Raw genomic sequence first — 55,796 nt, 5'->3', positions numbered from 1 at the left:
AAGAGATGGACATGAAGCGCTGCATCCGGTTGTGCCTCGACTGCGCCGACGTATGCACGATGGCGTACCGGGTCGCCAGCCGCCGCACCGACGAGAACCGGCAGCTGATCCGCAGCGCGCTCGCAGTATGCATCGAGGCGTGCCAGACCTGCGAGGAAGAATGCCGCAGCCATGACCACGCGCACTGCCAGCGCTGTGCGCAAATGTGCCGCGAAACCGCCGACGATTGCCGCAATGCGCTCGCGGCACTCAACGACGAAGTACACGCCGATGGCGAGCGCAGCACGTTCGAGCACGGGGCCGCGTGAGCGCATTCGGGCAGGACGAGCGCGATAATCTGGCGAACCGCGAGTTTGCCTTTCCGCGGCAGCGCAAGGAGCCGATCGAGGACGCGGATCATGTCCGCGCCGCGATCGCTCGCTTCAATCAGGTGAAGGGCGTGACCGACGACGAGCGTGATGCCGCCTGGAAGCGGATCAAGGCGGCGGCGGAAAAGTTCGGCGTGGAGGTGAGCGAAACCAGCTGGCGCGAGATCGGAAGAAACTAGACCTCGCTGACTGCAATCAGGCAGCTTTCCTGATCTTGTCCAGCTTCTTCAAAACCATCTGGCGCTTCAGCCGGCTCAGATAGTCGATGAAAAGGACGCCTTCGAGGTGGTCCATCTCGTGCTGGATGCAGGTGGCCATCAGCCCCTCCATCTCTTCTTCATGGACCGCGCCATCGAGATCCTGCCAGCGCACCCGGCAGCGCGCGGGGCGATCGATGTCGGCATAGATCTCCGGGACGGAGAGACAGCCTTCCTGATAGGTCACCAGTTCTTCCGCCGGATCGAGAATCTCGGGGTTCACGAACACCCGCGGCTCGCGCTTGGTCGGCTGGTGGTGATGGTGATGACCGTCATGGTTGCACGGCTCCGGCTCCGCGTCGGGATCCTCGGGCTGCAGATCGATCACCAGCAGGCGCTTGGGCACGCCCACCTGGATCGCGGCCAACCCGATGCCGGGGGCATAATACATCGTTTCGAACATGTCCGCGACGAGCGTGCGCAGGTCGTCATCGAACTCGGTGACGGGTTCGGACACGACTTTCAGCCGGGGGTCCGGCACTTCCAGGATTTGACGAATGGCCATGCGAGGGAAATAAGCACACAACGGCTGAACGGCAAGTGATCAGCGGCGCACTCAGCCCATTGGCCGGCGCGCCCGTAGCGCTTGCGCCAGCGTCCCTTCGTCAAGGTAGTCGAGCTCGCCGCCGACCGGCAGGCCGTGGGCCAACTGGGTGATCCGCACTGGATACCCGTCGATCCGCTCGGCGATGTAGTGTGCGGTGGTCTGCCCCTCCAGCGTCGCGTTCATCGCCAGGACGACCTCGTCGATCCCCCCTTTGGCGACGCGGTCGATCAAGCGCCCGATGGTGAGATCCTCCGGCCCCACCCCGTCCAGGGCCGACAGCCGTCCGCCCAGCACATGATAGCGCCCAGTGAATAGCCGCGACCGATCCAGCGCCCACAGGTCCGCGACATCCTCCACCACGCACAGGCTGCGCGGATCACGCCGCGAATCCGAGCACACGCCGCACGGGTCCTGCGTATCGACGTTGCCGCACGTTTCGCACTCGACCAGCCGTTCCTGCACCTCGGCAAGCGCGGCGACGAGTTGGCGCAGCGCGGTTTCTCGTCGCTTGACCAGCCACAGCACTGCGCGCCGGGCGGAACGCGGGCCGAGCCCCGGCAGCCGGGCCAACGCCTGCGCGAGCGTGTCGATCTCTTGCGATGCCATGGGGCGGAAGATAGGGCCTGCCCGCCCCTTACGAAAGGTATCCGGCCCCGCTTATGCGCATCGTCTTCATGGGAACGCCGGCCTTCGCGGTGCCGACGCTGGTCGCGCTATGCGAAGCGGGGCACGAGGTGGTCGCCGCCTATACCCAGCCACCCCGCCCGGCTGGCCGGGGCAAAAAGCTGAACCCGAGCGCCGTGCAACGCGAGGCGGAAGCGCGTGGCATCGAGGTGCGAGCCCCCACCTCGCTGCGCAATGCAGAAGCGCAAGCCGAATTCGCCGCGCTGCGCGCCGACATAGCGGTCGTTGCCGCGTATGGCCTGATCCTGCCGCAACCCATTCTCGATGCGCCGCGGCAAGGCTGCCTCAACGTACACGCGAGCCTGCTGCCCAAGTGGCGCGGCGCCGCGCCGATCCAGCGGGCGATCATGGCCGGCGACGCGGCGACCGGCATCACCATCATGCAGATGGAAGCCGGGCTCGACACCGGACCGATGCTCGCGGTCGCGCGTACCGCGATCGAGGACAAGACCGCCGGCGAACTGACCGAGGAACTGGCCGAAATCGGTGCGCAGCTGATGGTCAACACGCTCGCCGATCTCGTGCAGCTTGCTCCGGTCCCGCAGAACGATGCCGAAGCGACTCATGCGCCCAAGATCGACAAGGCGGAGGCGCGGATCGACTGGTCGGGCAACGCCGAGGGCATCGAGCGCCAGGTCCGCGGCCTCGCCCCCTTCCCCGGGGCCTGGTTCGAACTGGACGGCGAACGGATCAAGGTATTGAAAGCGCAGGTGCTCGCGCGCGAAGGCAAGCCGGGACTCACCCTCGATGACCAGTTGACGGTCGCGTGCGGCTATGCCGCGCTGCGCCCGCTGCGGATCCAGCGCGCCGGCAAGCCCGCGATGGAGGTCGAGGCGTTTTTGCGCGGCAAGCCGATCCCGGCAGGAACCCTGGTGAGGTGACCCGTTTCGCGCTGACGCTTGAATTCGACGGCGAACCTTTCGCCGGCTTGCAGCGGCAAGCGAACGCGCCGAGCGTGCAGGCCGCGGTCGAGGATGCCGTGCTGGCGGTCACGGGGGAGCAGGTGACGCTTCACGCCGCCGGTCGCACCGATACCGGGGTCCATGCGCTGGCGATGCGAGCGCACGTGGATGTCGCCAAGGACATCGGCCCGTTCCGGTTGATGGAGGCATTGAACGCGCACCTTCGTCCCGATCCCGTGGCGGTGGTGGCGTGTGAAGTGGTGCCAGACGACTGGCACGCGCGCTTTTCGTGCGTGGGGCGAAAGTACCGGTACCGCATCGTCAATCGCCGCGCGCCGCTGACTGTGGACCGGGGCCGTGCGTGGCAGATCGCGCCCGAGCTTGATGCACAGGCGATGCATGCCGCAGCACAGGCGCTGGTGGGACGGCACGACTTCACCACCTTCCGCTCGGTCCAGTGCCAGGCCGCAAGCCCGGTGAAGACGCTGGACCACCTCGCCGTGCACCGGGAGGGGGATGCAGTGCTGATCGAAGCGGCCGCGCGCAGTTTCCTTCACCATCAGGTTCGCTCGATGGTCGGCTGCCTGGCGCTGGTCGGCATGGGCCGCTGGCCCGCGGAGCGGGTCGCCGCGGCGCTTGCCGCCCGCGATCGCCAGCAGCTTGGCCTCAACGCCCCGCCGCACGGGCTGTATTTCGTCCGCGCGCTCTATCCCGGCGAGGGCTAGCCAGCGCACGCTGCCGCGGGTAGCGAAGGTTGCAAATGACAACGGGAGACTACGATATGACCACCACCGGCAAGCAGTTGTTCACCACCCTCTCCGCCGACGGCAAGCTGACCGTCGAGGTCGCGGAAACCCAGTTCGCTGATCCCACCGGCAACCAAGTGCTGGTCAAAATGGAGGCCGCCCCCATCAACCCCAGCGACCTTGCGCTGCTGCTGGGCCAGGCGGATCTCGAGACCGGTGAATACAGCGCGGGCAAGCTGGTCGCGACGATGCCCCAGCCGTTTCATTCCGCGATGAAAGGGCGCCACGATCAACGCCTTCCCGTCGGCAACGAAGGCGCGGGAACGGTGGTCGCGACCGGCGACAGCGAGATGGCGAAAGCGCTGATGGGCCAGCGGGTCGCTTGCGTGCCGGGCAGCGCCTATTCGCAATATGCGCTTGCCGATGCCGCCATGTGCCTGCCACTGGGCGACCTCACCGCCGAACAGGGTGCAAGCGCCTTCGTCAATCCGATGACCGCCCTGGGCTTTGTCGAGAACGCGAAGATGGATGGACAGAAGGCGATCGTCCACGCCGCGGCCGCCTCCAATCTCGGGCAGATGCTGGTCAAGATTTGCCAGGAAGACGGCATGGAACTGGTCAACATCGTCCGCAAGCCGGAACAGGAACAGATCCTGCGCGACCTGGGCGCGAAGTGGGTGGTGAACTCTTCCGACGGGGACTTCATGGCCAAGCTGATGGAAGCAATCGACGCGACCGATGCGTTCTATGGCTTCGATCCCATCGGCGGCGGAACCACGGTGGATGCGTGCTTCAAGGCGATGGAACGGGTCGCGGTAAACAAGATGACCACCTACAATCGCTACGGCTCGAACCAGCAGAAGCGGATGTTCATCTATGGCCGGCTGGACACCGGGCCGACGATCCTGACCCCCAGCTACGGTTTCGGATGGACGCTGTCGGGCTGGCTGCTGACGCCCTTCCTGGCACAGGCCGGGGTCGAGACTATGACCCGGATGCGCCAGCGCGTGCTCGCCGGCCTCACCTCCACCTTCGCCAGCAGCTACAAGACGAAGGTGACCCTCGAACAGATGGTCGAGAAGGAAGCGGCGATCGATTACCGCCAGATGAAGACCGGCGAGAAGTACCTGGTCACCCCCTGGGGCTGACCGAGGGCGACTGTCTAGCGGCGGTCGAATGCGGACTGCATGGCGGCGGGGTCGGTGACCCCGTTCGCCAGCAGCATCTGCAACAGGATGCGCGCCTTCGCCGGACCGAGACCCCGGGCAGCGACGAAGCCGAACGCATCGTCATCCACCTCCAGGTTGCGGTCGACCGAACCCTGATCCACCCGCGTTGAACGCACTACCGGCACGCCCGCCCGCGCCAGCGCTTCGAGCACCGTCGCCGGCGCATTGCCCTGGCCCATTCCCGCCAGAACGACGCCCCTTGCACCCGCCAGCATGCAGGCGACGTCGGCGTCGTCCATCCCCGCGTAGGCATAAAGGATCGGCACCCTAGGCAGCGCTGCGGGCCATTCGAACTGAGCGCCTCGCCTAGCGCGGTCGGCCGGCCCGAACCAATCGAGCGAGGTCGGCGTCACATTGGCGATAGGCCCTCGCGGAAAGCCCCGAAACGCCTCCGCCCCAGAGGTCGCCGCCTTGCGCACGTCAATTGCGGCGAAGACCTGGTCGCTCATCACGACTAACACTCCGCGTCCAGCGGCGCCCGGATCGCTCGCCACCCGAACGGCGTTGGCCAGGTTTCGCATCCCGTCGCTGCCGACCGCGTCGGCAGGTCGCATCGCACCGACCAGCACTACCGGCTTCTTGGGAGCGAGTGCGAGGTCGAGAAGGAACGCCGTTTCCTCAGCCGTATCGGTGCCGTGCGTGATCACGAAGCCATCCAGCCGTCGGTTGTCCATCTCGGACGCGATGCTTTGATACAGAACATTCCACTGCTGCCAGCCGATATCCTGCGAACCGATTGCCGAGACTTGACTGCCGTCCAACACGCGCGCCAGGCCCAACTCATTGGCCGCTTTTATGAGTTCAACGACTTCGACTTCACCCGCCCGATAACCCCGCTCGATGGCGGAGCCCGCGCTTCCAGCGATGGTGCCCCCGGTGGCGAGTATGCGGATACGTGGCTGGTTCATCGCGCCGGCGCCCTAGCGCCGATTGACCCGCCCCGCCAACCCGCTAGAAGCGCCCGCGGTCGCGTGGGGCGATTAGCTCAGTTGGTAGAGCGCCTCCTTTACACGGAGGATGTCGGCGGTTCGAGCCCGTCATCGCCCACCACGCTAGCCTGCGGGCGAGATCGCCTCGTCGACGAGCGCCTTGGCCTCAGGGCTCTGCCAGTCGAACCCGCCGACCACCCGCGCCACTTCCTGCCCGCTGGCGTCATACAGCACTGTGGTCGGAAGCTGGCCCTCTCCGCCAAGTTCGAAGCTGAGTCGGGTCTCGCGGTCCAGCCAGGGTTCGAGGTGCTCGTAATTGTGCTCTGCGAAGAACGGGGACACTTTCGCGGCACCCTCCAGATCCTGGCTCGCCGTCAGCACCCGAAGCTTGCCGGCGTACTCGCCCGCCAGCGCATCGAGGGTCGGCATCTCTTCCACGCAGGGCGCACACCACGTCGCCCACAGGTTGAGCAACACCGGCTGGCCCGCCAGCGCGCCGGTGTTCAGCGTCTCGCCGTCGGGATGCGTGAGCGCCACCGCCGGCATGAGATTGCCGGAGTGACTGCGGTCGATCTTTCCGGCGAGGCTACCCTGCGCCGCCGCTGCTTGCGGCTCGGCGGGCTCTTGCCTACTGCAACCGGCCACCAGCGCAGCGGCGAGAACGAGTGTGAGCGACAGTCGGAACGACACGACGAACTCCATGTGGGGCGGGCGCTTCGCCGAGGGGCCTAGCGCGATCATGCGCGAAATCAACGCCTCGATCCCCTTCGACAAGGCCTTGTGGCGGCAGGATATCGCCGCGTCGAAAGCGCATGTCGCGATGCTGGGGGCGCAGGGGATTGTCTCGAATGCTGACGCGACCACGATTGCCGACGGACTCGACCGCATCGCTGCCGAGTATGCAGCGAACGGCGTCCCCGAGGATCTCGACCTTGAAGATATTCACATGGCGACCGAAAGCCGGCTGGCTGAACTGATCGGCCCCGCCGCCGGGCGCTTGCACACCGCGCGCAGCCGCAACGATCAGGTGGCGACCGATTTCCGGCTGTGGGTGCGTGATGCCGCGCGGCAGGTGGACGCCGGGCTGGCCGACCTGCAGCGCGCGCTGGTCACCCGCGCCGGCGAGCACGCGGACAGCGTCATGCCGGGCTTCACTCACCTGCAGGCTGCCCAGCCGGTGACCCTGGGCCACCACTTGCTCGCCTATTACGAAATGATCCGCCGCGATCGCAGCCGGTTCGCCGATGCCATCGCGCGGGCAGACGAATGCCCGCTGGGCAGCGCCGCGCTGGCGGGGACCGGCTTCGCCATCGACCGCGATGCCACCGCAAGTGCGCTGGGGTTCGCGCGGCCCACCGCCAACAGCCTGGACGCGGTGTCCGACCGGGACTTCGCGCTCGATTACCTGACTGCGGCAGCGCAGTGCGCGTTGCACCTGTCGCGCCTGGCCGAAGAGCTTATCTTGTGGGCGAGCCAGCCGTTCGGCTTCGTGCGCCTGCCCGATGCGCTGTCCACCGGCAGCAGCATCATGCCGCAGAAAAAGAACCCCGACGCCGCCGAGCTGGTGCGCGGCCATGCGGGTCGGATCGTCGGCAGCCTGACCAGCCTGATGGTGACCATGAAAGGGCTCCCGCTCGCCTATTCAAAGGACATGCAGGACGATAAGCCGCCGGTGTTCGAAGCGCACGGGCTGCTGGCGCTGTCGATCGCCGCGATGAGCGGGATGATCGCCGATAGCGAATTCCGCACCGATCGCATGCGCGCAGCGGCCGAGCTCGGCTATGCCACCGCGACCGATCTGGCCGACTGGCTGGTGCGCGAAGCAGACATCCCGTTCCGCGAGGCGCACCACATCACCGGCGCGGCGGTGAAGCTGGCCGAAAGCAAGCAGATCGCACTCGACGCGCTGTCGCTCGATGAACTGCGCGCGGTCGATGACCGGATCGACGAACGGGTTTTTGCCGCACTGTCGGTCGATGCGTCGGTGGCCGCGCGCGCCAGCTATGGCGGGACGGCGCCTGTGCGGGTATGGGAGCAAGTCGCAGCGGCGCGCGAAGCGCTGGGCATGGAGCCATCATGAAGCGTTTGTTCGCCCTGTCCGTCACGGTCCTGCTCGCCGCTTGCGGCCAGAAGGCGGAACTCAAGCCGGTGGCAGGTCATGCCTTGCCGCCCGCGGCATACGGTGCCGACGTGCGCCCCGACACCGACAAGCTGCTCGAACTCGATCCGCTGGCAGCGCCCGTTCGCTCGGTCGAGCTGCGCAAGCGATCCGAAGTGCGCGAGGACGATCCCTTCGACCTTCCGCCGGAATAACATCCGGCAATAACAGGGCACCAAGCATCGCTTGCTCGACGCGCCGCCCTGCCCGCCGCTAGACGCAGCGCCGCATGGATCATTTTCAACTCCGCAACGGCGTCCTTCACGCCGAAGACGTGCCGCTTTCCCGGATCGCCGAGGCGGTGGGCACTCCGGTCTACGTCTATTCGCGCGCGACCCTGACGCGGCACGCCCGGGTGTTTCGCGAAGCGCTGGCCGGGCTCGACGATCCGCACATCGCCTTCGCGGTGAAGGCCAACCCCAACCTGGCGGTGCTCAAGGTTCTGGCCGGCGAAGGTTTCGGCGCCGATGTCGTTTCGGGCGGAGAACTGACCCGCGCGCTGGCGGCGGGCATCCCGGCGGCTGAAATCGTGTTTTCAGGGGTCGGCAAGACGCGCAGCGAACTGAGCCAGGGGCTGGATGCAGGCATCGGCCAGTTCAACCTCGAGTCCGAGGAAGAAGGGCGCGAGCTTGCGCAGATCGCGCAGCAGCGCGGGCAGACTGTGCCGTGCGCACTGCGCGTCAACCCGGATGTCGACGCGCGCACGCACGAGAAAATCTCCACCGGCAAGCGCGAGAACAAGTTCGGCGTTCCGCTCGACCGCGCGAGCGAGATCTACGCGGCACTGGCGGGGTTGCCGGGGCTGGAGATGCGCGGGGTGGCGGTGCACATCGGCAGCCAGCTCCTAAGCCTCGACCCGCTGGAAACCGCGTACGAAAAGCTCGGCACCCTTATTGCCGAACTCCGGGCGCGCGGCTGCACGGTCACGCACGCCGATCTCGGCGGCGGGCTGGGCGTGCCGTACCGCAAGGGAGAGGTCGCCCCCTCGCCCGCCGAATACGGCGCGATGGTCGCGCGCGTTACCAGCGGCTGGAACGTGCGCCTCTCTTTCGAGCCTGGCCGGGTGATTGCGGGTAACGCGGGCGTGCTGCTGACCCGCGTGATTCGCGCCAAGCGCAGCGGCAACGGCCCGCCGTTTGTGGTGGTCGACGCCGCGATGAACGACCTCGCACGTCCGGCGATGTACGGGGCGTGGCACGACTTCGATGCGGTGGAGCCCACCGGCGAACGCTTCACCGCGCACATCGTGGGCCCGATCTGCGAGACCGGCGACACCTTCGCGATGGACCGCGACACCGACGCACTTGGCCCCGGCGATCTGGCAGTGTTTCGCACCGCCGGGGCTTACGGCGCGACCATGGCGTCCAGCTACAACAGCCGCGGCTTCGTGCCCGAGGTGCTGGTGGACGGTGACCGGTTCGCGGTCGTGGCCGACCGGATTGACCCGGCCGCCATCATGGCGGCCGAGCGGGTGCCCGAATGGCTCTGAGCGCGCTGCCGCTGTTTCACCGGATCGCCGGCCAGCGGGTGGTGGTACTCGGCGACGGACCCGCAGCCGAGGCAAAGCGCCAGTTGGTCTCGCGCGCCGGAGGGATCTGCTGCGGCGAAAACGAGGCGCATCACGCCCGCCTGGCGTTCATTGCGATCGACGACGCGGCTGCGGCCCGCGCCGCGGCGCTTCGCCTGCGGGCGAAAGGTTTGCTGGTCAACGCCGCCGACCGCCCGGAACTGTGCGATTTCACCACGCCCAGTCTGCTGGAGCGCGGACCGGTGGTCATCGCGGTCGGAACGGCCGGCGCATCCGCCGGGCTCGCCAAACAGTTGCGGCTGCGGCTGGAAGGACTTTTGCCGCCCACGCTGGGGCAGTTGGCCGAGGCGTTACAGGCCGCGCGTGAACGCCTGCGCCACCGCTGGCCGGATGCTGGAGAGCGCCGCCGCGCATTGGACCGGGCGCTGACGCGCGGCGGTCCGCTTGACCCGCTTGACCACCGAGCGGCGGAACGGGTGCCTCAGTGGCTAGAAACGCCTGGCGATGCCCCGCCAGCGGCGATGGTGGAGATCGATCTGACGAGCGAGGATGCCGACGACCTGACCTTGCGCCAGGCCCGTCTGCTCGGTGAAGCTGATGCGATCGTATATGACAGCGACGTGCCCGAAGCGATCGTCGTTCGCGCCCGGGCGGACGCGATCCGCAACCCGGCGGGTACCGTCCCGGGGCTGACCGTCGTCCTGCGGCTGCGGCCGCCTTCCTAGGCCGCTCCGACCGATTGGAGGCGGGTGAGCAACGCTGCTTCGTCGAACGGCTTGATCACGTATTCGTCGGCCCCGGCTGCGATGCCCTTGTGGATGTCCCGGGCACCGGAATTGGTGGTGCAGAAGACGACCTTGGGCGGGTTCGCAGACGGAATTGCGCGCAGGGCGGTCACGAATTCGATCCCGCTCATCACCGGCATGTTCCAGTCGGTGATGACCAGGTCCGGCATCGCCGCGCGGCAACGCGCGAGCCCTTCCTCCCCGTTCTCTGCCTCGACCACGGCATAGCCGATGGATTCGACAATGCGGCGGGCGATCTTGCGGATCATCCGCGAATCATCGACCAGCAGGCAGATGCGCTGACTGCGCGGGGGAGCGGCGGGCGCCGGTTCGACGGCGACTGGCGCCGGCGGCTGGGGCGGCCGTGGGATGTCGGCCCGCGGCGGGACGGCGCCCGGGGCGCCGTTCAAGCGCTTGATCAGACCGTGAATGACACGAACTCCTCTTCACCGAACACCGGGCGCTCCTGCTCGTGCATCGTGTCGCCGAGCGGTGCTTGCGCCGGGGCGACATTCGCCTTTTCGATCGGGGTCATGCAGACGTGGAGGTACGGCACCCAGACGTCGCCGTATTCCGCTTTCTGATACCACAGATCGAGGATGTCATAGCTGGCCCAGCAGCCATCCGGTTCGCGCAGGCGGATGCCTTCGCCGATCCGCGGGACCGCGGCAAATCGGATGCGGTGGTGCGACTGGTGCGTTTCGTTCTGGATTTCGACTTCGATCAAAGTGCCAGGCCCCTTGCGACTGGCATGACCCTAAAGCGAATTGGTTGCCGAAGTTTCAACGACGCCCGGAATCGTGCGTCAGACCAGCAGTTTGCCGTCCTTGCCCAGCTCAGCGAAATAGCGCGCCATCGCCTCGGCCGCCTTGTCGGACAACAGGATGAAGGCGCGGCGGCGATCGCTTTCGTTCTCGATCCGCTCCAGCAGCCCCGCCTCGATCATCTGGCTGATCCAGCGCAGCGCGGTGGTGGGTGGCACCCCGCTGGCGATGCACAGGCTGGTGACGGACACCCGGGTGTGTTCCGCCCGCGCGGCGGTGAGATCGAGCAGAATATCCCATGCCGGGTCCGCGAACAGGTCCGAACCGAAGAACTTGTCGCGTGCCCGGCGCTGGGCGATGATCCGCCGTATCAGCCGCGGATCAGGCAGCGGCGGGCGGGGGCTGCGGATCAGCCGCCGCTCCGCCTCGTCCGCCCCGCGGAAACCGTCGGTCGGCGATTCAAGCCGGAACACTGGCCGCTCACCGCCCGTCAGCCGATCAAGTTGCGCGGCAAGCTGGCCCACCTGCTCGGTAAGCTGGCGCAGCACGTCCTCGCTCGCCGCACCTTCCCGCACCCGATTGCTCGTCCGGCTCGCCATCACTCGGCCGAGCGCCACCAGCCGATCGCCCCGGGAGGGAGCCACCAGAATTTCCGGATGCGGCTGATCGATACAGGCAAACACGTCGTCGAGAGCTGCCGGAACAACCGAAGCGATGACGGCGGTGCCGGTTTCGTGCATCCGCCGATCGAGGTCGAGCAGCGCCGCGCAATCGAGCGGACCCAGTTCTTCGCAGTGCAGCAGCACGCAGTTCGCAAGGGCTTGATGCGGTTCGTACAGCGCATCGACGAGGCTCGCCCCGGATACCGGATAGAAACCGGCGATTTCCGCGTCGCTGCACAATTGCCGGCGCGTTGCCGGATCATCGGCAAGGATGGATATGGGAACGGAGTGAACGCTTCCACCATCTTGTGATGGATACGAGAAGTCCTGCGCTGGCATATACGTACTGTTACTCAATTGCGCCGCTTTGCACAGCACTCCGAACAGGAAAACGGCTCAGAATCGGAGCCATATCCTGACGATTGCCAAGGTCGATTGAGAAATCGGCGCTCAGTCGTCGAACGGATCGCGCACCAGGATGGTATCGTCGCGTTCCGGGCTGGTGGAAATCAACGCCACGGGTGTTTCGATCAGTTCCTGCACCCGCTGCACGTACTTAATTGCCTGGGCAGGCAAGTCGCCAAAGCTGCGCGCGCCGGCGGTGGTCTGCTGCCAGCCGTCCATTTCCTCATAGATCGGCTCGACCGCGGCCTGATCCGCCGCATGGCTGGGCAGGTAATCGAGGATCTTGCCGCGCAGACGGTATCCGGTGCAGATTTTCACCGTCTCAAACCCGTCGAGCACATCCAGCTTGGTCAACGCGATGCCGGTGACCCCGCTGATGGCGCAAGACTGACGCACCAGCACCGCGTCGAACCAGCCGCAGCGCCGCTTGCGACCGGTGACGGTGCCGAATTCGTGCCCGCGCTCGCCCAGCTGCTGGCCGGTGGCGTCGTCCAACTCGGTCGGGAACGGGCCGCTGCCCACGCGGGTGGTGTAGGCCTTGACGATCCCCAGCACAAAGCCGGTGGCATTCGGCCCCAGGCCCGAGCCGGCGGCTGCGGTGCCGCTGACGGTGTTGGAGCTGGTCACGAACGGGTACGTGCCATGATCGACGTCGAGCAGCACGCCCTGCGCACCCTCGAACAGGATCTTGGCGCCTGCCTTGCGCACCTTCTTCAGTCGCTTCCACACTGGCTGCGCATATTGCAGCACCGACGGCGCGATTTCGCGCAGCTGGCCGAGCAGTTCCTCGCGGTCGACCGGCGGCTGGTCGAACCCGGCGCGCAGAGCATCATGGTGCGCGCACAGGCGGTCAAGCTGCGGTTCAAGCGCATCGAGGTGGGCCAGATCGCAGACGCGGATCGCCCGGCGGCCCACCTTGTCCTCGTAGGCAGGACCGATGCCGCGCCCGGTGGTGCCGATCTTGCCGGTGCCCGCCGCCGTTTCGCGAAGGCCATCGAGGTCACGGTGCAGCGGCAGGATCAGCGGGCAATTGTCGGCGATGGCGAAGTTGTCGGGAGTGATCGACACCCCCTGCCCTTCCAGCTTGGCGATCTCATCTCGCAGGTGCCATGGATCGAGCACCACGCCGTTGCCGATGATCGATAGCGTGCCGGTGACGATGCCGCTCGGCAGCAGGCTCAGCTTGTAGGTCGTGTCGCCGACCACCAGCGTATGGCCCGCGTTGTGCCCGCCCTGAAAGCGCACAACCGCGTCGGCCCGGCTGGCGAGCCAGTCGACTATCTTGCCCTTGCCCTCGTCGCCCCACTGGGCGCCGATCACGGTGACGTTGGCCAATGTACAGGTATCCTTTCGAGCGGCGCGGGGGCGCTAGAGAGTTTGGGGGTCGCTGCCAACCAGCTTGTGCGAGCAGCCGAGTGCTGCGGGGTCGTCGCCGTCACTCAGCGCCGCCAGGGTCCGCCAGCCGATCGCGCGCAATCGGCTGGCGATCTCGGGGTCATGGCCGGGCGGCAAATAGAGCATGTCGTGCGCGGGAGCCTCGCCCAGCGCGTCGACCAGCGGATCGATGTAGAGCGTGAACCCGGTCGCCGGCTCGTTGGTGCCGCCGATGCTGTAGGTTCCGCCCCGCCCCAGAGTGCCGCGGACGCCTTCGGCATAAAGCGTGAAACCGAACCAGCTCTGGTATTCAAAGCCATGACGCTCGGTCGGGTCGAGCGTCAGCCGGGCGCGATCCCCGACCCGCGCCGCGATCTGGCGCAGACCCGCGATGCGGCTCGTCAACGCTCCGCCGGCGTCGATCGCCGCCAAGCGCTCCAGCGCCTGCTCGAACGGGCCGGCTGCGTAAAGCAACGGAAGATACGCCTCTCCGCCAACATCTCTCAGCGCGCCTGCATCCTTGCCGTCCAGTTCGCGCCGGACCGCGTCGATACGATCGGCGGCCAGCGGCAGCGCCGTGGCGGCCAGCGTGTCGACCAGGTCGGGTAACGTGAAATCGACCGACACCCGCGCCGCGCCCGCCGCGGTGAGAGCCTCCACCGCCAACGCCACCACTTCACCCGCCGCCGCGGCGCTGTCGCTGCCGATCAACTCGGCGCCAAGCTGGAGCCGCTGGCGGGCGGGATCGAGCTGGTCGCTGGTGATCGTCGCGACCTCTCCGGCGTAGCACAACCGCAATGGGCGCGGCGCACCCGCCAGGCTGGTGGCGGCGATCCGGCCCACCTGGACCGTCAGGTCGCTGCGCAGCGCCAGCGTGCGCAGCGAAGCGGGATCGACGAAGCGGAACATCCGCCGGGTGGCGACACCGTTCATCCGGGTGGCGAGCGAGGTTTCGAATTCGACCAGCGGCGGGATCACCCGGTCATAGCCATGGATGTCCATCGCATCGAGCACCGCCCGCCGCGCCCGCGTCAGCGCGCGTGCGGCAGCGGGCAGCCGGTCCTCGAGTCCGATCGGCAGCAAGTCGGCGGTGGGGTCGGTCATGCCTGGTCCGTCATGCTGGGCGCCCTAGCCGCGTCAGAACTCCAGCGCCATGACGGTCTTCACGCCTTCCAGCTGGCTGGCGCGGGCGATGATCTCGCGCGTGATCGGCTGGTCGACGCTCAGCAACAGCACCGCCTCCCCGCCCGCGTCGCGGCGTCCGAGATTGAAGGTGCCGATGTTGATCCCGCTTTCGCCAAGCAGCGTGCCGATCCGGCCGATGAAGCCGGGCGCGTCCTCGTTGACGATATACAGCATGTGGCCCGCCAGTTCGGCCTCCACGCCGATGCCGAATATCTCCACCAGTCGCGGCGTGTCCGTGCCGAACAAGGTGCCTGCGACCGAGCGGTCGCCCTGGCTGGTCGCCACCGTGACGCGGACCAACGTGTTGTAAGGGCCTTCGCGCTCGTGCCGCACGCTGCGGACGTCCAGCCCGCGCTCACGCGCGAGGAACGGCGCGTTGACCATGTTCACCGTGTCCGAATACTGCCGCATCAACCCGGCAAGCACCGCGCCCTCGATCGGCTTGCCCGACAGGCTGGCGGCTGCCCCTTCGCGCTCGATCGAGATCTGCGTCAGATTGCCGTGCGCCAGCTGGCCCACCAGGCTGCCAAGGTTCTCCGCCAGCTTCATGTACGGGCGCAGCTTGGGCGCCTCCTGGGCCGACAGGCTCGGCATGTTCAGCGCGTTGGTGACGCCGCCGTTGACCAGGAAATCGGCCATCTGCTCAGCCACCTGCAACGCGACGTTGACTTGCGCTTCGTTGGTCGATGCGCCGAGGTGCGGCGTGCAGATGAAGTTGGGCGCGCCGAACAACGGCGACTCCTTGGCCGGCTCCACCGCGAATACGTCCAGCGCGGCGCCGGCGATGTGCCCGCTTTCCAGGCCGTCCTTGAGCGCAGCCTCGTCGATCAACCCGCCGCGCGCGCAGTTGATGATGCGCACGCCCGGCTTGGTCTTCTCGAGCCGTTCGCGCGAGAGGATGTTGCGGGTCTGATCGGTCATCGGCGTGTGCAACGTGATGAAGTCCGCCCGGGTGAGCAGCGTTTCCAGATCGACCTTTTCGATGCCGAGTTCCACCGCGCGGTCTTCGGTCAGGAACGGATCGTACGCGACCACCTTCATGCGCAGTCCGATCGCACGGCTCGCGACGATCGAGCCGATGTTGCCGGCGCCGATCAGGCCCAGCGTCTTGCCGGTGACCTCGACACCCATGAACCCGTTCTTGGGCCACTCGCCCGCCTGGGTGCGCGCGTTGGCTTCGGGAATCTGTCGCGCCAGCGCGAACATCAGCGCGATGGCGTGTTCGGCGGTGGTGATCGAATTGCCGAACGGCGTGTTCATCACCACGATGCCCTTGGACGAGGCGTGGGGCACATCGACGTTGTCGACCCCGATGCCGGCGCGGCCAATCACCTTCAGGTTGGTCGCGGCGTCGAGGATTTCCTTGGTCACCTTGGTCGAACTGCGGATCGCAAGACCATGGTATTCGCCGATACGCGCCTCGAGTTCTTCGGGCGTCTCGCCGGTGATCACGTCCACGTCGCACCCGCGTTCCTGGAAAATACGCGCGGCGTTGGGGTCCATCTTGTCGGAGATGAGGACTTTGGGCTTGGTGGTCATCTTGTTACCTCGTCATCCCGGCGAAAGCGGGGATCTTGTGCAAAGGTGCCGGGTGTTGCGGCACGCGGTCCCAGCTTGCGCTGGGACGACGGATCAGCGGCGAGCGCTGGCGTAGGCCCAGTCGAGCCAGGGACCGAGCGCCTCGATATCGGCGGTCTCGACCGTGGCTCCGCACCAGATGCGCAGGCCCGGCGGGGCATCGCGGTATCCGGCGATGTCATACGCGGCGTCCTGCTCTTCGAGCAGCTTGGCCATCGTCTTGATCATCACCTCGTCCGCGCCTTCGACCGTCAGGCAGACGCTGGTGTTTGAGCGCGTCGCCGGATCGGACGCAAGATGCCCAAGCCAGCCACGCTCCTGCACGATCGCGTCGAGCGCCGCGGCATTGGCATCGGCCCGCGCCCTGAGCGCCTGCAATCCGCCAAGCGACTTGCCCCACTCCAGCGCGAAAATCGCGTCCTCGACCGCGAGCATCGAGGGCGTGTTGATCGTCTCCCCCTTGAACACGCCCTCGGCCAGCTTGCCCTTCGACACCAGGCGAAACACCTTGGGCAGCGGCCATTCGGGCGTGTGATTTTCCATCCGCTCCACCGCGCGCGGCCCGAGGATGAGCACACCGTGCGCCCCCTCCCCGCCGAGCACCTTCTGCCAGCTGAAGGTGAGAACATCGACCTTGTCCCACGCGATGTCCTGCGCGAACACGGCGCTGGTCGCGTCGGCGATCGCCAGGCCTTCGCGGTCGGCCGCGATCCAGTCCCCATTCGGCACGCGCACGCCGCTGGTGGTGCCGTTCCAGGTGAACACCACATCGTGCGACCAGTCCACCTGGCCGAGATCGGGCAGCTGGCCGTAATCGGCACGGATAATCGTGGGATCAAGCTTGAGCTGCTTGAGCGCGTCGGTGACCCAGCCTTCGCCAAAGCTTTCCCAGGCGATGGTCGTCACCGGGCGGGCGCCCAGCATCGTCCACATCGCCATCTCGACGGCCCCGGTATCCGATCCGGGCACGATGCCGATCCGGTGGGTGTCGGGCACTTGCAGCACTTCGCGCATCAGGTCGATGCAAAGCTGCAGGCGCGCCTTGCCGATCTTCGAACGGTGCGACCGCCCGAGCGATTCAGTGTTCAGCTTGTCGGGAGACCAGCCCGGCGGCTTCGCGCAGGGACCGGAGGAAAAGAACGGGCGCGCCGGCTTGTGCGCCGGCGGCGGCAGGGTATCGGTCATGTAGTCTCTCCTTACAGAGAGCACGCGCGGCGTTGGGACCGCGTGGCCCGCCGGCCGCAGTAATGTTGCGGCGCAGCGAGTCAAGGATGGCGCGATAGTATGCGGCGAGGTGGTCCTGCTTTGCGCCAGTTGCTTGCTCTCGCCAAAAGCGGACCGAGTGCGTATGGGCGCGGCGATGAAGCCCGTTGACCTGAAGATCGCGCTGTTCAGCGGCAACTACAACATGGTGCGCGACGGTGCGAACCAGGCGCTGAACCGCCTCGTGGAGTACCTGCTGCGGCAGGGTGCCCGCGTCCGGATCTACTCACCGACCGTGCCGGAACCCGCCTTCCCGCCGACGGGGGATCTCGTGTCCATTCCGTCGGTGCCGCTGCCGGGGCGCGGCGAGTTCCGCTTTCCCCTGTCGCTCACCGCCGAAATTCGCCGTGATCTGGCGGAATTCGGGCCGGACATCCTCCACATCTCGTCACCCGATTTCGTCTCGCATCGCGCCGTCACCTGGGCGCGCAAGCGGGGCATCCCGGTTCTGGCGTCGGTCCACACCCGGTTCGAAACCTACCCGCGCTACTATGGCATGGGTTTCACCGAACCCCTGGTCGAAGCGATCCTGCGCCGGCTCTATCGCCGTTGCGACGCGCTGGTGGCGCCGTCGCAATCCATGGTCCAGGTGCTGCGCGAACAACGGATGAACGCCGATGTCTCGATCTGGTCGCGGGGCGTCGACCGGACGATCTTCGGCCCGGACAAGCGGGACCTGCCCTGGCGGCGCGAACTCGGGTTTGCGCCCGACGACGTGGTGATCGCGTTCTTGGGGCGGCTGGTGATGGAGAAGGGGCTCGACAAGTTCTCCGAGACCATTGCGCTGCTGCGCGCGCGGCGGGTGCCGCACAAGGTGCTGGTGATCGGCGAAGGTCCGGCGCGCGGGTGGTTCAGGGAGCAGCTCGGCGAAGAGGCGTGCTTCATCGGCTTCCGCGCGGGCGCGGCGCTGGGCCAGGCGCTCGCGAGCGCGGACCTGTTGTTCAATCCGTCCATCACCGAAACGTTCGGCAACGTCACTCTGGAAGCGATGGCCAGCGCCCTCCCGGTGGTCGCGGCCGGCGCGACCGGCAGCACCAGCCTGGTCGAGAACGGCGTTTCAGGAACCCTTGTCCCGCCCGACAGCAAAGTGGTCGAAGGGTATGCCGACGCGATCGCCCGCTATATCGCCGAACCTGGTCTGCGAGCCGCGCACGGCGCCGCGGGCGAATTGCGCAGCCGCGATTTTTCGTGGGACGCAATCAACCAGGCGGTGGCGGATGTGTACCTCCGCCTGGTCGAAGCGAACCGCGTCTAACGCAGAACCCCGCGCCGCTGCATGGCCCATGCGTAAAACAGCAGCAGCACGGCGACGATTTTGATCGCCCACTCGAACGCCAGCGCACCCGGCGTGCTCATCGACGCAGGCGCCGCCTGGCCGAGCGTGTAGATCGTCATCGCCAGCACCCCGACTAACGAGATTGCGAACGCAGCGACGGCAAACCTGCTGCGGGCGAGCAGGAGGATAGAACCCCCGACCGCTCCCCAGACGCCAAGCGCCCAGCCCGCCGTAGCCCATGCGGGCACCGCCGAGATCCACGCAATGACGTCGTCACCCATCTGCATCTGCCGCAGATAATCGGCGCCCCCGATATGCGTCATCGAATAGTCGAAGGCGCCCATCGCGTTCCACGCGAGCGACAAGAATCCCACCGCCCACAAATGCCACGGCGCCGATCCGCGCGTGGTCGTCAGGATCCGCTCCTGCGCTGCCATGTCGGTCATGCTATCCTCCCCCGAGAAGCGACCCCGGTGAAGAATACCACGCGTTCAGCGCTCCGACCAGTTGAAGCGCAGTGGAGCCTCGCGAAAGGCAAACCGATCGAGGTGCCGCGCAAGAGCACCCTTTAGGCCGTCAAGCTGACCTGGTTCGCTGGCGTCGATCCGGCACTCCAGCGCGGCGTCGTGCGCGATCAACGTCACGGTGCCGTCGCCCGCCCAGTTCGCGCCCCGCGCATCGTGGGGAAACACGATCGTCCCGCGCGACTCGTCGAACTGGACGTCGAGGTTGTGCTGCCAGTGCTTGCACAGCTGTTGCAGGTATTTCGATCCACTGGCGGTCGGCACGTGCGCGGTGCTGCTGACGGTCACAGGCGTTCGATCCGCTTGGCCATCTCATCGATCATATCGACGATCTGATGCACCGCCTCATCGTCGAGCTGACCTGCGCGGGCCTTGTTCTTGAGCACGCTGCCAAGGTTACCCATCGCGCGGAACAGGTGCGGAGAGCGGCCGCGGTGCTGGCGTTCGCCATGTTCGGCCAGGCGACTGAAGACCCGGTCCACTTCGTCCGCCTTGTCGGCCAGCTCCTGCCGCCCTTGCTCCGTCGCGGTAAACAGCTTGCGCGCGGAGGCGTCGTCCGCCTGTTCCGCGATCGCGCCCTCGTCGGTCAGCAGCTGCAGCGTGGGATACACCGCGCCGGGGCTGGGCGCATAATCGCCGCCGGTCAGGTCCTCGATCGCCTTGATCAGTTCATAGCCATGGCGCGGCTGATCGGCGATCAGCTTGAGCAAGGCGAGGCGCAACTCGCCCTGCCCGAACATCCTCCCGCGCCGGCCGCCGCGCCCGCCGCCATCGCCGAACGGTCCGCCGGGGCCGAACGGGCTGCTCCGCCCGAACGGGCCCTTGGGTCCGAAGGGGCCATCGGGGCCAAACGGACCATCGGCATCGCCCCAGCCGCCACCCGCCAGCTTGCCCGCCATCTTGGCCGCCATCGCCGCCTTGAATGCGCGACGCACGTCGCGCTCATACCCATGTCGCATCATTGTCTCCTATAAGATACGTCACGATATATCTTCGACACATCGGTTTTCAAGACCCCTCCCGCACCCCACGGTGATTTCCTATGTAGCTGGCGCATGCCCGACCTTTTCCCCGAAACCGTCGCGCCGCCGATCCCGTCGGACGAGCCTCGCGCGGATGCACCGCTGGCCGACCGGCTGCGCCCCGGCGCACTCGATGCGGTGGTGGGCCAGACGCATCTTACCGGACCGGAGGGCGCGATCGGCCGGATGGTCGCCGCCGGGCGCCTTTCGAGCATGATCCTGTGGGGTCCTCCGGGCACCGGCAAGACCAGCATCGCCCGCCTGTTGGCCGATGCCGTCGGGATGCGGTTCGTCGCGATCAGCGCGGTGTTTTCCGGCGTGGCCGATCTGAAGAAGGCTTTCGCCGAAGCCGACAAGGCCGCCGAAGCGGGCCAGCGCACGCTGCTGTTCGTGGACGAGATCCACCGCTTCAACCGCGCGCAGCAGGACGGCTTCCTGCCCTTCGTCGAACGCGGCACGGTGACGCTGGTCGGCGCGACGACCGAGAACCCGAGCTTCGAACTCAACGCCGCATTGCTGAGCCGCACCCAGGTGCTGATCCTGCACCGCCTCGATGCGCAGGCGCTAGGCGATCTGCTGGACAAGGCCGAAGCGCTCGAAGGTCCTCTGCCTCTGACACCCGCGGCACGCGAGGCGCTGATCGCCAGCGCGGACGGAGATGGCCGGTTCCTGCTCAACCAGGCGGAAACGCTCTACGCCGCGCGGATCGGGAAGCCGCTCGATCCGGCCGGTCTCGGCCGGTTTCTCCAGCGGCGCGTGGCGGTGTATGACAAGGATCGAGAGGGGCACTACAACCTCATCTCCGCGTGGCACAAATCGTTGCGCGGTTCAGACCCCGACGCGGCGCTGTACTACCTCGCGCGGATGCTGGTCGCGGGGGAGGAGCCGCTGTTCGTGCTGCGCCGGCTGGTGCGCGCCGCGGTGGAGGACATCGGCCTCGCCGACCCGCAGGCACTCGTCCAATGCCTGGCGGCCAAGGACGCCTACGACTTTCTAGGCAGTCCGGAAGGCGAACTCGCGATCGTGCAGGCGTGCCTCTATTGTGCCACCGCGCCCAAATCGAATGCCGCTTACAAGGCGCAGAAGGCCGCGTGGAAGAGCGCGCGGGAGATCGGCAGCCTGATGCCGCCGCAGAACATCCTCAACGCGCCGACCAAGCTGATGAAGGACATCGGATATGGTCAGGGCTACGCCTACGATCACGATGCTGACGGTGGCTTCTCCGGCGCCGATTACTGGCCGGAGGAAATGACGCGGCAGACGTATTACGATCCCCCCGACCGCGGGTTCGAACGTGAAGTGCGCCGGCGGATCGACCATTGGAACAAGCTGCGCGCCGAGCGGCAGGGCGGGTGACGCCCGGCCGTTTCCAGCACTTCGCGGCGATCGACTGGTCCGGCGCCGCGGGGGAGCGGCACGCCGGAATAGCGCTGGCGATCTGCGATGCGGGGGATCGCGCCCCGCGCATCGTGCGCCCCGGCCACCGGTGGTCGCGGGTCGAGGTCGCTGAATGGATCGCCCGCACCATGCCGCCCGGCACGTTGCTTGGCATCGACATCTCCGGCTCGCTCGCATTTGCCGACCAGGGGGCGTATTTTCCCGGCTGGCCTGACAGCCCGCCCGATGCGCGCGCGCTGTGGGCGCTGGTCGAGGATTTGTGCGCGAGCGACCCGCATCTGGGCGCCGGCAGCTTCGTCGATCACGCAGAAGTCTCGCGTCACTACCGGCGGCACGGCGGGCGCGAAGGCGACCTGTTCGGCGGCGGCATCGGCCGCTTGCGAGTGACCGAGCGGATCGGCCAGATCGCGCTCGGTTGCCGCCCGACCAGCAATTTCAATCTTGTCGGCGCGAGCCAGGTAGGCAAGGCGAGCCTGACCGGCATGCGCGTGCTGCACCGGCTCAGCGGACGGGTGCCGCTGTGGCCGTTCGACCCCCTTCCCGCCCACGGATCGGTGGTGGTCGAGATCTACACCACGATTGCCGCCATCGCGGCGGGGCGTAACGCCAGCCGCAGCAAGCTCAGGTCCTTCGCCGAACTGAATGATGCGCTGGCCGCCGTCGACAGCAAGCCTGTGCGGGGGCGCGGGCCGATCGACGATCACCGCTCGGATGCCCTGCTGGCCGCCGCTTGGCTGCGCGCCGTGGCGGATGACCAGGCACTGTGGAACCCGCCGGCGATGACGGACGCCATCGCCCGCACCGAAGGATGGACGTTCGGCGCGCGCTGATCCGCACTGTCGAGACAATGACCGGATCGAAACGATTGGCTGCGCCGTTGGACTTGCACGATGCGTTCACCTGCAAGGAGATTTCCCATGCTCGCCCGTCTCGCCAAGCCGATCGGCTGGTTTTCCCTCGCCCTTGGTGCCGCGGAATTGTTGAAAGGGCGCGAAATCGCCCGGGCGCATGGTGTGCCGGAAGGCAAGAACGTCGTGCGCGGCTTTGGCGCGCGTGAGATCGCTGCAGGGGTCGGCGTGCTGGCCGCTCCGCGCAGCCCGTTACCGTTCCTGGCCCGCGCCGCCGGGGATGTGCTGGACCTCGGTGCCGCCGGATACGCGACGACCAAAGCGACTGGCGACAAGGGCCGGGTGGCGAAAGCTTCACTGGCGACAGTCGCCGGTTTTCTGGTGCTGGACCTGCTGATCGCCCGCGCCCTCGCCAAGCGCTGACCCTCTGGACCTTGGCCGGCAATTGTCGCAAAGGCCGCCCGACCATTGGTCAGCGCCGGCTTAGCTCAGTTGGTAGAGCACCTGATTTGTAATCAGGGGGCCGCGGGTTCGAATCCTGCAGCCGGCACCATATTATCAGTGGCTTACAGCGCAGCGGACGCTCCACGGCCTAGTGGGTCTGACCCTTCGGCGAGAGAAGCCATATCGATCACGAAGCGATACTTGACGTCGCTCGCTTCCATCCGGTCGTAAGCGTCGTTGACCGTGTTTATGGCTATCGTCTCGATTTCCGGCGCGATGCCGTGCTCCGCACAGAACTCGAGCATCTCCTGTGTTTCCGCCAGTCCGCCGATACCGCTTCCGGTGAGGATCTTGCGCCCGAGCAGAATGCCGGTGTGCAGCTCCGGCATCTTGTCGATCATTCCGACGAGCACCTGCACGCCATCGATCTTCAACAGCAGGAGGTAAGGTGCGACATCGTGGCGCACGGGGATGGTGTTCAGCACCATGTCGAATTGTCCGCCCGCAGCGCGCATCGCGGCCTTGTCGGTCGTGATCAGGAAGTGCTGGGCGCCGAGTGCGAGTGCATCCGCCCGCTTGTCTTCGCTGCGGCTCAGCACCGTGACCTCGGCGCCCATGGCTACAGCAAGCTTCACACCCATGTGACCAAGGCCGCCCAGCCCCGCCACAGCCACTTTGCTGCCGGGCCCTATCTTCCACTGTCGCAGCGGCGAATACGTCGTGATCCCGGCGCAAAGAAGCGGGGCGGCTACGTCGGAGGCCAACGCTTCAGGGACCTTGAGCACGAATTCTTCCCGGCAGACGATCCGGTCCGAATAACCGCCGAAGGTGATTGACCCGTCCTGACGATCTTTCCCGTTGTACGTGCCGGTCATGCCGTTCTTGCAGTACTGCTCCAGCCCCGCCTTGCAGTGGTCGCACTCAAGGCAGGCGTCGACCATGCAGCCGATCGCCACCCGGTCGCCAAGGCGGTGCATGGTTACCGCATCGCCGACCGCGCTGACGGTGCCAACAATCTCGTGCCCCGGCACCACCGGGTACACGGTGCGGCCCCAATCATTCCGTGCGGTGTGCAGGTCCGAGTGGCAGATGCCGCAATGGGTGATGTCGATGAGTACGTCATTGTCCCGCAAGCCACGCCGGTTGAAGCGGAAGGGCGCCATGCCGCTTTCGGGCGAGGTGGCTGCATAGCCCCGCGCCGGGTATTCGTTGGTCTGGATCGCCACGGGACCGCTCCTTGCTGAGTTGCTTGGTCGTGTGCTTTCCACGGATCGACGCCACCTTCAACGTGCTTGCGGCGTTTGCATCGCGGCTAGCGTCGGGGAGTCCAGCGGCCGGCGGACTGCTGCGCGGGTCTTTGCGCAGCAATTTCGAAGGTCACGATTAGACGCGGGCTATCGCTTGCAGATCGCTGCGGTGACATGCCGCATCATCCGCCTGGCGCGGCGCGATGGAGACAGCGGGTCCTTGCCAGTTCCCCTGCCGGCATCGATCAACATCGGGCCCTTCAACTTCACGCTCAGCTTCGCAGCGATAATCGCAACATGCGCTATGTGAACACGGTAGAGCGGCGTCATCAGGGGAACTGTCTCGCCGATGAGACTATTGCGATCCCGAAGGAATCTTGCGGAAGAGCACCTCCCGTAACCGGCACCGCCTCCCTCGCATCGCCCACTCGCACAGCCGGTGGCGGAGTGCGCCGAACCAGCGTGAGGGAGCGGTTCGTTCCAGCTGCCGGGCACCGTTGCGGCAGCCAGGGCGTTGAGGCGACGTGAAGATCGCAACTTACAACGTGAACGGGGTCAACGGCCGGTTGCCGGTGCTGCTGCGCTGGCTGGAGCAGGCGAAGCCCGACGTCGTCGCCTTGCAGGAACTCAAGGCTCCGGACGAGAAATTCCCCGCCGAACCCATCCGCCGGCTCGGGTACGATGTCCTCTGGCACGGGCAGAGCCGCTGGAACGGGGTGGCGCTGTTGAGCCGTGTCGGCCAGATACACGAAACGCGGCGCGGCCTGCCCGGCAATCCCGAGGACGAGCAGAGCCGTTACCTGGAAGCAGCGATCAACGGCATCATCTTCGGCGCCCTGTATCTCCCCAACGGCAACCCCCGCCCCGGCCCCAAGTTCGATTACAAGCTGCGATGGTTCGAACGCCTGACCGCCCACGCCGCCGAACTGATCGCGAGCGATCTGCCGGTGCTGCTGCTGGGCGATTTCAACGTCATGCCGACCGAACGCGACGTCTACAAACCCGAACGCTGGCTCGACGACGCGCTGTTCGCGCCGGAAGTGCGCGACGCGTGGTTCCGGCTGGTCGATCAGGGGTGGACCGATGCCGTGCGCGCGTTGCACCCGGACGAGACGATCTACACTTTCTTCGACTACTTCCGAAATGCCTTTGCGCGCAACGCCGGGCTGAGGATCGACCACTTCCTGCTCAGCCCGTCGCTCAAGGACCGGCTCCGCGCGGCCGAGGTGGATCGCGAAGCGCGCAGTTGGGAGAAAACCAGCGACCACGCGCCGGTGTGGATCGAGCTGGCGGACGGCTAGACCATGGTCTCCGGCCGGACGAGCCGATCGAAGTCGGCTCCGCTCACCCCGTTCGCCAGCGCCGCTTCGCGCAAGGTAGAGCCTTCCTTGTGCGCCTGCTTGGCGATCGCCGCGGCCCGGTCGTAACCGATCTCGGGCGCCAACGCGGTCACCAGCATCAGCGAGTTCTCCAGCCCCCGCTGAATGTTGTCCCGCCGCGGCTCCAACCCTTTCAGCAGGTGCTCGGTGAAGCTTTCGGCGGAATCCGCCAGCAGCCGCACCGACCGCAGGAAATTCCACGCCATCACCGGGCGATAGGTGTTGAGCTCGAACTGCCCCTGGCTGCCGGCGAACGTCAGCGCGGCGTGATTGCCGAACACCTCGATGCAGACCTGGGTCAGTGCCTCGACCTGCGTCGGGTTGACCTTGCCCGGCATGATCGAGCTGCCGGGTTCGTTTTCCGGCAAGGCCAGTTCCCCCAGGCCGGACCGCGGGCCGGAACCCAGCAGGCGGATGTCGCTCGCGATCTTGTACAGCGCGGCCGCGAGCGCGTTGAGCGCCCCGTGCGCGAACACCAGCGCGTCCTGCCCGGCCAGCGCGGCGAACTTGTTGGGCGCGGTGACGAACGGCAGGCCGGTGATGGCCGCGATCCGCTCCGCCACGGCTTCGGCGAACCCAGCGGGTGCGTTAAGGCCGGTGCCCACCGCCGTGCCGCCTTGCGCCAGCTCGTACAGCCCGGGCAGCGTCAGCTCGATCCGCTCGATCCCCGCGGCCACTTGGGCTGCGTAGCCGGAAAACTCCTGCCCCAGCGTCAGCGGGGTCGCGTCCTGGGTGTGCGTGCGCCCGATCTTGACGATGTCGCTCCACTGATCGGCCTTGGCGGCGAGATCGGCGTGCATCGCCTTGAGCGCCGGCAGCAGGTGCCGCACCACCTCGCCCGCCGCCGCGACGTTGATCGCGCTGGGGAACGTGTCGTTCGAACTCTGGCTCATGTTGACATGGTCGTTCGGGTGGACCGGCTGCTTGGATCCGATCTGGCCCCCGAGCAGCTGGATCGCGCGATTGGCGATCACCTCGTTAGCGTTCATGTTCGACTGGGTGCCCGATCCGGTCTGCCACACGACCAGCGGAAACTCGCCGTCCAGCTGGCCGTCGATCACCTGTTGCGCGGCGGAGACGATCGCATCCGCCAGTCCGCCGTCGAGTACGCCCAGTTCGCGGTTTGCTTCCGCTGCCGCCCGCTTGATCGTACCCACCGCCCGGATCAGCGGCACCGGCATCGTCTCGCCGCCAATGCGGAAGTTGTGCAATGACCGCTGGGTCTGCGCCCCCCATAGATGATCGGCCGGAACTTCGATCGGTCCGAAGGTGTCGCTTTCGGTGCGGGTCGCGTTCATCCCCGACCCCGGTAGCTGGCGACGCCCTGATCCGGCACCCACAGCCCTTCCGGGGGCCCAGCGGTTTGCCAGAAAACGTCGATCGGAATGCCGCCGCGCGGATACCAGTAGCCGCCGATGCGCAACCAGCGAGGTTGCATCTCTTGTGCGAGCCGCTGGCCGATGCCCACCGTCACATCCTCGTGAAACCCGCAGTGATTGCGGAAGCTGCCGAGGAACAGCTTCAGGCTTTTCGATTCGACGATCGTCTCACCCGGCGCATAGTCGATCACCAGATGCGCAAAGTCCGGCTGCCCGGTCACGGGACACAGCGAGGTGAACTCCGGCGCCGCGAACCGCACCAGGTACAGCCCCTCGCGGCGGGGGTTCGGGACGTAATCGAGCACCGCCTCCTCAGGCGAAGCGGGCAGCGAACTCGCCTGGCCGAGGTGCAGCGGCCCGGAAGCTGGCGGAAGGGGTGTGTCGCTCATGCCGCGCATCTGGGCTTTATCACTGGAGGGTTCAAGGCGGCTGTGGACTTGCCCAATTCAGTGCCTATTCAGCGCCGTCGACGCTTAAGACGCCGCTGCTTACCGGAGCCATGAGACACCTCGCCCCCATCAGTCTGCTCGCGTTAGCACTCGCCGGAGCTCCGCTGGCCGCGCAGACCGCGCCGGGCGGGTTCCGGCTGCCCACGCCCACGCCGACGCCGACCGACATCCAGGGACCGGTGGATCCTGATGCGCCGATCCTGACCCGGCCGCGCGACACCACGCCCACCCCAACGCCGGTCCCTTCCGCGCGCCCCACGCCGGCGCCGACGCCCGCGCCCACCCCGCGCGCCACCACTGCCCCCGCGCCGCGGCCAGTAGCCTCGCCCGCCAGCAACCCGCTACCTCCGCGAACCGCCCCGCCCGTGACGACCACGGCCGAGCAGCCGCTGTCACCCGCCGCTACCGCGAGCCCATCGCCGATCGCCCCCGCCGCCGCGGAGACGCTCCCGTCCGCGCCGCTGCCGGGTGCGGCAGCCACTCCCTTGCCGGCTCCCCTGCCCACTGCACCGGCTGAGGAGGAGGGGCTTCCGGGCTGGCTCTACGCGCTGGCCGGTGCGCTTGTGCTGGCTGGCGCTGCCGCAGCTTTGTGGTGGCGCCGTCGCAGTTCCGCGGAAGCACCGTCGGTGGAGATCGAGCGGCCGCGCGTGCCGGCCGCGCCCGGGCCGACGCTTGCCGCTGCGCCTCCCCTGACCGCGACCGGTCCGCAATTGACCATCGAGGCGCGCGCCGTGCGCCTGTCGCGCAGCATGATGTTTGCCACCCTCAGCTATGAAATGGTGGTCACCAACCGGAGTGCGCAACCGCTGCGCGACCTCCGCCTGGGCGCGGACCTGGTCACCGCGCACGCCCGGATCCCGACGGATCAGCAGCTGGCCGACCCGCAGGTGCCATTGGCGCAGGTTAAGACATTCGAACAGCTCGACCCCGGCGCATCGGTCCAGTTTACCGGAGAGCTGCGCCTGCCGGTCAGCGAGATCCGCCCGATCCCCCACGGCAAGGCGGTGGTCTATGTTCCGCTGCTCCGGGTGCGGGCCGAAGCCGACAGTGTGTCGCCGATCGCCCGGACATTTGTCGTGGGCGTTTCGGGGGGCGCGAGCCGGCGGCTCCAGCCGTTCCGCCTCGACGAGATGCCGCAAACCTATAGCGCGGTGAGCCAGCACGCGCTCGATTGACCCGCTCGCCGCCAGGCGGCAAGGCTTCCCGGCATGGACAGCCTGGTATCGACCGAGTGGCTCGCCCGCGAGCTTGATGCATCCGATCTGAAGATCGTCGATGCCTCCACGCATCTTCCCGCAGCCGGACGCGATCCTGCGGCGGAATATGCCGCGGGCCATATTCCCGGTGCTCTGTTCCTTGACCTGCCGACGCTAAAGGACAGCACCTCCGCGGTCCCCAACGCTCTGCCGACCGCGGCCCAGTTCGCACAGCGCCTGGCCGAACTCGGCATTGCCCGCGACGACCGGGTGGTGATCTATGACGATAGCGACGTGAAGACGTCGGCGCGCGCGTGGTTCATCCTGCGCATGAACGGCATGACCCAGGTCGCCATCCTCGATGGCGGGCTGGCGAAGTGGAAGGCGGAAGGCAGGCCGCTGGCATCGGGGGCCACTTTTCCAGCGCGCACCCCGCCTGATGAGCGCGAAGCCGACTGGCAGCGCGTCCGGAGCAAGCAGAATATGCTGGCCAACATCGCCAGCGGAAACGAACAGGTGCTCGACGCGCGCGACGGAGCGCGCTTCACCGGCGAGACAGCAGACGCTGTCCACGGGCTGTCGGGCGGTCACATCCCCGGCTCGCGCAACCTGTTCTTCCGCGACCTCTACCGGAGCGATGGCACTTTCCGACCGCCGGGCGAACTGCGCGCCGCGTTTGAACGCGCTGGCATCGATCTGGCACGCCCGATCGTCACCACCTGCGGCAGCGGCGTCACCGCCTCCGTCCTGCTGTTCGCCCTCCACCTCCTCGAAGTGGAGAATGCCGCGCTTTATGACGGCAGTTGGAGCGAATGGGGCGCGGACCCTGACACACCGAAGGAAACAGGGGCGCCCGTTTGAGCAAGGCGCCCGATCGCCAGCCCGCCACCCGCCTGGTCGAAGCCGGGCGGCGTCATGAGTGGACGAGACCGGTGGTCAACCCTCCCGTCTGGCGCGCCAGCACGCATCTCTACGCGGACATGGCCGCGCTGGAAGCCGGCAAGCACCACAACGCGGACGGGCATTTCTTCTACGGGCGCCGCGGAGCACCGACGCAGTGGGCGTTGGCTGAGGCGTTAACCGAGCTGGAGGCAGGCGCGGCGGGCACCGTCCTTTATCCCAGCGGGGTCGCGGCCATCGCGGGGGCGTTGCTCGCGGTACTACGGCCGGGCGATGTGCTGCTGGTGACGGACAATGCGTATGAACCCACGCGGCTGATGGCCAAGGGGCTGCTCGCGCGCATGGGGGTGGAGGCGCGGTTCTTCGATCCGCTCGACCTGCCCGCTTACGAAGCCGCCTTCTGCGAGCGGACCCGCGGAGTGATGATCGAGAGCCCCGGCAGTCTGACGATGGAGGTATGCGACGTCCCCGTCCTCACCCGTATCGCCCATACCAAGGGCGCTGTCAGCGTGATGGACAACACCTGGGCCAGCCCGCTCGGGTTCCAGCCGCTGGCGAGTGGGTGCGACATCTCGGTGATGAGCCTCACCAAGCACGTGGGTGGACATTCGGACCTAATGATGGGCTCGGCCAGCGCCGGCGAACGCTGGCACGCGCGGTTGCGGCAGACGGCGCAAAGCCTGGGCCAGGTGGTCTCCCCCGACGACGCCGCGCTGGCCTTGCGCGGACTGCGAACGATGGGCTTGCGGTTGGAGCGGAGCACTGCCTCCGCACTCGCGATCGCGCAGTGGTTGCAGGACCGTGCCGAGGTGGCGCGCGTGCTGTGCCCGATGCTGCCCGGCTCCCCCGGTCACGCGATCTGGCAACGCGACTTCACCGGCGGCTGCGGGCTGCTCAGCTTCGTGCTCCATGGCCGCGACGCGGCCGCCCGCGCACGCTTTATCGACTCGCTGCGCCTGTTCGGGATCGGCTTCAGCTGGGGAGGGTTCGAAAGCCTGGTGACCCCGTTCGACCCGGCGGCGATACGGTCCGCCACAGCGTGGCCGCCGGCGGACTGGCCCAGCCAGGACAAGCTTGGCGTGCGACTGTCGATCGGGCTGGAGGACGCAGGTGATCTGATCGAGGATCTCGCACAGGCATTCGCCGCCATGGAGAACACATGACCGCGCCTGGAGATAGGGACGTTCGCGCCGCGGATGGCTTGCGAGACGCCGTGGCGGGACAAAGCGGCACTGTTGGCGGGTTCGTCGACACGCTCGACAGCCTGGCCGTCACTCTCGGAAGTTCCCGCGTGTCGGTGTGGGACGCGCTGGTGTTCGTGGCGATCATCATCGCCGTCTGGGTCGCGGCGTGGTTCATCAGCAAGGGGGCCCGCCATTTGCTGCGGCGAATGACGCGGCTGGACACCACCCAGCGGCTGCTGGCGGAAAAACTGATCACTATCGGTGTGTGGGCGCTCGCAATCCTGCTGGGGATCGACATTCTCGGCATCGATCTGACCGCGCTTGCGGTCTTTTCGGGTGCGTTTGGCCTCGCGATCGGTTTTGGCCTGCAAAAGACCTTCGGCAACCTGATCGCGGGCATCATCCTGCTGATGGACCGATCGATCAAGCCGGGCGACGTGATCGCGATCGCGGATTCGGCCGGCAACATGAACTTCGGCCAGATCCGCAAGATCGGCATTCGCGCGGTTTCGCTGACCACTCGCGATCAGCGCGAATACCTGATCCCGAATGAAAACCTGATGGTCAACCAAGTGGAAAACTGGTCGTATTCGTCCAAGAACGTGCGCATCCAGGTTCCCGTGGGGGTCGCCTATGGCTGCGACCTCGACCTCGCCGAGAAGCTGATGCTGGAGGCGGCGAAAAGCGCGCGGCGCGTGCTGACCACGCCGCCGCCGGTGGTCTGGCTGGAAGCGTATGGCGACAGCTCGGTCAATTTCGTGATCCATTGCTGGATCGATGACCCGGAAGAAGGCGTCGGCAACGTGCGTTCCGACGTGTTGAAACGGTTGTGGAAGCTGTTTCAGGAAAGCGGGGTGGAGATCCCCTTTCCGCAGCGCGACCTCAATCTGCGCGACAACGAGCAGTTCCAGCAATTGGTGGCGGCCATTTCGCAACGGATCGACAAGCCGGAAGCGTAGCTTTTCGGGCGGCTACCCAAGCTATCGAAATTTCGCCTACCCGCTCTGACAGGCAATCTGGCTGGCAGGCGTGACAGCCCGTGCCCAATCAAGTGTCATGAAAACAACCGGCCCGGATACTAACGGCACAGTCTATCTCGTGGGCGCAGGCCCCGGCGATCCCGACCTGCTGACGCTGCGCGCCGCGCGGCTGCTGGAACGCGCCGAGCTGGTGGTGCATGATGGGCTGGTCGATCGGGCGGTGCTGGAGATGGTGAACCCGGCGGCCGAGTTGATCTCCGTCGCCAAGAGCCGCGCACGACACACGCTGCCGCAGGACCAGATCAATGCGCTGCTCGTTCGCGCCGCCCGCGCCGGGCGCAGCGTCGTGCGGCTGAAGGGCGGCGATCCGTTCGTGTTCGGCCGCGGCGGCGAGGAGGCGGAAGCCTGCCGTGCCGCCGGTCTCACCGTCGAGGTCGTCCCCGGCATCAGCGCCGCCAACGGTGCCGCGGCCGCCGCGCAAATCCCGCTCACACATCGCGACGCGTCCAGCGTCGTCAGCTTCGTCGCCGGCCAGTGCAAGGGCCTGGCGGAGCAGGACTGGGCCGGGCTTGCCGGAAAGGGTCGCACCCTGGTGATCTACATGGGCGTGAAGACCGCGCCGCAGATCGCTGAAAAGCTGATGAGTGACGGCCTTGCCCCGGACATGCCACTGGCGGTGCTCGAGAATGGCGCTCGTCCGACCATGCGCGTGCTGCGGGGGCCGCTTGCCGCCCTGCCCGACCTGGTCGAGCGCGAGCAGGTCAAGAGCCCGGCGCTGATCGTGATCGGTGAAGTCACGGCGCGCGAGGACGCCACCATCGCGGCAATTGCGGAGTATGCGGCATGAGGATCATCACGGGCAACGACCTGAAAACAGGGGCGGTCACCTGGTGGACGGGGGTCGACTGGTCGCTCCATGTGGCCGATGCGGTCGATGCCGGCGCCGATGCCGAAGCGATCATGGCACGCGAGACCGCGACCTGCCGCGTCAACAATCCCTACATCATCGACGGCGAGAAAACTGCCGAGGGCGTGCGCCCGGCACATATCAAGGACCGCGTGCGCGCGCTCGGCCCGACCGTGCGGTCCGACCTCATGATCAAGCCCGCCGATCCTGACCTACGCGAATGGGTGATCTGACATGTACCGCTACGATCAATACGACCAGGCCATGGTCGACACCCGGGTTGAGGAATTCCGCGACCAGGTCCGCCGCCGCATCGAAGGCAAGATGGACGACGACCAGTTCAAGCCGCTGCGGCTGAAAAACGGTCTCTATCTGCAGCTCCACGCCTACATGCTGCGGGTCGCCATTCCCTATGGCACGTTCGACAGCCGGCAGATGCGCATGCTGGCGCACATCGCGCGCAAATATGACCGCGGGTATGGCCACTTCACCACCCGGCAGAACATCCAGTACAACTGGATCAAGCTGGCCGAGGCGCCGGACATCCTGGCGGACCTCGCCACGGTGGAGATGCACGCGATCCAGACGAGCGGTGAATCGATCCGCAACGTCAGTTCCGATCACTATGCGGGCGCTGCGGCGGACGAAGTGATCGACCCGCGCCCGTGGGCCGAGATGCTGCGGCAGATGACCACGTTCATGCCGGAATTCAGCTACCTGCCGCGCAAGTTCAAGATCGCGATCATCGCTTCGCCGGAAGACCGGGTGGCGCTGCGCTGGCACGACTTTGCGCTGCGCATCGTCCGCAATCCGGCGGGCGAGACCGGGTTCGAGGTTTTTCTTGGCGGCGGCATGGGGCGCACCCCGTTCATTGCCTACCGCAGCCGGGAATTCCTGCCGGCCAACCAGCTGTTCAGCTATCTGCAGGCGGTGCTGCGGGTGTGGAACCGCCATGCGCGGCGCGACAACATCCACAAGCAGCGGATGAAGATCCTCGTGCACGACCTGGGTCAGGAAGAATTCACCCGCCAGGTCGAGGAAGAGTTCGCGCATTTCCTTTTGCTGGACGAGGACTTTCCGCAGGCCGAATACGATCGCATCGCCGCCTACTTCACCCCGCCCGCCTACGAACAGGAGCTGAGCGATACCATCGATCTCAGCGATCCGGCCTTCGCCCGCTGGGTGGAGCGGCAGGTGGTCGCGCACAACCAGCCGGGCTATGCGATCGCCAACATCAGCTTGAAGCCCCCCGCCGGCATCCCCGGCGACATCTCGGCCGAGCAGATGGACCTCGTGGCCGACCTGGCGGAGAGGTACAGCTTCGACGAAATGCGCGCCACCCACGCGCAGAACCTGGTGCTGCCGCACGTGCGCAAGGCGGACCTGTTCGTGGTCTGGCAAGCGCTGGTCTCGGCTGGCCTCGCCGATGCCAATCTCGATCTGGTGACCGACGTGATCGCCTGTCCGGGGCTCGATTACTGCAGTCTCGCCAACGCCCGTTCCATCCCCGTCGCACAGAAGATCGCGCAGCGCTTTGCCGAGGCGGAGCGGCAGGCCGACATCGGCGAGCTCAAGATCAAGGTGTCGGGCTGCATCAATGCGTGTGGGCATCACCACGCCGGCAACATCGGCATCCTGGGCGTCGACCGGAAGGGCAGCGAAAGCTACCAGCTCCTGCTCGGCGGCTCAGGCGACGAGAACACCAGCCAGGCCAAGATCGCCGGGCCTGGATTTGACGAGGACGGCATCGTTGACGCGGTCGAACGCGCGGTCGAGCACTACCGGGTGGTGCGCGAAGGCGGGGAGCGATTCATCGACACATACCGCCGCGTCGGCATGGAAGGGTTCAAGGAGGCGATCTATGGCTGAGTCCGGCAACCCCACCCCCGCCGCGACCGAAGAATACGCGGCCGGTCTGCGTTTCCGCGACGATGTGGCGGCCGACGAACCGGCAGTGTCGCTCGATGCGTTCCTGGAGCAGGACGAGGCGGTGTCCGTCCGCATCGAAGCCGGCGAGGACGTGACCGTTCTGTACCCGCACCTGTCACGGGTGCGGCTGGTCGAAGTGGACTTCCCCAAGTTCCGTGACGGGCGCGGTTTTTCGACCGCGCGGATGCTGCGTGAAGCGGGCTACACCGGCGAGATCAAGGCGACCGGCGACGTGCTGGTCGACCTTATCTTCTTCATGCGCCGCTGCGGGTTCGACAGCTTCGCGCCCGACAAGCCGATCGACCCGCGGGACGCGGAGATCGCGCTGACCCGGTGGGATCACGTCTATGTTCCAGCGGCCGACGACCGTATCCCGATCTGGCGTCTGCGTCATGGCTGACCCCGCCATGGACCGGGTGCGCGACCGGATCGACACCGGACCCCGCTTCAGCGACTCGGACGCGATCCGGCTCAACCGCATGTTTCGTGGGGCGGACACCGCCGCGGTGCTTGACGCGGTGCTCAAGGACCGGCTTGCCGGCGATGTTGCGGTGGTATCCAGCTTCGGTGCCGAGAGCGCCGTGCTGCTGCACTTGATCGGGCAGGTCGATCCGGCAACGCCCGTGCTGTTCCTCGACACCGGCAAGCACTTTCCCGAAACGCTGGCCTACCGCGATCAGCTGGTCGAGCGGTTGGGACTCTCAAACCTGCAGATCCTTCAGCCGGACCCGGCTGACCTGGCGGCGCGTGACGACAGCGGCCTTCGCTGGTCGTACGATCCCGATGGCTGCTGCGAAATCCGCAAGGTCCGCCCCCTGGAAAAAGCGCTGGCCCGGTTCGACGCCTCGCTCACTGGGCGCAAGGCGTTCCAGTCCAGCACGCGGGCGAACCTGCCGCGGTTCGAAGTCGATACCGCCGATGCCCAGGGCCGGCTGAAGATCAATCCGCTGATCGATTGGCAGGCGGCCGATCTTGCCGCCTATATCGCGGCGCACGACCTGCCGCCTCATCCGTTGGTGGCCGAAGGCTATCCATCCATCGGCTGCATGCCGTGCACCAGCCAGGTGGCGGACGGTGACGATCCGCGTTCGGGCCGATGGAAGGGTTGGGACAAGACCGAGTGCGGCATCCACTCGCCTGTCCAGCTCGGCCCCGACGGCGAACTGCCGCCGGGGTTCGAACCGTTCCTCTAGTTCAGGCGCCGAGCCGCACGACGGTCGCGGTCTTCCCGTCCGGGCCGGTGGTGGTCCACACGCCCTTGGCATCGACGCTTTCGGTGTTGCACTGTTCCGCGGTCTCGCCGGTCTTGGTGTAACAGTAGGTGGTCGGCGATTTCTGAACCCAGCGGCCCGTCTCGACGGTCTTGCCATCGGCGGTGCTGACGTAAGTGCCGTCGGCCTTCACCTCTTCTTCGACCACCCGGCCATCCGACGTGGTGATGCGGAACTTGCCGACCGGGTCCTTGCCATCGGCTGCCATTGCTGGCGCGGTCGCCGGCGTGGATGCGGCCGCGACGTCAGCGGTGGCCTCGCTCTCGGCGTCGGCTGGCGCGGTGTTGTTGTTGCAGGCGGCAAGCGCCGCCAGTGAAGCGATGAGTAAGAGTTGGCGCATCGGATCTCCCCTTGTGTCCACGAGTCTGCAACAGCGCGACTCGTGGTCCGGGGCAGACGCTATGCGCGCTGCTGCCCGCTGTCCAACCGTCTCACAACCAGCCCTTGTCGCGGTACCAGCGCGCTGTCGCTCGCAGCCCTTCGCGCGTGGGGATGCGCGGACGCCAGAGCTCGGGAGGCACTGCCCGCTTGGCGTCCGAGAGCCAGTCAGGGTGCAGCATGTAACCCACCCGGTCCGCGGTCAGTCGCGCGCGGGATCGGCGGAGCAGCCGATCCGCGCGCGATGCGGCGCCGAGAAGGCCGCGCGAAAGGTGCACCACCCACGGCCGCTTCCCGACCGCCCAGCCGATCACCCGGGCGAGCTCCCGGTGAGACCAGCCTCCCGGATGCCCGTCGTCCGGATCGAACAGCTGGTGACTGACCCCCTCCCCCCCGGGAATGAGAGCGACCAGCAGTTCGGCGAGATCCTGCACGTGGATGAGCGAGCTGCGCCCGGGCGGCGGCACCGGGACCACCCCCACTTTTGCGAGCTTGAACATCTCGAGATAGTCGACGTCCCACGGGCCGTACACGCCGGGGGGGCGCACGATCGTCCAGTCGAGACCGCTGGCCCGAACCAGCCGTTCGGCGCGCTCCTTGGAGGCGCCGTACTCCGACAGCTGCGGCTCCCGCGCGGATAGCGATGAGACGAATATGAACCGCGGAACGCCAGCGCGCGCGGCGGCCTCGATCACCGCGAGCGTGCCCGCTACGTTGGCGGCTTCGAATGCGCTGGCCTCGGTCGCGGTGGTCAGCCCGGCGACATGGATCACCGCCTCCGCCCCGGCAACCAGCCGGTCGAGCGCTGGCCGGTCGGCAAGGTCTCCGCGAACCCACTCCGTGGCGCCGGATCGGTCGGCAGGCAGCGTGCGCGCCAGCGCGCGGACTGGATAGCCCTGCCGGGCGAGCGCGGCCAAGGTGGCCTTGCCGACAAACCCGGTGCCGCCGGTGAGGGCGATCAGCGGCGCGCTCACAGTAGGACCATGTGATCGCGGTGGACCACCGCCGCGCGCGAGGCGTAACCGAGCAAGTCCGCCTGCTCGCTCGCTTTCCGCCCCGCGATGGCGCGGCATTCGCCGGCCGAATACTCGACCAGCCCCTGGGCAAGCCGATCGCCCTTGGGGCCATGCACTGTCACCAGATCACCGCGCGCGAAGTCGCCATCGACCGCCGTGATCCCGGCGGCCAAAATGCTCGCACCTTCGGCAAGGGCAGCGGCACAGCCTTCGTCCACCGTCAGCACTCCCGCCGGGGCCAGCCGCCCACCGAGCCATGCCTTGCGCCCGCCGTCGCGCCGTTGCGGCTGGAACAGGGTTCCCCGATCCGCAGCGATGGCGCGCGACAGCGGACGCGCATGGGTGCCGTTGACAATAGCCAGCGCGATACCGGCGCGCCCGGCGAGTTCGGCCGCCTGCAGCTTCGACACCATGCCGCCCGATCCCATGCCGGAGCCCGACGAGCCGCCGGCCATGGCGCGAACCTGCTCGTCGATCCCGCTCACCTCGCGTACGAGTTCGGCGGTAGGGTCGGCCGGGTCGCGGTCGAACAGCCCGTCAACGTCGCTCAGCAGCACCACCGCATCGGCCCCTGCCGCTTGCGCCACCCGCGCCGCGAGCCGGTCGTTGTCGCCAAAGCGGATTTCGGCGGTCGCGACGCTGTCGTTCTCGTTCACCACCGGGACCGCTCCTCGCTCGAGCAATCGGGCCAGCGTCGACGATGCGTTGAGATAACGGCGGCGGTCCTCCAGATCGTCGAGGGTCAACAGCAGCTGCGCGGCGGTAATCCCTTCCACCTCGAGCAGTTCGGACCAGATGGCCGACAGGGCGATCTGGCCGACCGCCGCAGCCGCTTGGGCATCGGCAAGGCTGGCGCGTCCGCCATGCGCCAGGCCCAGGCGCCGCGCACCCAGTGCGATCGCGCCCGAGCTGACCACCAGCACTTCCTGCCCTTGACGGCGCTTCTCGGCTATTTCGGCGGCAAGGCTCGACAGCCACTCGCGCCGCACCGCGCCCGCGCGGTCCACCAGCAAGGCGGAGCCGACCTTGAGCACCAGCCGCGGACAGGTTTCCGCGGCGCCGAGATGGGAGAGCGCGGTAACCGCCATCGGCTAGATAGGGGACCAATCCCCACCGTCTTCGGGCACGTCCTCGACCTCGTTGCCCTTGGTCTCGGTCGCGGTCCGGTCGGGCAGGTATCCTAGCACCGCATCGAGCAGGCGCTCGACCCCGGCCCCGGTCGCGCCGGAGATCGGAAACACGTCGTCCGCCCCCGCCGCGCGCAGCTCCTTGGCGTAGTCTTCCGCCAGCTCCGCGTCGGCGAGATCGATCTTGTTGAGCGCCACCAGCCGCGCCTTGTCCTCCAGCCCTTCGCCATAAGCGGCGAGCTCTTCCTCGACCACCTGCATCGCCTCGACCGGGTCGACCCCGCCGATGTCGATCAGATGGATCAGCACCCGGCAGCGTTCGATATGGCCCAGGAACCGGTCGCCGATGCCCGCGCCCTCGGCGGCGCCTTCGATCAAGCCCGGAATGTCCGCCAGCACGAATTCCCGTCCGCGGTGGCGCACCACGCCCAGCTTCGGCACCAGCGTGGTGAAGGCATAATCGCCCACCTTCGCCTGCGCGTTCGACACCTGGTTGATGAAAGTGCTCTTGCCCGCGTTCGGCAGACCCACCAGCCCCACATCCGCCAGCAGTTTCAGCCGCAGCCAGACCCACATCTCTTCCGACGGAATGCCGGGCTGGTGCTGGCGCGGGGCGCGATTGGTGCTGGTCTTATAACTGGCGTTGCCGCGCCCACCCATGCCGCCTTCCAGCAGGACGATCCGCTGCCCGATCTCGGTGAAATCGGCGAGCACCTCGTCCTTGTCTTCCGAGAGAACCTGCGTGCCCACCGGCACCTCGATCACCAGATCGGGAGCGGAGGCGCCGGTCCGGTCCTTGCCCATCCCGTGTCCGCCGCGCGCGGCCTTGAAGTGCTGGGTGTAGCGAAAGTCGATCAGGGTATTGAGGCCAGCGACCGCGACCAGCACGATATCGCCGCCCTTGCCGCCATTGCCGCCATCCGGGCCGCCGTACTCGACGTACTTTTCGCGCCGGAAAGACACGGCGCCAGGGCCGCCGGCACCGGATTTCAGATAGATTTTGGCCTGATCGAGGAAATGCATGGTTTGGTAACTAGCCGACTGCGGCCCAAATGTCGCGCGCGGGCTTGATGCGCCAAGATGGGTCAGGAAAGGTCTCGGGGCGAACCCGGAATGGCGAATGTCGAGAACCGGTGCAGCGACCGTTCGGTCGCAATCGCGGCTAGCGGAATGAAGCTGCGTCTGCAGTCTGTGCCGGGGCAGTCAGTGACGGAGGGAAACTGGTGGAGCCGAGGGGGATCGAACCCCTGACCTCGTCATTGCGAACGACGCGCTCTCCCAGCTGAGCTACGGCCCCGTTCCAGTTTCTTCCTCGCACCGGCAATCCCCGCGAAGAGCGCGGCGCTTAGCGAACCGCGTCCGGCAAGAAAAGACCTTTGTACGCGGTGCGGCTTATGGCTTCCCGTCCGACTCCGGCACCGGCTGCACGACCGGCGTGGACTGGCCATCCTGGGGTACCGGTACCACCGGGATGGACGCGCCCGTTTCAGGATCGGTCACCGCGCCCGCCTGGCCAAGCGGCTGGAGCGTGGTGGCCGCTGGATCGCTGACGCCCGCCTGGGGCACCGCCGCAAGGCGAGCGGTCTGCACCGCCACATAACCAGGCTGCGAGGCGCCGTAGCGCGCGCCGTACTGGGCATCCCAGGCAGCGGAATCGCGCTGGTATTGCTCATACTCGTTGAAGAACTTCTCGAACGGCGTTTCGAACTGACCGAAGTTCGCCGCGGCCAGCGCAGCGGCATCCGGGCTAGCCATGGCCGCCTGAGCCGCCGCGACCTGCCGAGCCGCCTGGCAGAACTCCGCGCGTACCGGGGGCAGCGCGAAGTAATTGTACACGATGGTCATCTGCCGCTCACGCTCGGCGATGCCAACGTTCCGGCCGGGGAAATCCTTCTGGTAAGTCCGGTCGAGGCGCTGATTCGTCGCCGTCAGGGTCTTGGCGTTGCTCGTTAGGAACGTCCGATAGCCATCGAGGATTGGCGCGTCCTCCGGCTGGATGCAATTGAGCGCAGCGACGTTCCACGCCGAGCGGAAGTACCACAGACGCTGGTCGTCGGTCAGGTTCTTGAGGACCGTCAGGCGCTGCCCGTCGGCGCCCCGACCCGGAATATTCATCACGTACGTCGCGCCGCCGGGGGGCAGCGGCCGATAGGGAATGACCTCCACCGGCGGGGGCGGCGGGGGCGGCGGCGGAGGCGGCGGCGGGGTGGTCTTGCACGCGCCGAGCACGGCCAGCCCGGTGGCCAGCGAAACCATTCGAATACGCATCGGTGACATCAAAAGCATGCGGCCGCGGCCCTCCTGTTCCCCGCTTCGTGGCACGCGCCGCCTTTCGCGTGCCTGAAGCGTCTGGCGCCCTATCGCCTTAGGCAGGCAAAGAAAATGCCCGGGGCGCCAGGTTGATGGTCCTGGGCACCCCGGGCACGATGAAGCGAGTCCTGCGTGCGATTATTCGCGGTTGCCCATGAAGCTGAGCAGGAACTGGAACATGTTGATGAAGTCGAGATAAAGCGTCAGCGCGCCGAGCACGATCGCCTTGCCAGCGAACTCGGTACCCCGAAGAACTGCGTACTCATTCTTGAGCCGCTGCGTATCGTAGGCGGTCAGACCGGCGAAGATCAGCACCCCGATCGCGCTGATGGCGTACATCAGGGCCGGGCTCTGGATGAACATGTTGGCGACCATCGCTACCAGCAGTCCTACCACGCCCATGATCAGGAACGTGCCGAAGCCGCTCAAGCTCTTGCTGGTAGTGTAGCCGTACAGGCTCAGACCGGCGAACGCCGCCGCCGTGGCGAAGAACGTGACCGCGATCGACGTGCCCGTGAAGCGCAGGAAGATCGTGGACAGCGACAGGCCCATCAGCGCCGCGAAGGCCCAGAACATGATCTGCAACGTGCTCTTGCTGAAGCGGTTCGCACCGAAGCTCATCGCGAAGACGATCGCGAGCGGCGACAGCGCGACGATCCACATCAACGGACCGGTGGCGAACGTCACCGCCAGGCCAGAGTTGAACGTCAGCAGAGCGACGATGCCGGTCAACAGCACCCCGCTGGTCATGTAGTTGTAGATCGACAGCATGTGCTTGCGCAGCCCTGCGTCGAACACGACCTGCCCACCGGCGCGCGGAACGGAGCCGAAGCCGGCCCCCAAGCCCGTCGTGCCCGCGCGGGGATCGTTGTAATCAGCCATTTACAATCTCCATTCCGGCGCCGAGCGACGACAAGCCGGTGACAGCAATATCGGGACTTTGCGCACTCTATTCAAGGAAAACCGGACAGTGCGGCGTTAACCTTCGCCTCGGGCCTCGCGCCCCATGTCCCGGCCCCGATCACGCGCAGCGCGCAAGGCTTCACCCAGCAACCGCGCCAGTGCCTGGTCCGCGTCCAGCACGTCGAGCCCGGCCTGCGTCATGCCGCCGGGGCTGGCGACCCGCCGGGCCAGATCCCCGGGTGACAGGGGCGAGGCCGCGGCAAGAGCGCCAGCGCCTTCGACCATCCTGACCGCCAGCCGCTCGGCCTGCTCGGCATCGAGCCCCAGTTCGGCGGCGGCAGCGGCCAGCGCCTCGATGAAGCGGTAGACGAACCCCGGGCCCGATCCCGCCAGCGCGGTCACCAGTTCGAACTGGCTTTCGTCCCCCAGCCACTCCGCTCCGCCAAGGTGATCGGCCAGCGCGGTGACGACGTCCCGCTGACTGCCGGTCAGCCCCTCTGCCACCAACGCGATCGGCGACTTGCCGAGGGCCGCTGCCAAGTTGGGCATCAGCCGGACAAAGGCGCCTGCGCGGGGGAACATCCGCGCCAGGCTGGCAAGCTCAACCCCTGCGAGAACCGACACCAGCGCGGTGTCAGGCCCGGCGAGGGGTTCGAGCGGGGGACCAGCCTCCCCCAATATCTGCGGCTTGAATCCCAGCACGACCAGATTGAACCGCCCATTCGGCAGTTCGGTCACGAAACGCATCCCGGCAGGCACGTGTTTGGGCCGCGGACCGTATGCGGTGAAAGTGTCCGCCGGAACGCCCGCTTTCAGCCAGCCTTCGACCATCGCCGACGTCATGGCGCCGTATCCCGCGATCAGGATCGATGATGGGTCGGTCATGGCGGGCTGTCCGATCAGGCTTCTCCGTCGGCGTCGACCATCGCACTGGCGAGCGCATCGCGGGGGCTCTTGTCGCCCCACAGGACGAACTGGAACGCAGGGTAGAACCGGTCGCATTCGTCGACCGCGGTTTCCACCAAGCCCTGCGCCTGGCTGAGGCTCAGCAGCCCGTCGTCGCCCAACAGCAGGCCATGGCGGTAGACCAGCATCCCGCCCTGTGACCACACGTCGAAATGCCCCAGCCATAGCTGTTCGTTGACCAGCGCCAGCAACTCGTGCGCGGCGCTGCGCTTGGTCTCGGTCACGCGGACGTCGGGCAGGCAGAGCAACTGCAGCACGTTGTCCTCGGTGCGCCAGATCGCGCGCACCTGGTAATTGGCCCAGGCACCCTGCACCTCGCCCGAAATCTCTTCCGGCGAAACGACCTCGTGCGACCAGCCCCGCGCTTCGAACAGCGCGGCGAGCATGTCGACGGGGGCGGCGTCGTCGCCGGCCTGGCTGTAGTCTTCGTGCTCGGTTCTCATGGCGTCGCGCGTCCCGTCCTTTTTCTTGCCCGGTGATTGGCGGGGCCTGGAATGGCTCGCAATGCGGACGAGGTTAACGGCTGGGGACAAACCGATAACCCTGTTCACAGCCTGTGCAAAAGCGGTGGAGAGCGCCCCGCCCCGCCCGCGCGCTCATTTGAGCGGGGCGACATCCTCGCCAGCATCGCTGGTAAACACGAACGCGTCGATCCCGGCTTTCTTCAGGTCGGACACGAACGTGTTGGCCGCCTTGGCCGAATCGAACGGTCCGGTGACCAGCCGGCGGGTCTCGCCCCATTTCGCGATGTAGGCATCGCGCTTGCCGAGCAGCGCGGGTGATTTCTTCGCGAACTTGCGCCAGTCGAAGCCGAGCGCCTTCAGATCCTTGCCCGTGGCGACCTGCACCCACACGCGGCTCGGCACCTTGGGTTTTGGCGCGGGGGGCGGCGGCGGGGCCGCCTTGACCGGTTCGGCCCGGGCCACCTGCACCGCCTCGCGCCTGGGCTTGATCGCGGTGATGTCGACCGCGCCTGCCGCGGGCGCGGTGACGCCGTTGGCGTTGAACAGGTCGGCGAAGGCATCGGCCACGGTCACGTCGTCCGGGATCGGCGCGACGGCGGGAGCGGTCGCGGCCGCTTGCACGAGCCCTGCTTGCGAGGGTTGCGCCGCCGATGGCCGCTGAACCTGCGCCAGGTCGAACCCCGGCGCCGCCGTGGACGCGGGCAACTGCATCACGACCACCGGCTGCGGCTCAGGCAACTGGATGACAGGCGCTGTAACTGGGGGCGGCGGTGGTGGTGGGGGCGGCGGTGGCGGCGGCGGCGGTGGCGGCGGTGGTGGCGCGGCGGCTCGCACGACCGGAGGCGGCGGCGCGGGCCGCTGCACCACCGTCGCAGCCGGCGGCGCGGCTTGCGTGATCCTGACGGGCGGCTGGGTTCGCCTTGCCTCCCTGGCAGCTCTCGCTTCCGCCGCGCGTTCGGCAAGGCTGGTGGGGCCGGTAGAGCTTGCGCGCTGGCGCCGCCGCTCGGCCGCCGTGGTGCGAGCGGGGGGCGGACTGGCGGCCGCGACCCTGGGCCCGAGCGGCTGGCCCCTCGGCGTCAGGCGGCTGTCACCGGCCTGGCTTGGCGGAGCGGGCTGAACCCCGGCCAGCTGCGCAAACCGCGGATCGTCGCGGCCGATCTGCGCTGCCTTGGGAAAAGCGCCGAGGTTGCCGGTCGCCGCCTGCTGCGCGCGGGTCAGCCGGGGCATGTAGGACAGGTACGGCTTGATCCTGTTGGCAAGATCGCGCGGCATCACCGCCTCGACGATCGACACCGCCTCCTGCTCCTCGCCCAGGATGGCAAGGCCGAAGGCGCGTGCGCGGTAGGCGGCAAAGTCGCGGCGTTGCAGCAGGGGCAGCAGCGTCGCTTCGAAGCCCCTCTTGTCGCCCGAGATCGCCAGGCTCAGTCCCAGCCGACGGCTGACCTCAGCGTCAGGGCCCAGGGCGAGCGCCATGCGGTACTGCGCCTGGGCCGAAGCATTGTCGCCAACCAGATCGTAGGCGAGCCCGCGGTCGCCGGCGACCGTCGCCGGGAGCGCCCCGGCCGCCACGGCCTGCTCGAACAACTGCAGAGCCTCAATCGGTCTGTCAGAGCGCAGGTTCGCCGCCGCCAAGCCTGCCCTAACGCGGGCGTCCCCTGGACGGATCGCATCGGCGCGGCCGAAAAATCCGGTTGCCGCGTCCACATCCCCCAGCGCGAGCGAAGCCTTGCCCGCCGCGATCAACGCGTCGAAATCCGCCGGGCTGCGCGCCAACCGCCCGAGCGACGACCTGAGGTCACTGGCCGCCGGCGGGGGCAGTGGCTGGACCACGGCGTAATCCTGCGCGCTCGCCGCGCCGCTGCCGAGAACCCACGGCAAAGCCGCCAGGAGCGGCGCTGCTGTGCAGGTCAGACCTGATATCTTGCGAACCGACATAGGTTGTGTGCCCTATCCGGCCCTGGCTGAACGCGCGCGGAACGCGCCCGCTGGCCGGCAGGACACCGCGTTACTGGTTGTTCTGCCGGCCAAGGAAACGCGGGATCGACAGCGAAGCAGACCCATTGTCGTCCTCTTCACCCTCATCCTCGTCATCCGACGGGCGGCTACCGCCGCGTGAGAGGTTTGCCATCCGCTCGAACAGCGTGCTGCCGGCGCCAGAGCTCCCGCCCGAGCCGCCACCGGCGCCACCGGCCGCGGACGTGCTACCACCAGCGGCTGCCCCGCCCGCATCGCCCGAAACCAATCCGCGCCGGCGTCCGCCGCCCAGCATCGTGCGCACCGGTTCGTCCTGTTCGGCCAACCGATCGGCATTGAGCAGCAGATCATCCTGAGTGGCGGAATTGTCCGCTTCCTGACGTGGCTCTTCCGCTGCGGCCTTGCCGTCGGTCAGCCACAGGTCTTCGTCATCCGCTTCCGCTTCCGCTTCGGCCGCGCCATAGCCTTGCGGCGCTGGCTGGTACGTATCGGCCTCGTCGTTGCGCAGGCCCGCCAGCGGATCGACGATCCCGTCGACATCGTCGCCGTATTCCTCGCCGGTCTCGTCCTCGTCGTCAGCAAAGCTGGTACCCAGGTCGAGCGGTTGACGCTCCTCGCTGGCGACCTGCGCGCTCTGCGGCTCGTCCGCGATCTCGGCTTCGGCGGGAAGCTCGAACTCGTCTTCCTCGGGCAGTTCGAGCACCGGGCGCTTGGGAGCGCGACCGCCGCCGAGCGCGAAGGTGCGCGGCTGGTTCATGGCCACTTCGCCGGTCCCGTCGATCCCGGTGGCGACCACCGAGACGCGGATCTTGCCCTGCAGGTCGGGATTGAAGGCCGAACCCCAGATGATGTTGGCATCTTCGTCGACCAGTTCGCGGATGTGGTTCGCCGCTTCGTCGACTTCGAGCAGCTTCATGTCTTCGCCGCCGATGATCGAGATGATTACCCCCTTGGCGCCGGCCATGCTGACTCCGTCGAGCAGCGGGTTGGCGATGGCCCGTTCGGCAGCCTCGAGCGCGCGGTTCTCGCCCTCGCCCTCGCCCGTGCCCATCATCGCCTTGCCCATCTCCTGCATCACCGAGCGAACGTCGGCAAAGTCGAGGTTGATGAGACCCGGCATGACCATGAGATCGGTGATCGAACGGACGCCTTGCTGAAGCACCTCGTCGGCAAGGCCGAACGCTTCCTTGAAGGTGGTTTCCGCCTTGGCGACCAGGAACAGGTTCTGGTTGGGGATCACGATCAGCGTGTCGACGTGACGTTGCAGTTCGTCGATGCCCTGTTCGGCCGCGCGCATCCGGCGCGTTCCTTCGAACAGGAACGGCTTGGTCACCACGCCAACCGTCAGCACGCCCTTGCGCCGCGCCGCCTCGGCGATCACCGGCGCCGCGCCGGTGCCCGTGCCTCCGCCCATCCCGGCCGCGATGAAGCACATGTTGACGCCTTCGAGCGCATCCTCGAGCTCGGCAACGGTTTCTTCCGCTGCCGCCTTGCCCACTTCGGGCCGCGCGCCGGCACCCAGGCCGCCGGTGATGTCGGGGCCCAGCTGGATGCGCTTGCTGGCCGAGGAGTTGCCCAGCGCCTGCGCATCGGTGTTGGCGACGATGAAGTCCACGCCTTCGATCTGCGCGTCGATCATGTTGGCGATCGCGTTGCCGCCAGCGCCGCCCACCCCGATCACCATGATCTTGGGGCGCAGGTCGTCAGTGGCGGGGGGACCGATGTTGATGCTCATGTGGCTTCCCTCGGAAGATTGGGATCAATTTGACAAATTCGTAACGCAGCTTGGCACAAACCGGGGTGCGCAGGGATGGTTTTCCCGCCCTTATCCACAACGGTTAACGGCCGATAGTTCAAGCGCAAAGTCACTTCAAAAGTATTCTCGCATCGCGCGCCACACCCGGGTGGCGACGCCGAGCCCGGAATAGCGGACGGTCGGAGTGTGCTGGCGACCGACGGCGCGGATGTCCACCGGGTCATCGGCGGCGTACAGGCACAGGCCCGCCAGGGTCACGAAGCTGGGACTGGCGTTCGCTTCGCCCAGTCCCCGCAAGGCCGGTGGCTTACCGATCCGCACCGGCCGGCCGAGCGCGCTCTGCAGGTATTCGGCGATCCCTGCCAGTTCGGCACCGCCGCCGGTGACGACCACCTGCCCGCCCTTGGCCCCGGTGAAGCCCATGCTTTTCAGCGCGCGGCCGACCTCGTCCGACAGGCGGGCCAACTGTTCGGTGATGATGGAGATCAGTTCGGCCCGCGCGACCCGGTTCTTGTCGTCCGCGCCGCGCGCGGCAGGCCCGCCCGCCTCGTCCCCCGGCCCGTTCACCGGCACCATGTCCTTGTAGTCGCTGGGCGAGGCGATCGCTGAACCATAGCGGCTCTTCAGGCGCTGCGCCTGGAACCGGCGGATGCCGAAGGCGGATGCGATGGCATCGGTAATGTCCGAAGATCCGAACGGGATCGCGGTCAGCCCCAGCAACATCCCGCCGGCATAGAGCGCCACGTTGGTCACCTCGCCGCCGATTTCGACCAGCGCGGTGCCCAGCTCGCGTTCCTCGGGGCTGAGGCAGGCGTGGCCCGCGGCGATCGGCGCGGCGACCACGGCCTCGACGTCGAGGTGCGCGTTCTGCACCGCCTCGATCAAGTTGCGGATCGGCGCGCCGTCGGCCAGCATCACGTGGACATCGACGCCCAGCCGTTCGGAATGGAGACCGCGCGGATTGGCGACTCCGTGCGCGCCGTCGAGCGTATAGTGCGCCGGCTGCGCGTGCAGCACCATCCGCCCGTCGGGCTGGATGCTATCGCGCGCGGCGACCAGCAGGTGCTCGATATCGTCTTCCTCGATCCGCCGGCCGCCGATGTCGATCTCGACTTTGGCCACCCGGCTCGCCAGTCCGGCGCCCGCGCACCCGACCCACACGCTGGAGATGCTGGTGCCAGCGTTCTTCTCCGCCCGCTCCACCGCATCGCGGATGGCGTAGGTCGCCGCGGCCATGTCGGTGACATAACCGCGCTTGATCCCCTGGCTTTGCCGGTTGCCCGATCCCAGGACGATCATCTCACCCGTCTCGGACAAGCCCATGATCATGGCCGAGATGCGAAAACTACCGACGTTGACCGCGCCGAATACCTTGGCGATGCGGGGTAGACCCATCATTCGGCTCCCTTCGCGGCTTCGAGCGCCTTGGCTCCCGAGCGGCCCGGGATGCGCATGTAGATGCGGTCGGGGGCGCGCATGTCGAACGCGGCGACCTTGCCCCCCAGCAAGCGGTTGACCCCATCGAGCCGGGCAAATTGCACCAGCGCGCCCGCCGGTTCCTGGTCCCCGCGGGGCAGCGCGAGCACCTGGCCGGTCTTGAAGGTCAGGTTCCAGCGCCGGTTACCCACCCATTCCGCCTCGGCCACCTGAGGCTTGAGCGCGGGCGCCGCTTCCAGCAGATCGTCAAGCGCCGCCACCTGGCGCGCCGCGCCGGGGCCGGTGACGACCAGCATGCTCTTGGCGTTGGCGGGGGTGATCGGCTCCAGTTCGTGTCCGGTGCCGTCGATCAGGACCAGCTTGTCCGGCTTCCTCAGCACCGCGCGCGGCGTGCGCTCGACCACGTCTACCACCAGCGTATCGGGCAACTGGCGGCTGACCCGCGCGTCCGCCACCCACGACAGCGCCAGCAGATCGGCGCGGATCGCGTCCAGCTCGACGGAAGGCATAGGCCGGTCGCGCTCGGCAAGCACACGCTCGTAGACTTTAAGCTCGTTCATCCGGTCGACGCCGGTCACCTCGACCCGGCGCACCTCGAACCCTGCATCGGCGGCCAGCGCAGCGACTTGCGCCTGCGCCAGCGCGGGCACGCCCGCTAAGCTGGCGACAAACCAAGCCAGCGCCGCCGCGGCGCCCAGGATCATCGCCAGGAACACTTTGTGCAGTTGTTCTTCTGTGAACGGCAGCAGCGCCATCGCCCCGCCGACCGCGCCGGTGGTCTTCGCCTTCGCCTTGCGCGCGGTGTCGGCGCGGCTGCGCGCGGCCGCCGACCGGCGCACACCCTTAGCCTTGCGGTTGATCGTCTCAGCCATACTTCGCCCCCCGGCTAAGTGCTTCTGCAATCAGCGCCTCGACCAGGTCCTCGTAACTCATCCCGCAGTACTTCGCCTGCTCGGGCACCAGCGACAGCGGAGTCATCCCCGGCTGCGTGTTGGTTTCGAGCACGAACAGGCCGGCCTCGCCCTGCTCGTCATCCCAGCGAAAGTCGGTACGGCTGCAGCCGCGACAGCCGAGCAGCGTGTGCGCCTGCACGGCGTAACCCTTGCACAACTCCTCGATCCGCGGCGGCAATTGCGCGGGACAGACGTGCTCGGTCATGCCCTCGGTGTACTTCGCGTCGAAATCATAGAAGCCGGACTTGGGCACCAGCTCGGTCACCGCCAGCGCGCGCGGACCGTCTGCCTCATCGAGCACCGCCACCGTCAACTCGCGCCCGCGAATGTACGGTTCTGCCAGCAGCTGCGCGAACTCCTGCCATGGCCCGGCGGCATCGCGGCGGATGGGGTTGCCGTAGTTGCTCGTCTCGGTGACGATCGCCACCCCGACCGAGCTGCCTTCGTTGACCGGCTTCAGCACGTATGGCCGCGCCAGAGGGTCCTTGTCGTGCAAGCCCGCGCTGTCGACGATCCGCCCGCCCGGCATCGGCACGCCATGAGGAACGAGCGCGTTCTTGGTCAGCTCCTTGTCGATCGCGATCACCGACGTGGCGAGGCCGGAGTGTGTGTAAGGCACGCCCATCAGGTCGAGCATGCCCTGCACCGTGCCGTCTTCCCCCGGCACGCCGTGGAGCGCGTTGAACACGACATCGGGCGCAGCTTCGGCGATGCGCGCGGCGACGGTGCGATCCATGTCGATCCGGGTGACGCGGTGCCCCCGCGCCTCGAGCGCCTTCGCGACCCCTTCCCCGCTCATCAGGCTGACCGAACGCTCGTTGGCCCAGCCGCCCATCAGGACTGCGACGTGATAGCTCACGGTCGGCCAACCCGCTGGATTTCCCATTCGAGCGTCACCCCGCTCTTTGCATACACCCGCCGTCGCACTTCTTCGCCCAGACCCTCGATATCGGCGCTCGTCGCGTCGCCGGTGTTGATCAGAAAATTGGTGTGTTTCTCGCTCACCTGCGCGCCGCCGACCGTCAGTCCGCGGCAACCGGCTTCGTCGACCAGAGCCCAGGCCTTGCCGTCGGGCGGGTTCTTGAAGGTCGAACCGCCGGTCTTGGTGCGCAGCGGCTGGCTCGCCTCGCGCGCGGCGGCGATCTTGTCCATCTCCTCGCCGATCTCGGCGGGAACGCCCTCCCGTCCCTGGAAGCGCGCGGCGACCACCACCGCGCCTTCGGGCAGGTTGGAATGACGATAGGAATAGTCGAGATCGCGCGCGGGTAGCGTGACGAACTCGCCCGTGGGCAGGATCACGTCGCAGTCGATCAGCACGTCGCTCACTTCGCGCCCGTAAGCGCCGCCATTCATCCGCACGAACCCGCCGACAGTGCCAGGGATGCCCCGAAGGAACTCGACCCCTGCAACACCGGCGTCGCGTGCTTTGGACGAAACCAGGATGCCGCTCGCGCCGCCGCCGCATTCCAGCACCTTGTCGCGCCGCGCTTCCACCGTGGCGAACGCCTTGCCGAGGCGGATGACCACCCCCGGCACGCCGCCGTCGCGCACGATCAGGTTGGAGCCCAGCCCCAGCGCCATCACCGGCATTTCGCCATCGAGGCGGGAGAGGAATTCCTGCAGGTCCTCCAGGTCGGCCGGTTCGAACAACCAGTCCGCCTTGCCGCCGGTCTTGAACCAGACATAGGGCGCCAGCGGGACGTTCGGGGTCAGCTTGCCGCGCACCTGCCCGACCGCGAGCGGCCGCACCACGGCCTCCTCGATCGCCGAGAACGGCGCCACCGGCAGCCGCCAGCGCGGCACTTCGCCCGGTTGAACGCGGCTCACGCGGCCTGCTCCAGCCGCACCGCATCGGCAAGGCCCGCGGCCCACTTGGTGATGTCGCCCGCGCCCAGGCAGACCACCACATCACCCGCCGCCAGTTCGCCGCGCAGTTCGCGCGCGAGGTGTTCCTTGTCCGCCACGGTCGAGGCAGCCCGATGCCCGCGCAGTTGCAGCCCCGTCGCCAGCGCCGCCGCATCGACGCCGGCGATCGGTTCCTCCCCCGCGGTGTAGACAGGGGTCACGTAAACCCGGTCGGCGTCGTTGAAAGCGCTCTGGAAGTCATCCATCAGGTCGCGCAGCCGGGTGAACCGGTGCGGCTGGACCACCGCGATCACCCGCCCGCCGGTCGCCCCGGCGCTTTCGCGCGCGGCCGACAGCACCGCGCGGATTTCCACCGGGTGATGGGCGTAATCGTCGATGATGGTGGCCCCGGCCACCTCGCCCACCTTGGTGAAACGCCGCTGCACCCCGCCGAACTGCGCAAAGCCGGTGCGGATGGTCGCATCGGGGCACGTCATCTCGATGGCCACTGCGATCGCGGCGAGCGCGTTCTGCACGTTGTGCCGGCCCGGCATCGGCAACCGCACATCGGCGATCCGCCGGTCTTCCTCGCCCAACCGCCGAATGACCACGTCGAACAGATTGCCGCCGCCATCGGGCCGCACGTTCTCCGCGCCGACGTCAGCCTGGGGCGAGAAGCCGTACGTGACCACCCGCCGGTCGCGAACCTGACCGATCAGTGCCTGCACCTCGGGATGGTCGATGCACAGCACCGCCGCGCCGTAGAACGGCACGTTGTGGATGAACTCCACGAACGCCCGGCGCACGGTGTCGAAGTCGCCGTAGTGGTCGAGGTGTTCGGGGTCGATGTTGGTGACCACCGCGATTGTGCCGTCCAATCGCAGGAAGCTGCCGTCGCTCTCGTCGGCCTCAACCACCATCCAGTCGCTGTCGCCCAGCCGGGCGTTGGAGCCGTACTGCTCGATCACCCCGCCGTTGATCACGGTGGGGTCGATCCCGCCCGCGTCAAGCAGCGCCGCGACCATGCTGGTGGTGGTGGTCTTGCCGTGAGTGCCCGCCACCGCGACGGTGTTCTTGAGCCGCATCAGCTCGGCCAGCATTTCCGCGCGGCGCACCACCGGGATGCGCCGTTCGAGCGCGGCGGCGACTTCGGGGTTGGTGCGCTTCACCGCGGTGGAAATGACCACCACCGCCGCGCCGGCGACGTTCTCGCCCGCGTGACCGATGATCACCGGAATACCGCGCGCGCGCAACCGCTCGACACTGGCGCTGTCGGACAAGTCCGAACCTTGCACGCTGTAGCCGAGGTTGTTCATCACCTCGGCAATGCCGGACATGCCGATCCCGCCGATGCCGACGAAATGGATCGTGCCGATGTCGGTCGGAACGCCTTTCATGCCAGCGCCTCCCGCGGGGCCGAAGCCGTTGCTGGCGCCGACGCTTCGTCGCTCAGGCGGATGACGTCCATCAGCTCGTCCCCGCCAAAGCTTTCGACCAGATCGGCGAGATCCTGGACCGCCTTGGGCCGGCCGCAGTTCCATGCGCCGTGCGCGGCGGTCGCCAGCGTCTCTGGCCGCTGGGCGAGCGCCTGGATCTGCTTGGCGAGTTCCTTGGCGGTGAACTTGTCCTGCCGGATCATCCGCGCGCCGCCGGCCTTGACCATCTCGCGCGTGTTGGCCGCTTGGTGGTCGTCGGTCGCGATCGGCAGCGGCACCAGGATCGCCGGGCGGCCGACGGCGGTGAGTTCCCCGATGGTGCTCGCCCCGGCGCGGCCGATGAACAGGTGCGCATCGGCGAGCCGCTCGGCCATGTTCTCGAAATAGGTGCCGAGTTCCGCCGGAATATCGTGGCTGCGATACCGCGCGCGCACCGCCTCGAGGTCTTCCGCGCGGCATTGCTGGGTGACCTGCAGCCGCTGGCGCAGCGCGGGCGGCAGCATGGCGAGGCCATCGGGCACCACTTCGCTAAGCACCCGCGCGCCCTGGCTGCCGCCGGTGACGAGCACCCGCAGCAGGCCATCGGCGGTGAATGCCGGGAACGGCGCATCGCGCAAGTCCAGCACCTCGGCGCGGACGGGATTGCCGACGAGGTGAACCTTGCCGAAGTGCGTGGGCGAAAGCCGCGCGATTTCGGGATACGCCGTGGCGATCGCGTCCACCCGCCCGGCAAAGACGCGGTTCACGCGGCCGAGCACCGCGTTCTGTTCGTGGATCACGCTGGGCACCTGCGCGGCCGACGCCGCGAGTAGCGCGGGGAACACGGGATACCCGCCAAATCCGACAACCGCACTCGGCTGGAAACTGTCGAACAGCCGCAGCGCCATGCGCCGCCCTTCCATAATGGCGGAGATCGCCTGCGGCCACTTGAGCGGGTTCTTGCCGAACCGGCCGGCAGGGATGACGTGCGCGGGCAGGAAGTCGGGCTTGCCGGGCAGCTTCGCCCCGCGCGCGTCCGTCACCAGCGCGACGTGATGCCCGCGCTGGTGCAGCTCAGCCGCCAGCGCGAAGGCGGGGATCAGGTGCCCCCCGGTTCCGCCTGCCGCCAGGACGTAGTGGCGCGTCGCTCCGGTCACGCCTGCAATTCCTTGGTGATCAGCGCCTTGAGCCCCGGCGTCTGGCGATACAGGAACGGGTTGCGCCGCGTCAGCGCCAGCAGCAGCCCGACGGCGAGGCACACCGCGATGGTCGATGACCCGCCATAGCTGACCAGCGGCAGGGTCATGCCCTTGGACGGAAACAGCTGCAGGTTGACGAGGATGTTGATGAAGGCCTGGCCGCCGATCTGCGCGGTGAGGCCCGCGGCGGCGAGCAGGGTGAACAGGTCCTCCTCATCCACCAGCCGGGTCAGCACGCGGACGATGATGGCAAGGTACAGCAGGACGATGATGGCGCAGACGATCAGACCGAACTCTTCCCCGATGACGGAGAAGATATAGTCGGTGTGCGCCTCGGGCAGATTCATCTTGCGCACGCCCAGCCACAGCCCGGCGCCGGTCCAGCCGCCGGCCAGCAGCGTGCGGCTGGCAAGGTCCACCTGATCGAACGCGGTGCCTCCGCCCAGAAACGCGTCGATCCGATGGCGGGCGTTGTCGTACAGCAGATACGTCGCGGTCAGCGCGGCAAGCCCCGCCCCCATCATGATCCCCACCCGCTTCAGCGGGATGCCCGCCAAAAGCACGATGGTGAACCATACGCCCGCGAACAGGATCGTGCCGCCGAAATCGGGCTGCATCATCATCAGCGCCGCGACCAGCACCATCACGCCGGTGACGGTCGCCAGCACCGGCAACTGCGGATCGCGCAAGCGCCAGCTGACAATCCACGCGAGCAGGATAGCGAAACCCGGCTTGAGGAACTCGGACGGCTGGAACCCGGCGATGCCCAGGTTGATCCAGCGCTTGGCCCCGTTCACCTCGCTGCCGACGATCGGGATCAGCATGAGGAAAAACAGCATCGCGGCGGCGAGCACGATGCCCAGCCGGCGCGCGTTCTCGCGGCTGAGGGTGGACGCGCCGAACAGGAAGATGAGGCCGAGCGCCTGCCACTTAAGGTGGGTCCAGTAGAAATACAGTTCCGGCAGGTCGACATTGCGGGTCGATAGCCGGTGCGCGCTCGCCGGGCTGGCGGCGGCGACCGCGGCGGTGCCGATCGCCATCAGCAGCAGGATCAGGCCCAGCAGCACGCGGTCGACTTCGCGCCACCAGATCTTGATCTCGGCACGGCGGGATGCGGGATAGCGCGCCTGCATCGGCGTCGCGGCACCGCCACGGGGAATATACGGCCGCTCGTTCATGCCGCCTTCTCCCCGTGCCCCTGGACGGCGCAGGGATCCGCGGCCGGGTCCTCGGTCAGGGCTTCGACGAACTGGCGGAAGCGCTCGCCGCGCTGCTCGTAATCCTTGAACTGGTCAAAGCTGGCGCAGGCGGGGGAGAGCAGCACGACATCGCCCGGGTCGGCCGCGGCGATGGCCTGACGGGTCGCCTCGCACAGCATTTCCGAGCGCGTGACCGGCACCCGGCCCTCCAGCAGCTCGGCAAAGCGCGGTCCGGCCTCGCCGATAGTGTAGGCGGCCTTCACATTGGCGAGGTGCTGCTCGGTCGCGCCGAGCCCATCCTCCTTGGGCAGCCCGCCGACGATCCAGTGGATGCGCGGCGTGCCGTTCTCCGGCGGGAAGGCTGCCAGCGCAGGAGCCGAGCTGTCGGGGTTGGTGGCCTTACTGTCGTTGACGAACGTCACGCCGTTGTGCGTGGCGAAACGCTCCATGCGGTGGGGGAGGCCGGTGAAGGTGCGGAGTCCGAGCGAAATCTCATTTAGCTTAAGCTCCATCAAGCGGCAGACGGCGATGGAAGCAGCGGCGTTTTGCGCGTTGTGCGGCCCTTGCAGGCTGGGCCAGTTTTTCTGGAAGCCAACTCGACTGGAATCGGATTTCGCTACACCGTCTACGACGCTGCCTAAACAATTGGGATATTCCGTCGACGCGTGGACAGAGCGCTCACCTGCGTTCTGCCTTGGAAGTTCGTCGGCGTCGTAATCATATTGGAGGAGCAAAGGATCGTCCGTGTGAACCCACCAATGTGACGCCGTTTGCATATCGACCAGTCGAAGCTTCGATGCCGCGTACGCCTCGAAACTCTCGTACCGATCAAGGTGGTCCGGCGTGATATTGAGCAGCACCGCCACGTCGCAGTCGAGGCTGAAGGTCAGGTCGATCTGATAGCTCGACAGCTCCAGCACATACACCCCACCTTCCGGCAACGGGTCCTGCGCCAGGATCGGCAGGCCGATGTTGCCGCCCATCGTGGTCGGTACGCCGGCGGTCTGCAGGATGTGGTGCACCAGCGCGGTGGTGGTGCTCTTGCCGTTGGTGCCGGTGATGCCGACCACCTTGTGCGGCGGCAGGCTTGGGCGGGCGAGCGCGAACAGCTCGATGTCGCCGATCACCGGCACGCCGAATTGCGCGGCGCGCTTTGC

Annotated in this window: 58 protein-coding genes and 3 tRNA genes (2 of these 61 running past the window's edge); 25 read left to right on the top strand and 36 right to left on the bottom strand. The window is 67.4% G+C overall.

What is annotated here, in order from left to right; translation table 11 throughout:
- Nucleotides 1–308 carry the 3' portion of a four-helix bundle copper-binding protein gene (locus tag C0V74_RS12050; RefSeq protein ID WP_143251979.1) on the top strand. Its footprint begins 133 nt before the window's first position, so 308 of the gene's 441 nt are visible here — the last part of the coding sequence; the start codon falls outside the window, past its left edge; its stop codon occupies nt 306–308.
- On the top strand, nt 305–547 hold the full coding sequence (locus C0V74_RS12045) for a DUF6582 domain-containing protein (RefSeq protein WP_143251978.1): 243 nt from the start codon (nt 305–307) through the stop codon (nt 545–547). The genes C0V74_RS12050 and C0V74_RS12045 overlap by 4 nt, the downstream gene beginning before the upstream one ends.
- Before the next feature lie 16 nt (nt 548–563).
- Here the strand turns inward: C0V74_RS12045 and def are convergent, their stop codons facing one another.
- A complete protein-coding gene (gene def / locus C0V74_RS12040; RefSeq protein ID WP_143251977.1) occupies nt 564–1,130 on the bottom strand; it encodes a peptide deformylase in 567 nt (188 codons plus the stop codon).
- Nucleotides 1,131–1,181: 51 nt separating this feature from the next.
- Nucleotides 1,182–1,778: a recombination mediator RecR gene (gene recR / locus C0V74_RS12035; RefSeq protein WP_143251976.1), complete on the bottom strand. Its 597-nt coding sequence runs from the start codon at nt 1,776–1,778 to the stop codon at nt 1,182–1,184.
- A gap of 53 nt (nt 1,779–1,831) precedes the next feature.
- Here recR and fmt point away from each other — a divergent pair, with 53 nt between their 5' ends.
- The 3 genes from fmt to C0V74_RS12020 are packed head-to-tail and all read left to right on the top strand — an operon-like array spanning nt 1,832 to nt 4,652.
- Nucleotides 1,832–2,737 (top strand): methionyl-tRNA formyltransferase, encoded by a 906-nt coding sequence (fmt, locus tag C0V74_RS12030; protein ID WP_143251975.1) that lies wholly within the window; start codon nt 1,832–1,834, stop codon nt 2,735–2,737.
- Nucleotides 2,734–3,483 (top strand): tRNA pseudouridine(38-40) synthase TruA, encoded by a 750-nt coding sequence (truA, locus tag C0V74_RS12025; protein ID WP_143251974.1) that lies wholly within the window; start codon nt 2,734–2,736, stop codon nt 3,481–3,483. Before fmt ends, truA begins: the two co-directional genes overlap by 4 nt.
- Nucleotides 3,484–3,539: 56 nt before the next feature.
- Nucleotides 3,540–4,652 (top strand): zinc-binding dehydrogenase, encoded by a 1,113-nt coding sequence (locus C0V74_RS12020; protein ID WP_143252298.1) that lies wholly within the window; start codon nt 3,540–3,542, stop codon nt 4,650–4,652.
- A gap of 14 nt (nt 4,653–4,666) precedes the next feature.
- Here the strand turns inward: C0V74_RS12020 and C0V74_RS12015 are convergent, their stop codons facing one another.
- Complete coding sequence (locus C0V74_RS12015; protein ID WP_143251973.1) at nt 4,667–5,641, bottom strand: asparaginase; 975 nt, start codon at nt 5,639–5,641, stop codon at nt 4,667–4,669.
- Between the two features lie 66 nt (nt 5,642–5,707).
- Between C0V74_RS12015 and C0V74_RS12010 the strand changes: the two genes are divergently transcribed.
- A tRNA-Val gene (locus C0V74_RS12010) sits at nt 5,708–5,783 on the top strand.
- A gap of 2 nt (nt 5,784–5,785) precedes the next feature.
- Here C0V74_RS12010 and C0V74_RS12005 read toward each other — a convergent pair.
- On the bottom strand, nt 5,786–6,364 hold the full coding sequence (locus C0V74_RS12005) for a TlpA disulfide reductase family protein (protein ID WP_131624856.1): 579 nt from the start codon (nt 6,362–6,364) through the stop codon (nt 5,786–5,788).
- Here C0V74_RS12005 and argH point away from each other — a divergent pair.
- The 4 genes from argH to C0V74_RS11985 all read left to right on the top strand — a co-directional run bounded on the left by argH (nt 6,363) and on the right by C0V74_RS11985 (nt 10,073).
- Entirely contained in the window at nt 6,363–7,742 is a 1,380-nt protein-coding gene (argH, locus tag C0V74_RS12000) for an argininosuccinate lyase (protein WP_143252297.1), read from the top strand. The genes C0V74_RS12005 and argH overlap by 2 nt on opposite strands.
- Complete coding sequence (locus C0V74_RS11995; protein WP_143251972.1) at nt 7,739–7,975, top strand: hypothetical protein; 237 nt, start codon at nt 7,739–7,741, stop codon at nt 7,973–7,975. Before argH ends, C0V74_RS11995 begins: the two co-directional genes overlap by 4 nt.
- 74 nt (nt 7,976–8,049) lie before the next feature.
- Nucleotides 8,050–9,309 carry a diaminopimelate decarboxylase gene (gene lysA, locus C0V74_RS11990; protein ID WP_143251971.1) on the top strand — a complete coding sequence of 420 codons (1,260 nt, stop codon included), beginning with the start codon at nt 8,050–8,052 and terminating at the stop codon, nt 9,307–9,309.
- Nucleotides 9,300–10,073 (top strand): NAD(P)-dependent oxidoreductase, encoded by a 774-nt coding sequence (locus C0V74_RS11985; protein WP_143251969.1) that lies wholly within the window; start codon nt 9,300–9,302, stop codon nt 10,071–10,073. Before lysA ends, C0V74_RS11985 begins: the two co-directional genes overlap by 10 nt.
- On the opposite strand, the gene C0V74_RS11980 is transcribed toward C0V74_RS11985, so the two are convergent.
- The 7 genes from C0V74_RS11980 to C0V74_RS11950 form a co-directional block, all read right to left on the bottom strand.
- A complete protein-coding gene (locus C0V74_RS11980; RefSeq protein WP_349236011.1) occupies nt 10,070–10,543 on the bottom strand; it encodes a response regulator in 474 nt (157 codons plus the stop codon). The two genes, C0V74_RS11985 and C0V74_RS11980, sit on opposite strands and share 4 nt — an antisense overlap.
- Before the next feature lie 8 nt (nt 10,544–10,551).
- On the bottom strand, nt 10,552–10,860 hold the full coding sequence (locus C0V74_RS11975) for a hypothetical protein (protein ID WP_246844882.1): 309 nt from the start codon (nt 10,858–10,860) through the stop codon (nt 10,552–10,554).
- 78 nt (nt 10,861–10,938) lie between these two features.
- The gene (locus C0V74_RS11970) at nt 10,939–11,799 is read right to left on the bottom strand and encodes a MarR family transcriptional regulator (protein ID WP_143251966.1); all 861 of its coding nucleotides are present in this window, start codon (nt 11,797–11,799) and stop codon (nt 10,939–10,941) included.
- A gap of 210 nt (nt 11,800–12,009) precedes the next feature.
- A complete protein-coding gene (locus C0V74_RS11965) occupies nt 12,010–13,299 on the bottom strand; it encodes an adenylosuccinate synthase (RefSeq protein WP_131624850.1) in 1,290 nt (429 codons plus the stop codon).
- Between the two features lie 33 nt (nt 13,300–13,332).
- Nucleotides 13,333–14,442, bottom strand: a complete 1,110-nt coding sequence (locus C0V74_RS11960; RefSeq protein ID WP_143251965.1) for an ATP phosphoribosyltransferase regulatory subunit — start codon at nt 14,440–14,442, stop codon at nt 13,333–13,335.
- 33 nt (nt 14,443–14,475) lie between these two features.
- Nucleotides 14,476–16,062 (bottom strand): phosphoglycerate dehydrogenase, encoded by a 1,587-nt coding sequence (gene serA, locus C0V74_RS11955; protein WP_143251963.1) that lies wholly within the window; start codon nt 16,060–16,062, stop codon nt 14,476–14,478.
- 93 nt (nt 16,063–16,155) lie between these two features.
- On the bottom strand, nt 16,156–17,286 hold the full coding sequence (locus tag C0V74_RS11950) for a phosphoserine transaminase (RefSeq protein WP_143251961.1): 1,131 nt from the start codon (nt 17,284–17,286) through the stop codon (nt 16,156–16,158).
- A gap of 175 nt (nt 17,287–17,461) precedes the next feature.
- Between C0V74_RS11950 and C0V74_RS11945 the strand changes: the two genes are divergently transcribed.
- Complete coding sequence (locus C0V74_RS11945) at nt 17,462–18,619, top strand: glycosyltransferase family 1 protein (protein WP_143251959.1); 1,158 nt, start codon at nt 17,462–17,464, stop codon at nt 18,617–18,619.
- Here the strand turns inward: C0V74_RS11945 and C0V74_RS11940 are convergent.
- From C0V74_RS11940 to C0V74_RS11930, 3 genes are read right to left on the bottom strand one after another with little or no spacing between them, the layout of a single operon-like run.
- The gene (locus C0V74_RS11940; RefSeq protein ID WP_143251957.1) at nt 18,616–19,086 is read right to left on the bottom strand and encodes a hypothetical protein; all 471 of its coding nucleotides are present in this window, start codon (nt 19,084–19,086) and stop codon (nt 18,616–18,618) included. The two genes, C0V74_RS11945 and C0V74_RS11940, sit on opposite strands and share 4 nt — an antisense overlap.
- Nucleotides 19,087–19,131: 45 nt before the next feature.
- Entirely contained in the window at nt 19,132–19,452 is a 321-nt protein-coding gene (locus C0V74_RS11935; RefSeq protein ID WP_143251956.1) for a DUF2218 domain-containing protein, read from the bottom strand.
- Nucleotides 19,449–20,099 carry a PadR family transcriptional regulator gene (locus C0V74_RS11930; protein WP_246844881.1) on the bottom strand — a complete coding sequence of 217 codons (651 nt, stop codon included), beginning with the start codon at nt 20,097–20,099 and terminating at the stop codon, nt 19,449–19,451. The genes C0V74_RS11935 and C0V74_RS11930 overlap by 4 nt, the downstream gene beginning before the upstream one ends.
- Nucleotides 20,100–20,219: 120 nt before the next feature.
- Between C0V74_RS11930 and C0V74_RS11925 the strand changes: the two genes are divergently transcribed.
- From C0V74_RS11925 to C0V74_RS11910, 4 genes are all read left to right on the top strand, one after another.
- Nucleotides 20,220–21,542, top strand: a complete 1,323-nt coding sequence (locus C0V74_RS11925) for a replication-associated recombination protein A (RefSeq protein ID WP_143251954.1) — start codon at nt 20,220–20,222, stop codon at nt 21,540–21,542.
- Complete coding sequence (locus C0V74_RS11920; protein ID WP_143251952.1) at nt 21,539–22,414, top strand: hypothetical protein; 876 nt, start codon at nt 21,539–21,541, stop codon at nt 22,412–22,414. Before C0V74_RS11925 ends, C0V74_RS11920 begins: the two co-directional genes overlap by 4 nt.
- Before the next feature lie 87 nt (nt 22,415–22,501).
- Nucleotides 22,502–22,855: a hypothetical protein gene (locus C0V74_RS11915; protein ID WP_143251951.1), complete on the top strand. Its 354-nt coding sequence runs from the start codon at nt 22,502–22,504 to the stop codon at nt 22,853–22,855.
- 54 nt (nt 22,856–22,909) lie between these two features.
- A tRNA-Thr gene (locus C0V74_RS11910) sits at nt 22,910–22,985 on the top strand.
- Between the two features lie 13 nt (nt 22,986–22,998).
- On the opposite strand, the gene C0V74_RS11905 is transcribed toward C0V74_RS11910, so the two are convergent.
- A complete protein-coding gene (locus C0V74_RS11905; protein ID WP_282595920.1) occupies nt 22,999–24,102 on the bottom strand; it encodes an NAD(P)-dependent alcohol dehydrogenase in 1,104 nt (367 codons plus the stop codon).
- A gap of 545 nt (nt 24,103–24,647) precedes the next feature.
- Here C0V74_RS11905 and xth point away from each other — a divergent pair.
- Nucleotides 24,648–25,424, top strand: a complete 777-nt coding sequence (xth, locus tag C0V74_RS11900; RefSeq protein WP_143251949.1) for an exodeoxyribonuclease III — start codon at nt 24,648–24,650, stop codon at nt 25,422–25,424.
- On the opposite strand, the gene fumC is transcribed toward xth, so the two are convergent.
- Nucleotides 25,421–26,800, bottom strand: coding sequence for a class II fumarate hydratase (gene fumC, locus C0V74_RS11895; RefSeq protein ID WP_143251947.1), 1,380 nt, complete (start codon nt 26,798–26,800; stop codon nt 25,421–25,423). The genes xth and fumC overlap by 4 nt on opposite strands.
- A complete protein-coding gene (queF, locus tag C0V74_RS11890) occupies nt 26,797–27,270 on the bottom strand; it encodes a preQ(1) synthase (protein WP_143251945.1) in 474 nt (157 codons plus the stop codon). The genes fumC and queF overlap by 4 nt, the downstream gene beginning before the upstream one ends.
- 110 nt (nt 27,271–27,380) lie before the next feature.
- On the opposite strand from queF, the gene C0V74_RS12950 reads away from it, so the two are divergent.
- The 9 genes from C0V74_RS12950 to C0V74_RS11840 all read left to right on the top strand — a co-directional run bounded on the left by C0V74_RS12950 (nt 27,381) and on the right by C0V74_RS11840 (nt 35,619).
- Nucleotides 27,381–28,505 carry a hypothetical protein gene (locus C0V74_RS12950; protein WP_168194205.1) on the top strand — a complete coding sequence of 375 codons (1,125 nt, stop codon included), beginning with the start codon at nt 27,381–27,383 and terminating at the stop codon, nt 28,503–28,505.
- 33 nt (nt 28,506–28,538) lie between these two features.
- On the top strand, nt 28,539–29,387 hold the full coding sequence (sseA, locus tag C0V74_RS11875; protein WP_143251944.1) for a 3-mercaptopyruvate sulfurtransferase: 849 nt from the start codon (nt 28,539–28,541) through the stop codon (nt 29,385–29,387).
- Nucleotides 29,384–30,589, top strand: coding sequence for a cystathionine beta-lyase (gene metC / locus C0V74_RS11870; protein WP_143251942.1), 1,206 nt, complete (start codon nt 29,384–29,386; stop codon nt 30,587–30,589). The genes sseA and metC overlap by 4 nt, the downstream gene beginning before the upstream one ends.
- The gene (locus C0V74_RS11865) at nt 30,586–31,569 is read left to right on the top strand and encodes a mechanosensitive ion channel domain-containing protein (RefSeq protein WP_143251940.1); all 984 of its coding nucleotides are present in this window, start codon (nt 30,586–30,588) and stop codon (nt 31,567–31,569) included. The genes metC and C0V74_RS11865 overlap by 4 nt, the downstream gene beginning before the upstream one ends.
- Nucleotides 31,570–31,666: 97 nt before the next feature.
- Entirely contained in the window at nt 31,667–32,437 is a 771-nt protein-coding gene (gene cobA / locus C0V74_RS11860) for a uroporphyrinogen-III C-methyltransferase (protein WP_143251938.1), read from the top strand.
- Complete coding sequence (locus tag C0V74_RS11855) at nt 32,434–32,730, top strand: DUF2849 domain-containing protein (protein ID WP_143251936.1); 297 nt, start codon at nt 32,434–32,436, stop codon at nt 32,728–32,730. Before cobA ends, C0V74_RS11855 begins: the two co-directional genes overlap by 4 nt.
- A gap of 1 nt (nt 32,731) precedes the next feature.
- Entirely contained in the window at nt 32,732–34,366 is a 1,635-nt protein-coding gene (locus C0V74_RS11850) for a nitrite/sulfite reductase (protein ID WP_143251935.1), read from the top strand.
- Nucleotides 34,359–34,826, top strand: a complete 468-nt coding sequence (locus C0V74_RS11845) for a DUF934 domain-containing protein (protein ID WP_143251933.1) — start codon at nt 34,359–34,361, stop codon at nt 34,824–34,826. Before C0V74_RS11850 ends, C0V74_RS11845 begins: the two co-directional genes overlap by 8 nt.
- Nucleotides 34,819–35,619 (top strand): phosphoadenylyl-sulfate reductase, encoded by an 801-nt coding sequence (locus C0V74_RS11840; protein WP_143251931.1) that lies wholly within the window; start codon nt 34,819–34,821, stop codon nt 35,617–35,619. Before C0V74_RS11845 ends, C0V74_RS11840 begins: the two co-directional genes overlap by 8 nt.
- Nucleotide 35,620: 1 nt before the next feature.
- Here the strand turns inward: C0V74_RS11840 and C0V74_RS11835 are convergent, their stop codons facing one another.
- From C0V74_RS11835 to murD, 19 genes are all read right to left on the bottom strand, one after another.
- Complete coding sequence (locus C0V74_RS11835; RefSeq protein WP_131624829.1) at nt 35,621–36,037, bottom strand: hypothetical protein; 417 nt, start codon at nt 36,035–36,037, stop codon at nt 35,621–35,623.
- A gap of 91 nt (nt 36,038–36,128) precedes the next feature.
- Nucleotides 36,129–37,049 carry an NAD(P)-dependent oxidoreductase gene (locus C0V74_RS11830; RefSeq protein ID WP_246844880.1) on the bottom strand — a complete coding sequence of 307 codons (921 nt, stop codon included), beginning with the start codon at nt 37,047–37,049 and terminating at the stop codon, nt 36,129–36,131.
- Complete coding sequence (proB, locus tag C0V74_RS11825) at nt 37,046–38,179, bottom strand: glutamate 5-kinase (RefSeq protein WP_143251927.1); 1,134 nt, start codon at nt 38,177–38,179, stop codon at nt 37,046–37,048. Before proB ends, C0V74_RS11830 begins: the two co-directional genes overlap by 4 nt.
- A gap of 3 nt (nt 38,180–38,182) precedes the next feature.
- Nucleotides 38,183–39,241, bottom strand: coding sequence for a GTPase ObgE (obgE, locus tag C0V74_RS11820; RefSeq protein ID WP_143251925.1), 1,059 nt, complete (start codon nt 39,239–39,241; stop codon nt 38,183–38,185).
- Between the two features lie 198 nt (nt 39,242–39,439).
- A tRNA-Ala gene (locus C0V74_RS11815) sits at nt 39,440–39,515 on the bottom strand.
- 95 nt (nt 39,516–39,610) lie between these two features.
- Nucleotides 39,611–40,486, bottom strand: coding sequence for a hypothetical protein (locus tag C0V74_RS11810; RefSeq protein ID WP_246844879.1), 876 nt, complete (start codon nt 40,484–40,486; stop codon nt 39,611–39,613).
- A 180-nt stretch (nt 40,487–40,666) separates the two neighbouring features.
- The gene (locus C0V74_RS11805; RefSeq protein ID WP_143251923.1) at nt 40,667–41,410 is read right to left on the bottom strand and encodes a Bax inhibitor-1/YccA family protein; all 744 of its coding nucleotides are present in this window, start codon (nt 41,408–41,410) and stop codon (nt 40,667–40,669) included.
- A gap of 96 nt (nt 41,411–41,506) precedes the next feature.
- Entirely contained in the window at nt 41,507–42,316 is an 810-nt protein-coding gene (locus tag C0V74_RS11800) for a pyrroline-5-carboxylate reductase dimerization domain-containing protein (protein ID WP_143251921.1), read from the bottom strand.
- A 14-nt stretch (nt 42,317–42,330) separates the two neighbouring features.
- On the bottom strand, nt 42,331–42,840 hold the full coding sequence (locus C0V74_RS11795; RefSeq protein ID WP_143251919.1) for a YbjN domain-containing protein: 510 nt from the start codon (nt 42,838–42,840) through the stop codon (nt 42,331–42,333).
- Between the two features lie 153 nt (nt 42,841–42,993).
- Nucleotides 42,994–44,796, bottom strand: coding sequence for an SPOR domain-containing protein (locus C0V74_RS11790; RefSeq protein WP_143251917.1), 1,803 nt, complete (start codon nt 44,794–44,796; stop codon nt 42,994–42,996).
- Nucleotides 44,797–44,866: 70 nt separating this feature from the next.
- On the bottom strand, nt 44,867–46,570 hold the full coding sequence (gene ftsZ, locus C0V74_RS11785) for a cell division protein FtsZ (RefSeq protein ID WP_143251915.1): 1,704 nt from the start codon (nt 46,568–46,570) through the stop codon (nt 44,867–44,869).
- Nucleotides 46,571–46,705: 135 nt separating this feature from the next.
- Nucleotides 46,706–47,986 carry a cell division protein FtsA gene (gene ftsA, locus C0V74_RS11780; RefSeq protein WP_131625005.1) on the bottom strand — a complete coding sequence of 427 codons (1,281 nt, stop codon included), beginning with the start codon at nt 47,984–47,986 and terminating at the stop codon, nt 46,706–46,708.
- Nucleotides 47,986–48,900, bottom strand: a complete 915-nt coding sequence (locus C0V74_RS11775; protein WP_143251913.1) for a cell division protein FtsQ/DivIB — start codon at nt 48,898–48,900, stop codon at nt 47,986–47,988. The genes ftsA and C0V74_RS11775 overlap by 1 nt, the downstream gene beginning before the upstream one ends.
- Nucleotides 48,893–49,867 (bottom strand): D-alanine--D-alanine ligase, encoded by a 975-nt coding sequence (locus C0V74_RS11770; RefSeq protein WP_143251911.1) that lies wholly within the window; start codon nt 49,865–49,867, stop codon nt 48,893–48,895. The genes C0V74_RS11775 and C0V74_RS11770 overlap by 8 nt, the downstream gene beginning before the upstream one ends.
- Complete coding sequence (gene murB, locus C0V74_RS11765; RefSeq protein WP_143252293.1) at nt 49,837–50,730, bottom strand: UDP-N-acetylmuramate dehydrogenase; 894 nt, start codon at nt 50,728–50,730, stop codon at nt 49,837–49,839. Before murB ends, C0V74_RS11770 begins: the two co-directional genes overlap by 31 nt.
- A 74-nt stretch (nt 50,731–50,804) precedes the next feature.
- Entirely contained in the window at nt 50,805–52,223 is a 1,419-nt protein-coding gene (gene murC / locus C0V74_RS11760; RefSeq protein ID WP_143251910.1) for a UDP-N-acetylmuramate--L-alanine ligase, read from the bottom strand.
- Nucleotides 52,220–53,398 (bottom strand): undecaprenyldiphospho-muramoylpentapeptide beta-N-acetylglucosaminyltransferase, encoded by a 1,179-nt coding sequence (murG, locus tag C0V74_RS11755; protein WP_143251908.1) that lies wholly within the window; start codon nt 53,396–53,398, stop codon nt 52,220–52,222. Before murG ends, murC begins: the two co-directional genes overlap by 4 nt.
- On the bottom strand, nt 53,395–54,618 hold the full coding sequence (locus C0V74_RS11750) for a putative peptidoglycan glycosyltransferase FtsW (protein WP_143251906.1): 1,224 nt from the start codon (nt 54,616–54,618) through the stop codon (nt 53,395–53,397). Before C0V74_RS11750 ends, murG begins: the two co-directional genes overlap by 4 nt.
- A protein-coding gene (gene murD, locus C0V74_RS11745) for a UDP-N-acetylmuramoyl-L-alanine--D-glutamate ligase (RefSeq protein WP_143251904.1) crosses the window boundary here: on the bottom strand, nt 54,615–55,796 show its 3' portion. The gene runs 246 nt beyond the window's last position; 1,182 of the gene's 1,428 nt are visible here — the last part of the coding sequence; its start codon lies beyond the right edge, outside the window — the gene reads right to left on this strand; its stop codon occupies nt 54,615–54,617. The genes C0V74_RS11750 and murD overlap by 4 nt, the downstream gene beginning before the upstream one ends.

It is taken from the genome of Altererythrobacter sp. TH136, assembly GCF_007065885.1.
Taxonomy (GTDB): domain Bacteria; phylum Pseudomonadota; class Alphaproteobacteria; order Sphingomonadales; family Sphingomonadaceae; genus Tsuneonella.
Note: the sequence above shows the minus strand (reverse complement) of the source record. Positions and strands in the feature narration are given on the sequence as shown.

Coding starts and splice junctions, on each gene's coding strand:
- C0V74_RS11835 (WP_131624829.1), bottom strand. CDS start 36,037: ATGCGCCAACTCTTACTCATCGCTTCACTGGCGGCGCTTGCCGCCTGC.
- C0V74_RS11945 (WP_143251959.1), top strand. CDS start 17,462: ATGAAGCCCGTTGACCTGAAGATCGCGCTGTTCAGCGGCAACTACAAC.
- fmt (WP_143251975.1), top strand. CDS start 1,832: ATGCGCATCGTCTTCATGGGAACGCCGGCCTTCGCGGTGCCGACGCTG.
- def (WP_143251977.1), bottom strand. CDS start 1,130: ATGGCCATTCGTCAAATCCTGGAAGTGCCGGACCCCCGGCTGAAAGTC.
- C0V74_RS11915 (WP_143251951.1), top strand. CDS start 22,502: ATGCTCGCCCGTCTCGCCAAGCCGATCGGCTGGTTTTCCCTCGCCCTT.
- C0V74_RS12015 (WP_143251973.1), bottom strand. CDS start 5,641: ATGAACCAGCCACGTATCCGCATACTCGCCACCGGGGGCACCATCGCT.
- C0V74_RS11775 (WP_143251913.1), bottom strand. CDS start 48,900: ATGGCTGAGACGATCAACCGCAAGGCTAAGGGTGTGCGCCGGTCGGCG.
- C0V74_RS12005 (WP_131624856.1), bottom strand. CDS start 6,364: ATGGAGTTCGTCGTGTCGTTCCGACTGTCGCTCACACTCGTTCTCGCC.
- proB (WP_143251927.1), bottom strand. CDS start 38,179: ATGGCGGTTACCGCGCTCTCCCATCTCGGCGCCGCGGAAACCTGTCCG.
- murC (WP_143251910.1), bottom strand. CDS start 52,223: ATGAAAGGCGTTCCGACCGACATCGGCACGATCCATTTCGTCGGCATC.
- fumC (WP_143251947.1), bottom strand. CDS start 26,800: ATGAACGCGACCCGCACCGAAAGCGACACCTTCGGACCGATCGAAGTT.
- C0V74_RS11800 (WP_143251921.1), bottom strand. CDS start 42,316: ATGACCGACCCATCATCGATCCTGATCGCGGGATACGGCGCCATGACG.
- recR (WP_143251976.1), bottom strand. CDS start 1,778: ATGGCATCGCAAGAGATCGACACGCTCGCGCAGGCGTTGGCCCGGCTG.
- C0V74_RS11985 (WP_143251969.1), top strand. CDS start 9,300: ATGGCTCTGAGCGCGCTGCCGCTGTTTCACCGGATCGCCGGCCAGCGG.
- queF (WP_143251945.1), bottom strand. CDS start 27,270: ATGAGCGACACACCCCTTCCGCCAGCTTCCGGGCCGCTGCACCTCGGC.
- C0V74_RS11790 (WP_143251917.1), bottom strand. CDS start 44,796: ATGTCGGTTCGCAAGATATCAGGTCTGACCTGCACAGCAGCGCCGCTC.
- C0V74_RS11940 (WP_143251957.1), bottom strand. CDS start 19,086: ATGACCGACATGGCAGCGCAGGAGCGGATCCTGACGACCACGCGCGGA.
- C0V74_RS11845 (WP_143251933.1), top strand. CDS start 34,359: ATGGCTGAGTCCGGCAACCCCACCCCCGCCGCGACCGAAGAATACGCG.
- C0V74_RS11805 (WP_143251923.1), bottom strand. CDS start 41,410: ATGGCTGATTACAACGATCCCCGCGCGGGCACGACGGGCTTGGGGGCC.
- argH (WP_143252297.1), top strand. CDS start 6,363: ATGTGGGGCGGGCGCTTCGCCGAGGGGCCTAGCGCGATCATGCGCGAA.
- C0V74_RS11850 (WP_143251935.1), top strand. CDS start 32,732: ATGTACCGCTACGATCAATACGACCAGGCCATGGTCGACACCCGGGTT.
- C0V74_RS11750 (WP_143251906.1), bottom strand. CDS start 54,618: ATGAACGAGCGGCCGTATATTCCCCGTGGCGGTGCCGCGACGCCGATG.
- C0V74_RS11865 (WP_143251940.1), top strand. CDS start 30,586: ATGACCGCGCCTGGAGATAGGGACGTTCGCGCCGCGGATGGCTTGCGA.
- C0V74_RS11810 (WP_246844879.1), bottom strand. CDS start 40,486: ATGCGTATTCGAATGGTTTCGCTGGCCACCGGGCTGGCCGTGCTCGGC.
- ftsZ (WP_143251915.1), bottom strand. CDS start 46,570: ATGAGCATCAACATCGGTCCCCCCGCCACTGACGACCTGCGCCCCAAG.
- C0V74_RS11855 (WP_143251936.1), top strand. CDS start 32,434: ATGAGGATCATCACGGGCAACGACCTGAAAACAGGGGCGGTCACCTGG.
- C0V74_RS11770 (WP_143251911.1), bottom strand. CDS start 49,867: ATGGGAAATCCAGCGGGTTGGCCGACCGTGAGCTATCACGTCGCAGTC.
- C0V74_RS11950 (WP_143251961.1), bottom strand. CDS start 17,286: ATGACCGATACCCTGCCGCCGCCGGCGCACAAGCCGGCGCGCCCGTTC.
- C0V74_RS12020 (WP_143252298.1), top strand. CDS start 3,540: ATGACCACCACCGGCAAGCAGTTGTTCACCACCCTCTCCGCCGACGGC.
- C0V74_RS11995 (WP_143251972.1), top strand. CDS start 7,739: ATGAAGCGTTTGTTCGCCCTGTCCGTCACGGTCCTGCTCGCCGCTTGC.
- C0V74_RS11960 (WP_143251965.1), bottom strand. CDS start 14,442: ATGACCGACCCCACCGCCGACTTGCTGCCGATCGGACTCGAGGACCGG.
- obgE (WP_143251925.1), bottom strand. CDS start 39,241: ATGCATTTCCTCGATCAGGCCAAAATCTATCTGAAATCCGGTGCCGGC.
- C0V74_RS11795 (WP_143251919.1), bottom strand. CDS start 42,840: ATGAGAACCGAGCACGAAGACTACAGCCAGGCCGGCGACGACGCCGCC.
- C0V74_RS11925 (WP_143251954.1), top strand. CDS start 20,220: ATGCCCGACCTTTTCCCCGAAACCGTCGCGCCGCCGATCCCGTCGGAC.
- cobA (WP_143251938.1), top strand. CDS start 31,667: ATGAAAACAACCGGCCCGGATACTAACGGCACAGTCTATCTCGTGGGC.
- serA (WP_143251963.1), bottom strand. CDS start 16,062: ATGACCACCAAGCCCAAAGTCCTCATCTCCGACAAGATGGACCCCAAC.
- sseA (WP_143251944.1), top strand. CDS start 28,539: ATGGACAGCCTGGTATCGACCGAGTGGCTCGCCCGCGAGCTTGATGCA.
- lysA (WP_143251971.1), top strand. CDS start 8,050: ATGGATCATTTTCAACTCCGCAACGGCGTCCTTCACGCCGAAGACGTG.
- ftsA (WP_131625005.1), bottom strand. CDS start 47,986: ATGGGTCTACCCCGCATCGCCAAGGTATTCGGCGCGGTCAACGTCGGT.
- C0V74_RS12950 (WP_168194205.1), top strand. CDS start 27,381: ATGAGACACCTCGCCCCCATCAGTCTGCTCGCGTTAGCACTCGCCGGA.
- C0V74_RS11840 (WP_143251931.1), top strand. CDS start 34,819: ATGGCTGACCCCGCCATGGACCGGGTGCGCGACCGGATCGACACCGGA.